Annotated in this window: 55 protein-coding genes, 1 tRNA gene and 1 pseudogene (1 of these 57 running past the window's edge); 28 read left to right on the top strand and 29 right to left on the bottom strand. The window is 58.7% G+C overall.

The features are described from left to right. From ABNH18_RS00285 to mgtE, 6 genes are all read left to right on the top strand, one after another. On the top strand, positions 1–459 hold the 3' portion of the coding sequence (locus tag ABNH18_RS00285) for an RNA polymerase factor sigma-54 (protein WP_349380891.1). It extends 1,005 nt beyond the left edge of the window; the window shows 459 of its 1,464 coding nt (coding positions 1,006–1,464); its start codon lies beyond the left edge, outside the window; its stop codon occupies positions 457–459. A gap of 39 nt (positions 460–498) precedes the next feature. Then, positions 499–798, top strand: coding sequence for a ribosome hibernation-promoting factor, HPF/YfiA family (gene hpf / locus ABNH18_RS00280; protein ID WP_349380890.1), 300 nt, complete (start codon positions 499–501; stop codon positions 796–798). A gap of 15 nt (positions 799–813) precedes the next feature. After that, a complete protein-coding gene (gene ptsN / locus ABNH18_RS00275) occupies positions 814–1,287 on the top strand; it encodes a PTS IIA-like nitrogen regulatory protein PtsN (RefSeq protein WP_349380889.1) in 474 nt (157 codons plus the stop codon). Positions 1,288–1,393: 106 nt separating this feature from the next. After that, positions 1,394–2,254, top strand: coding sequence for an RNase adapter RapZ (gene rapZ / locus ABNH18_RS00270; protein ID WP_349380888.1), 861 nt, complete (start codon positions 1,394–1,396; stop codon positions 2,252–2,254). A gap of 70 nt (positions 2,255–2,324) precedes the next feature. Further along, on the top strand, positions 2,325–2,594 hold the full coding sequence (locus ABNH18_RS00265; protein ID WP_349380887.1) for an HPr family phosphocarrier protein: 270 nt from the start codon (positions 2,325–2,327) through the stop codon (positions 2,592–2,594). A 105-nt stretch (positions 2,595–2,699) separates the two neighbouring features. Continuing rightward, positions 2,700–4,064, top strand: coding sequence for a magnesium transporter (gene mgtE, locus ABNH18_RS00260; protein ID WP_349380886.1), 1,365 nt, complete (start codon positions 2,700–2,702; stop codon positions 4,062–4,064). 104 nt (positions 4,065–4,168) lie between these two features. Here the strand turns inward: mgtE and ABNH18_RS00255 are convergent, their stop codons facing one another. Beyond that, positions 4,169–4,915, bottom strand: a complete 747-nt coding sequence (locus tag ABNH18_RS00255) for a BPSS1780 family membrane protein (protein ID WP_349380885.1) — start codon at positions 4,913–4,915, stop codon at positions 4,169–4,171. A 56-nt stretch (positions 4,916–4,971) separates the two neighbouring features. Beyond that, the gene (gene pmbA / locus ABNH18_RS00250) at positions 4,972–6,327 is read right to left on the bottom strand and encodes a metalloprotease PmbA (protein WP_349380884.1); all 1,356 of its coding nucleotides are present in this window, start codon (positions 6,325–6,327) and stop codon (positions 4,972–4,974) included. A 35-nt stretch (positions 6,328–6,362) separates the two neighbouring features. Here pmbA and yjgA point away from each other — a divergent pair, with 35 nt between their 5' ends. After that, a complete protein-coding gene (yjgA, locus tag ABNH18_RS00245; protein ID WP_349380883.1) occupies positions 6,363–6,902 on the top strand; it encodes a ribosome biogenesis factor YjgA in 540 nt (179 codons plus the stop codon). A gap of 25 nt (positions 6,903–6,927) precedes the next feature. On the opposite strand, the gene ABNH18_RS00240 is transcribed toward yjgA, so the two are convergent. The 9 genes from ABNH18_RS00240 to ABNH18_RS00200 all read right to left on the bottom strand — a co-directional run bounded on the left by ABNH18_RS00240 (position 6,928) and on the right by ABNH18_RS00200 (position 18,083). Next, positions 6,928–8,436 (bottom strand): C13 family peptidase, encoded by a 1,509-nt coding sequence (locus ABNH18_RS00240; RefSeq protein WP_349380882.1) that lies wholly within the window; start codon positions 8,434–8,436, stop codon positions 6,928–6,930. Between the two features lie 16 nt (positions 8,437–8,452). After that, positions 8,453–8,914, bottom strand: a complete 462-nt coding sequence (locus tag ABNH18_RS00235) for a Crp/Fnr family transcriptional regulator (protein WP_349380881.1) — start codon at positions 8,912–8,914, stop codon at positions 8,453–8,455. Continuing rightward, positions 8,914–10,359: a metalloprotease TldD gene (tldD, locus tag ABNH18_RS00230; RefSeq protein WP_349380880.1), complete on the bottom strand. Its 1,446-nt coding sequence runs from the start codon at positions 10,357–10,359 to the stop codon at positions 8,914–8,916. Before tldD ends, ABNH18_RS00235 begins: the two co-directional genes overlap by 1 nt. Further along, on the bottom strand, positions 10,346–11,203 hold the full coding sequence (locus tag ABNH18_RS00225; protein ID WP_349380879.1) for a carbon-nitrogen hydrolase family protein: 858 nt from the start codon (positions 11,201–11,203) through the stop codon (positions 10,346–10,348). The genes tldD and ABNH18_RS00225 overlap by 14 nt, the downstream gene beginning before the upstream one ends. Beyond that, a complete protein-coding gene (locus ABNH18_RS00220) occupies positions 11,200–15,021 on the bottom strand; it encodes a YhdP family protein (RefSeq protein ID WP_349380878.1) in 3,822 nt (1,273 codons plus the stop codon). The genes ABNH18_RS00225 and ABNH18_RS00220 overlap by 4 nt, the downstream gene beginning before the upstream one ends. A gap of 3 nt (positions 15,022–15,024) precedes the next feature. Continuing rightward, positions 15,025–15,597, bottom strand: coding sequence for a Maf family protein (locus tag ABNH18_RS00215; RefSeq protein ID WP_349380877.1), 573 nt, complete (start codon positions 15,595–15,597; stop codon positions 15,025–15,027). A 107-nt stretch (positions 15,598–15,704) separates the two neighbouring features. Continuing rightward, entirely contained in the window at positions 15,705–16,196 is a 492-nt protein-coding gene (gene mreD, locus ABNH18_RS00210) for a rod shape-determining protein MreD (protein WP_349380876.1), read from the bottom strand. After that, complete coding sequence (gene mreC, locus ABNH18_RS00205) at positions 16,186–17,040, bottom strand: rod shape-determining protein MreC (protein ID WP_349380875.1); 855 nt, start codon at positions 17,038–17,040, stop codon at positions 16,186–16,188. The genes mreD and mreC overlap by 11 nt, the downstream gene beginning before the upstream one ends. A gap of 5 nt (positions 17,041–17,045) precedes the next feature. After that, positions 17,046–18,083, bottom strand: a complete 1,038-nt coding sequence (locus tag ABNH18_RS00200; RefSeq protein ID WP_349380874.1) for a rod shape-determining protein — start codon at positions 18,081–18,083, stop codon at positions 17,046–17,048. Between the two features lie 242 nt (positions 18,084–18,325). On the opposite strand from ABNH18_RS00200, the gene gatC reads away from it, so the two are divergent. From gatC to ABNH18_RS00175, 5 genes are all read left to right on the top strand, one after another. Next, positions 18,326–18,613, top strand: coding sequence for an Asp-tRNA(Asn)/Glu-tRNA(Gln) amidotransferase subunit GatC (gatC, locus tag ABNH18_RS00195; protein ID WP_349380873.1), 288 nt, complete (start codon positions 18,326–18,328; stop codon positions 18,611–18,613). Positions 18,614–18,643: 30 nt separating this feature from the next. After that, positions 18,644–20,104: an Asp-tRNA(Asn)/Glu-tRNA(Gln) amidotransferase subunit GatA gene (gatA, locus tag ABNH18_RS00190; protein WP_349380872.1), complete on the top strand. Its 1,461-nt coding sequence runs from the start codon at positions 18,644–18,646 to the stop codon at positions 20,102–20,104. Next, positions 20,101–21,555: an Asp-tRNA(Asn)/Glu-tRNA(Gln) amidotransferase subunit GatB gene (gene gatB, locus ABNH18_RS00185; RefSeq protein ID WP_349380871.1), complete on the top strand. Its 1,455-nt coding sequence runs from the start codon at positions 20,101–20,103 to the stop codon at positions 21,553–21,555. Before gatA ends, gatB begins: the two co-directional genes overlap by 4 nt. A 94-nt stretch (positions 21,556–21,649) precedes the next feature. After that, the gene (locus ABNH18_RS00180) at positions 21,650–22,468 is read left to right on the top strand and encodes a crotonase/enoyl-CoA hydratase family protein (protein WP_349380870.1); all 819 of its coding nucleotides are present in this window, start codon (positions 21,650–21,652) and stop codon (positions 22,466–22,468) included. A 143-nt stretch (positions 22,469–22,611) separates the two neighbouring features. Beyond that, positions 22,612–23,394, top strand: a complete 783-nt coding sequence (locus ABNH18_RS00175; RefSeq protein ID WP_349380869.1) for a cyclic nucleotide-binding domain-containing protein — start codon at positions 22,612–22,614, stop codon at positions 23,392–23,394. A 182-nt stretch (positions 23,395–23,576) separates the two neighbouring features. Here ABNH18_RS00175 and ABNH18_RS00170 read toward each other — a convergent pair whose 3' ends face one another. The 4 genes from ABNH18_RS00170 to hemA all read right to left on the bottom strand — a co-directional run bounded on the left by ABNH18_RS00170 (position 23,577) and on the right by hemA (position 27,660). Continuing rightward, positions 23,577–24,320, bottom strand: a complete 744-nt coding sequence (locus ABNH18_RS00170) for a HesA/MoeB/ThiF family protein (RefSeq protein ID WP_349380868.1) — start codon at positions 24,318–24,320, stop codon at positions 23,577–23,579. 97 nt (positions 24,321–24,417) lie between these two features. Continuing rightward, entirely contained in the window at positions 24,418–25,245 is an 828-nt protein-coding gene (gene prmC / locus ABNH18_RS00165) for a peptide chain release factor N(5)-glutamine methyltransferase (RefSeq protein ID WP_349380867.1), read from the bottom strand. A 5-nt stretch (positions 25,246–25,250) separates the two neighbouring features. After that, complete coding sequence (prfA, locus tag ABNH18_RS00160; RefSeq protein WP_349380866.1) at positions 25,251–26,336, bottom strand: peptide chain release factor 1; 1,086 nt, start codon at positions 26,334–26,336, stop codon at positions 25,251–25,253. A 52-nt stretch (positions 26,337–26,388) separates the two neighbouring features. Beyond that, positions 26,389–27,660: a glutamyl-tRNA reductase gene (hemA, locus tag ABNH18_RS00155; protein WP_349380865.1), complete on the bottom strand. Its 1,272-nt coding sequence runs from the start codon at positions 27,658–27,660 to the stop codon at positions 26,389–26,391. Between the two features lie 222 nt (positions 27,661–27,882). Here hemA and ABNH18_RS00150 point away from each other — a divergent pair, with 222 nt between their 5' ends. From ABNH18_RS00150 to ychF, 8 genes are all read left to right on the top strand, one after another. Then, complete coding sequence (locus ABNH18_RS00150; RefSeq protein ID WP_349380864.1) at positions 27,883–29,583, top strand: tetratricopeptide repeat protein; 1,701 nt, start codon at positions 27,883–27,885, stop codon at positions 29,581–29,583. Then, on the top strand, positions 29,580–30,167 hold the full coding sequence (gene lolB / locus ABNH18_RS00145) for a lipoprotein insertase outer membrane protein LolB (protein ID WP_349380863.1): 588 nt from the start codon (positions 29,580–29,582) through the stop codon (positions 30,165–30,167). The genes ABNH18_RS00150 and lolB overlap by 4 nt, the downstream gene beginning before the upstream one ends. Continuing rightward, a complete protein-coding gene (gene ispE / locus ABNH18_RS00140; protein WP_349380862.1) occupies positions 30,164–31,069 on the top strand; it encodes a 4-(cytidine 5'-diphospho)-2-C-methyl-D-erythritol kinase in 906 nt (301 codons plus the stop codon). The genes lolB and ispE overlap by 4 nt, the downstream gene beginning before the upstream one ends. A 20-nt stretch (positions 31,070–31,089) precedes the next feature. After that, a tRNA-Gln gene (locus ABNH18_RS00135) sits at positions 31,090–31,165 on the top strand. Positions 31,166–31,239: 74 nt separating this feature from the next. Continuing rightward, on the top strand, positions 31,240–32,199 hold the full coding sequence (locus ABNH18_RS00130; RefSeq protein ID WP_349380861.1) for a ribose-phosphate diphosphokinase: 960 nt from the start codon (positions 31,240–31,242) through the stop codon (positions 32,197–32,199). A 261-nt stretch (positions 32,200–32,460) separates the two neighbouring features. Beyond that, positions 32,461–33,108, top strand: coding sequence for a 50S ribosomal protein L25/general stress protein Ctc (locus ABNH18_RS00125; RefSeq protein ID WP_349380860.1), 648 nt, complete (start codon positions 32,461–32,463; stop codon positions 33,106–33,108). A gap of 8 nt (positions 33,109–33,116) precedes the next feature. Next, complete coding sequence (gene pth / locus ABNH18_RS00120; protein WP_349380859.1) at positions 33,117–33,704, top strand: aminoacyl-tRNA hydrolase; 588 nt, start codon at positions 33,117–33,119, stop codon at positions 33,702–33,704. A gap of 165 nt (positions 33,705–33,869) precedes the next feature. Further along, entirely contained in the window at positions 33,870–34,961 is a 1,092-nt protein-coding gene (gene ychF / locus ABNH18_RS00115) for a redox-regulated ATPase YchF (protein WP_349380858.1), read from the top strand. 139 nt (positions 34,962–35,100) lie between these two features. Here ychF and cysE read toward each other — a convergent pair whose 3' ends face one another. Further along, positions 35,101–35,868, bottom strand: a complete 768-nt coding sequence (cysE, locus tag ABNH18_RS00110) for a serine O-acetyltransferase (protein ID WP_349380857.1) — start codon at positions 35,866–35,868, stop codon at positions 35,101–35,103. A 74-nt stretch (positions 35,869–35,942) separates the two neighbouring features. Further along, positions 35,943–36,725: an RNA methyltransferase gene (locus tag ABNH18_RS00105; protein ID WP_349380856.1), complete on the bottom strand. Its 783-nt coding sequence runs from the start codon at positions 36,723–36,725 to the stop codon at positions 35,943–35,945. Between the two features lie 159 nt (positions 36,726–36,884). On the opposite strand from ABNH18_RS00105, the gene suhB reads away from it, so the two are divergent. The 7 genes from suhB (at position 36,885) to ABNH18_RS00070 (ending at position 45,895) form a co-directional block, all read left to right on the top strand. Beyond that, on the top strand, positions 36,885–37,703 hold the full coding sequence (gene suhB / locus ABNH18_RS00100) for an inositol-1-monophosphatase (protein WP_349380855.1): 819 nt from the start codon (positions 36,885–36,887) through the stop codon (positions 37,701–37,703). A 184-nt stretch (positions 37,704–37,887) separates the two neighbouring features. Further along, positions 37,888–39,345 (top strand): NAD-dependent succinate-semialdehyde dehydrogenase, encoded by a 1,458-nt coding sequence (locus ABNH18_RS00095; RefSeq protein WP_349380854.1) that lies wholly within the window; start codon positions 37,888–37,890, stop codon positions 39,343–39,345. A 174-nt stretch (positions 39,346–39,519) separates the two neighbouring features. Continuing rightward, a complete protein-coding gene (locus ABNH18_RS00090; RefSeq protein ID WP_349380853.1) occupies positions 39,520–40,671 on the top strand; it encodes an isocitrate/isopropylmalate dehydrogenase family protein in 1,152 nt (383 codons plus the stop codon). Positions 40,672–40,763: 92 nt separating this feature from the next. Then, entirely contained in the window at positions 40,764–42,011 is a 1,248-nt protein-coding gene (locus ABNH18_RS00085; protein WP_349380852.1) for an aspartate aminotransferase family protein, read from the top strand. Positions 42,012–42,182: 171 nt separating this feature from the next. Continuing rightward, positions 42,183–43,154, top strand: coding sequence for a D-2-hydroxyacid dehydrogenase (locus tag ABNH18_RS00080; RefSeq protein WP_349380851.1), 972 nt, complete (start codon positions 42,183–42,185; stop codon positions 43,152–43,154). A 36-nt stretch (positions 43,155–43,190) separates the two neighbouring features. Then, positions 43,191–44,597, top strand: a complete 1,407-nt coding sequence (locus ABNH18_RS00075; RefSeq protein ID WP_349380850.1) for an amidase — start codon at positions 43,191–43,193, stop codon at positions 44,595–44,597. Between the two features lie 92 nt (positions 44,598–44,689). Further along, positions 44,690–45,895 (top strand): pyridoxal phosphate-dependent aminotransferase, encoded by a 1,206-nt coding sequence (locus tag ABNH18_RS00070; RefSeq protein ID WP_349380849.1) that lies wholly within the window; start codon positions 44,690–44,692, stop codon positions 45,893–45,895. A gap of 119 nt (positions 45,896–46,014) precedes the next feature. Here the strand turns inward: ABNH18_RS00070 and ABNH18_RS00065 are convergent, their stop codons facing one another. The 12 genes and pseudogenes from ABNH18_RS00065 to ABNH18_RS00010 all read right to left on the bottom strand — a co-directional run bounded on the left by ABNH18_RS00065 (position 46,015) and on the right by ABNH18_RS00010 (position 56,974). Further along, complete coding sequence (locus ABNH18_RS00065; protein ID WP_349380848.1) at positions 46,015–46,527, bottom strand: DUF2059 domain-containing protein; 513 nt, start codon at positions 46,525–46,527, stop codon at positions 46,015–46,017. 103 nt (positions 46,528–46,630) lie between these two features. Beyond that, positions 46,631–47,554, bottom strand: a complete 924-nt coding sequence (secF, locus tag ABNH18_RS00060) for a protein translocase subunit SecF (RefSeq protein WP_349380847.1) — start codon at positions 47,552–47,554, stop codon at positions 46,631–46,633. Positions 47,555–47,561: 7 nt separating this feature from the next. Beyond that, positions 47,562–49,442, bottom strand: a complete 1,881-nt coding sequence (gene secD / locus ABNH18_RS00055) for a protein translocase subunit SecD (protein ID WP_349380846.1) — start codon at positions 49,440–49,442, stop codon at positions 47,562–47,564. A 160-nt stretch (positions 49,443–49,602) separates the two neighbouring features. After that, positions 49,603–49,965, bottom strand: coding sequence for a preprotein translocase subunit YajC (yajC, locus tag ABNH18_RS00050; protein ID WP_349380845.1), 363 nt, complete (start codon positions 49,963–49,965; stop codon positions 49,603–49,605). Between the two features lie 23 nt (positions 49,966–49,988). Continuing rightward, positions 49,989–51,101: a tRNA guanosine(34) transglycosylase Tgt gene (gene tgt, locus ABNH18_RS00045; RefSeq protein WP_349381336.1), complete on the bottom strand. Its 1,113-nt coding sequence runs from the start codon at positions 51,099–51,101 to the stop codon at positions 49,989–49,991. 73 nt (positions 51,102–51,174) lie between these two features. Continuing rightward, a complete protein-coding gene (gene queA / locus ABNH18_RS00040; RefSeq protein WP_349381335.1) occupies positions 51,175–52,251 on the bottom strand; it encodes a tRNA preQ1(34) S-adenosylmethionine ribosyltransferase-isomerase QueA in 1,077 nt (358 codons plus the stop codon). Positions 52,252–52,373: 122 nt separating this feature from the next. Further along, positions 52,374–52,844, bottom strand: a complete 471-nt coding sequence (locus ABNH18_RS00035) for an RDD family protein (protein ID WP_349380844.1) — start codon at positions 52,842–52,844, stop codon at positions 52,374–52,376. Between the two features lie 313 nt (positions 52,845–53,157). Further along, positions 53,158–54,429 carry a PDDEXK-like family protein gene (locus ABNH18_RS00030; RefSeq protein ID WP_349380843.1) on the bottom strand — a complete coding sequence of 424 codons (1,272 nt, stop codon included), beginning with the start codon at positions 54,427–54,429 and terminating at the stop codon, positions 53,158–53,160. Beyond that, positions 54,410–54,607 (bottom strand): hypothetical protein, encoded by a 198-nt coding sequence (locus ABNH18_RS00025; protein WP_349380842.1) that lies wholly within the window; start codon positions 54,605–54,607, stop codon positions 54,410–54,412. Before ABNH18_RS00025 ends, ABNH18_RS00030 begins: the two co-directional genes overlap by 20 nt. Beyond that, positions 54,604–55,083, bottom strand: a complete 480-nt coding sequence (locus ABNH18_RS00020) for a hypothetical protein (protein WP_349380841.1) — start codon at positions 55,081–55,083, stop codon at positions 54,604–54,606. The genes ABNH18_RS00025 and ABNH18_RS00020 overlap by 4 nt, the downstream gene beginning before the upstream one ends. Positions 55,084–55,104: 21 nt before the next feature. Then, on the bottom strand, positions 55,105–55,593 hold the full coding sequence (locus tag ABNH18_RS00015) for a GIY-YIG nuclease family protein (RefSeq protein WP_349380840.1): 489 nt from the start codon (positions 55,591–55,593) through the stop codon (positions 55,105–55,107). A gap of 234 nt (positions 55,594–55,827) precedes the next feature. After that, positions 55,828–56,974 (bottom strand): annotated as a pseudogene (locus ABNH18_RS00010) (IS3 family transposase). 147 nt (positions 56,975–57,121) lie between these two features. On the opposite strand from ABNH18_RS00010, the gene ABNH18_RS00005 reads away from it, so the two are divergent. Then, positions 57,122–57,454: a hypothetical protein gene (locus ABNH18_RS00005; RefSeq protein ID WP_035460533.1), complete on the top strand. Its 333-nt coding sequence runs from the start codon at positions 57,122–57,124 to the stop codon at positions 57,452–57,454. Positions 57,455–57,671 lie beyond the last annotated feature (217 nt).

Here is a 57,671-nt window from a genome sequence, read left to right as displayed (position 1 = left end):
GCCAAATGGTTCATCAAGAGCCTGCAGAGTCGCCACGACACCCTGCTCAAGGTGGCCACCCGCATCGTCGATGTGCAGCAAGGCTTCTTCGATTATGGCGATGAAGCCATGAAACCCCTGGTTCTGGCGGATATTGCCGACGCCGTTGAGATGCACGAATCAACCATCAGTCGGGTCACCAACCAGAAATACATGATGACACCCCGCGGTGTCTTTGAGCTGAAATATTTCTTTTCCAGTCACGTGGGAACCGACGGCGGCGGTGAGTGTTCCTCCACCGCTATTCGTGCCATTATTAAGAAGCTGGTCGCTGCCGAGAATCCCCGCAAGCCGCTCAGCGATAACAAGCTGGCTAGCTTGCTAAATGAGCAGGGAATCAATGTAGCGCGCCGGACCGTCGCCAAATACAGAGAGGCGATGCGAATACCGTCTTCCAGCGCCCGCAAGCGTTTGGTGTAGGGCGCCAGGACGGATCCCAAACAGGTAAAGGAGCCAGCCATGCAAATTAATATCAGCGGTCATCACCTGGATATTACCGATGCCTTGCGTACCTATGTGGGTGACAAATTTTCCCGCCTGGAGCGCCATTTCGATCAGATCACCAGCGTCCAGGTGATTCTCTCTCCGGAACCGAAAACCCATAAAGCCGAATCCACGATTCATATTTCCGGGGCCGATGTCTTCGCCACCGCTGAGGCCGGAGACATGTATGCAGCGATCGACAAGCTGACGGACAAGCTGGACCGCCAGATTCTCAAACACAAGGAAAAGGCCGTCAGCCACAAGCACGGTCACTAACCCAAAGCGACAATTATGCGAGTTCGCGAACTACTGACCCTGGCCCGCACCCATCACGGCGTGCAGGCCAGCAGCAAGAAACAACTGCTGGATCAGGTTGCACAGCTGGCCGCAGCCAGCTGTGACAGCCTCAATGAACAGGAAGTCTTCGATGCCTTGGTGGCCCGGGAAAAACTGGGCTCCACAGGCATTGGCGAAGGCATCGCCATTCCCCATTGCCGGCTCGGACATTGCCAGCAAGCGGTAGGCCTGTTGTTAAAACTGGAAAACCCCATCGATTTCGACGCCGTTGACGGACACCCCGTGGATCTGGTGTTTGTGCTGCTGGTCCCCCAAGACAACCCGGAACAGCACCTCAAGACACTCAGCCACCTGGCCTCACTGTTCAACGACGACAGCTACCGTGCGGAACTGCGTCGCAGCACTGACAATCCGCACCTCTACCAGACTGCAGTAGAGTCCGAAGCGGAGTTGCGGCTGGCGTCATGAAGGAACGCAACACGCTTTCGGGCACCATACAGCACGCCCAAAACACTCCCTCGTCTATCAGTCTTGCGAGCCAACGCACTGCGTGTGGCGTGCGGGCGGTGCAACCATGAAACTCACCATTATCAGTGGCCGCTCCGGGTCCGGGAAAACCACCGCGCTGCAAGCTCTGGAGGACCAGGGTTTTTATTGTGTGGATAACCTGCCCGCCGGCATGTTGCCTACATTGGCGAAACAGTTAAGCGAGGGCGAACCGCCGATTGAGCGGGTTGCCGTGGGTATTGATGCCCGCAACCTCCCCGCCCAGTTACTGGCTTTCGACAACATCCTTGAGGCCCTGAACGAACAGCAGGTGCGCAGTGAAATCATCTACCTGGACGCGGATGACCACACCCTGCAGACCCGCTTCAGCGCCACCCGCCGCCGCCACCCGCTAGGCACTGGCGAACGCTCACTGGCCGACGCGATCGGGCATGAACGGGAACTACTGGCCAATATTCGCCAGCGCGCCGACCTGGTTATCGACAGCAGCAACCACGACGTTCACACCCTGCGTAATCTGATGCGCGAACGGGTGGCCCGCCGTGAAGCCACGTTGTCTCTGCAGCTGGAATCCTTCGGCTTCAAGAATGGCCTGCCCACCGACGCGGACCTGGTGTTCGACGTGCGGGTACTGCCCAACCCGCATTGGCATGCAGACCTGCGCCCGTTCACCGGCAAGGATGACTGCATCATCGATTTCCTCAGCCAACATCAGGCCAGCCACGACATGCTCAAGGATATCGGCGATTTCGTGGAGCGCTGGCTGCCCGCCTTTGCCCACAGCGACCGCAGCTACGTGACGGTCGCCATCGGCTGCACCGGCGGGCGCCATCGTTCAGTCTTCATCACCGAACAGCTGGCACTGGCCCTGCGCGCAAAAGGCATTGCCCTGCAGGTCCGTCACCGGGAACTGCCCCGGGAGCAATAAGCCTGACCCATGATCTGGCAACAGGGATTCTTCATGCCAGACGACTCTCTTTCTGAGCACAAGACACCCGATGATTGAAAAAAAACTCGACGTAATCAACAAACTCGGCCTGCATGCCCGGGCTGCCGCTAAAGTGGTCAGCGTAGCCTCCCGCTACGACAGCAGCATTCTGGTACTGCACAAGAACCAGACCATTGATGCGAAAAGCATCATGGGCCTGCTCATGCTCGGTGCAGCCAAAGGCAGTAGCGTCACTTTCAGGGTAGAAGGCGAAGACGAGCAGCACGCCATGGATGAACTGGAAGATCTGTTCGCCCGCTGCTTCGACGAAGGCGAGTAACCCCCCGGATCACCGGCAAATTTACCACTCTTTACCGCCATCACGCCGGCGACACTTCGGCCTTCACACCGCCTCGTGTAAACTCTCTTCCAGCAAGGAGGAGCCATGCCCGCCGATAGCAGCCGTAGCCAACAGCATTTAAAAGCCATTAATCGCGCCCTGGCCAGTGGTACCTATACTCAGGTACGCCAACTGATCAACAATCTACCCGGCGCTGAAGCCGCGCATTTACTGGAATCGTCCCCGCCACGAGAACGGGAAATTCTCTGGCAGCTGCTACATAAAGATCAGGAATCCGAAGTATTGCAGTACCTGGGCGAAGAAGTCCGGGTGGAGTTACTGCGCGACCTGTCCACCGACGAGCTGGTCTCGTTGGCTGAAGACCTGGATACCGATGACCTGGCCGACTTACTGCAAGAGCTGCCGGACCACGTCACCTCACAAATCATGGCCAACCTGGATGCCCAAAACCGGGAGCGGCTAGAGCATGTACTCAGCTACCCGGAAGACACCGCCGGTGGCCTAATGAACACCGACGTGATCACCGTACGCCCGGAGATCACCTTCGAAGTGGTCCAACGCTATCTGCGCCGCCGCGGCGAAATCCCCCGCACCACCGATAACCTGGCCGTGGTTAACCGGAAAAACCAGTTCATCGGGCTGCTACCACTGACCAAAGTACTGATCAGTGACCCGGGCACCACCGTGCGCGAAGCCATGATTACCGACACGGAATCCATTACCGCCACCCTGCCCGCCCACGAAGTGGCAAAGATCTTCGAACGCCACGATTTGGTAACCGCCCCAGTGGTGGACGAAGACGGCATGCTGGTGGGCCGGATTACCATTGATGACGTGGTGGACGTGATCCGGGAAGAAGCGGACCACTCGCTGATGAGCATGGCCGGCCTGGACGAAGACGAAGACACCTTCGGCTCCGTGTGGCAAACCGCACGCCGCCGGGCGCTATGGCTGGGTATCAACCTGCTCACCGCGCTAGCCGCCTCTGCGGTCATCGGCCTGTTTGAAGCGACTCTGGAAAAAGTGGTGGCACTGGCGATTCTGATGCCCATCGTCGCCAGCATGGGTGGCATTGCCGGCAGCCAGACCCTGACACTGGTAATCCGCGCCATGGCGCTGGGCCAAATTCAGTCCAACAACACCCGCTACCTGCTGTTCAAGGAATTGTCCGTAGGCGCCATCAATGGCCTGCTGTGGGCAACCGTGATCGGCATTACCGCCGGACTCTGGTTCAACGACCCCAATCTCGGTTTGGTGATTGCTGTCGCTATGGTGATCAACCTGGTCATGGCCGCCAGTGCCGGCGCCCTGCTGCCCATCACCATGAAGAAGCTGGGCATCGATCCCGCCTTGGCCGGGTCCGTGGTGCTGACCACCATTACCGACATCGTCGGTTTCTTTGCCTTTCTCGGACTGGCCACGGTGCTGTATGCGCACCTGCTGGTCTGATCGAAACAGAACGAAAACCTGACGCCGATCCGTTTCGGCAAACCCATAAAAAAGGCGCCGTAAAAACGGCGCCTTTTTTATAATCAAACCACTGCCTGCGATGCTTATTCCACAAACAGCTGCTTAAACGATACGTAATACGCACCGGCCAGAATCGGCATCACGAACAACCACCCCAGCAGAATCGGAATCGCCGCCACCACCAGGATCAAGGAGATCACCAGGGTATAAACGATGAAAGGGATGATGTTTTTCAGGCACGCATCCAGGCTTAGCTTCATGGCGTCCACTACCCCTTTCTGCCCCAGGAAGATCAGCGGCACGGCGAAGTAAAACAGAAACATGAAGGCAAACATGGCCAGCGTGGCCAGCAGCCCCAACACCACCATGGCGGCGGTACTGCCGTCACGGCCGAGCAGGAAAAACAAACCACCCAATACGGCACCGGCCACCAGCAACACGACAAATTGCGCTACGGCCGTCATGATCAGCGGATTGGTTCGATCGGAAAACCCGGCAAACAAATCCGAGAAATCAGAACGGTTTTCCGTGTCGATGCGATGAAAGATTTTCACAATGCCGGCATACAACAGCGGCGTCAGCAGCAGCTGGGCAATCGCACCCAAAAACGGAATAATCTGCAAGGCGGAGGTGATCAGCACGGTCACAACCAAGGCGCCCAGTACCACACCCCAATGCCCACTGAGCATGCCATGACCTTTACCAATCCAGCCCATGGCATCACCCACACTGATTTTGCGTGGTGCGATGATGGTGAATTCATTGGCACCGGCTGGCGCCGCGTTAGCCACATCCGATTGCGGCTGTTGATACGGATTCATATCACTCATTCGTTGGTTCCTTCCCTTTCCCAAGTCAAAAATTAATCGAATTACACCGGAAAAAATTACCGGCCGGCAATCTTGATGGGCGACAACAATAAGGACCCACAGGCAATATTGCCGCGATAGTCCACATCCGTGCCGCTACCCTGAATACCCAGCAGCATCTCCCCCAGATGACCGGCAATAGTAAACTCTTGCAGTGCACCTTGTATGACACCGTTCTCAAACCAGAAGCCGCTTGCCCCACGGGAGTAATCCCCGGTGACCAAGTTGATGCCCTGACCCATGACTTCGGTGATCAGAATACCCTTCGGCACCTTGGCCATGAGCGCAGCCAAGGAATCGCCGGTATCGGTGATTCGCACATTGCGCACCCCACCACCATTGCCAGTGGGCGCCATGTCCAAACGCCGGCTGGCGTACAGGCCCAGCGCATACTGCTTGAGAACACCGTCTTCTACAAACGCCTGAGCCCGAGTGGGCAAACCGTCACCATCGAAAGGCGCCGACGCATTGCCTGCCGCCATGTGCGGGTTTTCCGTGAGCTGAAATCCGGCCGGCAGCACGGCCTTACCCAGACAGTCCTGCAAAAAAGAACTGCGACGATAAAGCGCCCCGCCGCTAATCGCAGAGACCAGATGCCCCAACAGGCCCGACGCCACTTCCGGGGCGAAGATCACCGGCAGCTCGCCGGTTTCCGGCACTTGCGCCCCCAACCGGGCCAGGGCGCGCTCACGGGCCTGCTCCCCCACCGCTTCGGCAGACGCCAGGCGATCGCCCACACGCCCTCCGTCATACCAGTAATCGCGTTGCATGCCAGCTTCGTCTTCTGCCACGACACTGCAGACGCGGCTGTGGTGGGTGCCGCGGTAACCGTGCAAAAAACCTTCCGAGGTGGCATAGACCCGCAAGCTGGCGCCACTATTGACGGAGGCACCTTCGGAATTGACGATGCGAGCATCGTCACGGGCCACCGTTTCACAACGCAGCGCTTGCTCAATGGCGGCCTGGGTGTCCATGGCCCAGGGGTGATACAGATCCAGGTCTGTCACTTCCTTTGCCAGGTCTGCTGCTGGCGCCAACCCCGCATAACGGTCTTCCTCGGTGTAACCGGCGATCGCCGTGGCAGCCGCCAGGGTCGCCCGCAAACTGTCGCGGTTATCGTCGGAACTGCTGGCGTGGCCTTTGCGCTGGCCCTTGTACACGGTCACCGAGACACCCCGATCACGGTGGAACTCCACCGTTTCCACTTCGCCCTGACGCACGTTGACCGAATAGCCCTGGGACAGGCTGACCCCCACTTCCGCCGCATCGGCGCCCTGGCGTTTGGCCTCTTCTATCAGCCAGGCTGCAGTATCTTTTGCCTGTTGTAGCTGAGTATTGTCGAGTTCGGCTGTCGTTGGGGAGGAATCAGACATAAAATAGCGGTTCCATTGATGGGTATTAAACAGTTATGACCGAGTATAGCGACGACCAGATCACCAGCAAGGGCCAGCAAAAGCGCGAGGACAACGCCTTGCAAGAGCTGGGTCTGTTACTGATGGACATGAAGCAGGTGGAGCGCGAGCGCCTGCCCCTGCGTGACGATCTGCAATACGCGCTGGTTGAAGCCACCCGCATCACCAGCCACGAAGCTCGCCGCCGTCACGCCCAATACATCGGCCGGCTCATTCGCGAAACCAACAGCGAGCAGATTCTTCAAGCGCTGGAGCGGCTCAATGACCCTTTTCGCCAGCAGCGGCTCAGCAACTGGGTTGAACAAATTGTTATCTGCGAACAGCCCAAAGACGCGGAAAGCACTGTACAGCAAATTCTGGAATTCTTTCCCCATGGTGACCGCCAGCAGCTGCGTAACCTGACACGCAACGCGCTGAAAGCCCGGGTGAAAGATCCCGCCGCCGCGCCGCCATCGGAAAAGGAGAAATTCAAACGCGAGCGCCGCAAGCTAATCAATTACCTGAACCAGCTGGACAAAACCGCACCACTGTACTGACATCGGCACGCCGCCCAACGCAAGATCAAGGCCGTGCAGGGACCACCAGGGCGTCTTTATCCGCTTGCCACCAGCGTAAAAAACTCCCACCCACAGATTTCTGTGGCTGCGAATGGGCATCGCCTTCGATGCCCTGCTCTTTCTCCATCAGCGACACTTTCTCGTTCGCGGTTTCAAACCAGGCTTGCGGATCACTGACTCCAGCAGCCATCGCTTCGCCATACAGCGCCCTGCTAAACCAGGTCCGCTCAGAATCATCACTACAACCGAATGAGGTGCGATCTGCCGCCGCAGAGGAAAATATCACCCGCTCCGGCGTCGCCAGGCCTTCCACCCACTTACCGGAATAACAGGCTGACACGATCACCCATTGATGCCGGGCAGACAACCCGTTCAGCCATTGCTTGCCATCCGCCACGGCGAGATTATTGAGCTTCAGGCTTTTGTCATCCAGCAGCAGATCACCGTTGGTCGAACCGTGGCTGACAAAGTGCACCAGCAATAAATCTTCCTCTGGGTCCAGCAAGGCATCCATCGCCTTGAGGCTCTCCTGCACACTGGTGCGCGTGGCCAGCGGCAACTCATCGCTGCCACCATTGATCAGACGTACATGACGGCGCTTCAAATCAAACACCGAGCTCAACCGTTCAGCCACCCAGTCCACCTCACGGGCAAATACCGCTTCGGTGCCGTCGCCGCCCACCACCAACAAATAAACATCCCGCACACCGGGTCGCTGGGGAGCCAACGAGGACAATACCGACTGCAACCGACTGGATTCGGTATACAGCCGCGCCTCCATGGCCGCCGCCTGCTGTTGCTTGCGCTGTCGCCAGGCTTTTTCACTGGGGTAATAATCGCCCCGTACAAAAAAGCCCTTTTCCACCACGGGCTCGCCCTCATCACGGGGCCGCGTGCGCGTCCCCGGGCCTTCCGCGTGGCCATTTTCAAACGTGGCACGGACCACCACGCCGTCCGGACGGGTCAGTTCACCTTTGCCTGCAAAGGTGAAGAAATCGAACTCGCCCTGATAGTGATACCCTTCCTCGTTGCTGTAGGTCCCCTTGACCATATATCCCTCGGCAAAGGTACCTTCAAACTGTTCGGCTGACGCGGTGACCCAGAGTCCCTTCCCGTGCGGCTGAAAATCGCGGAACTCTCCCTGATAGGAATTATCATCCAGATACGCCACGGAGCCCTTGGTTAACTCACCGTTGCTGAACTGCCCCTGATAAGACGCATCCGGGCAGGTATAGCTGCCTTCACCATTGAGTACACCGTTAACAAAATGCCCCTCCTGAACACAGCCCTCACGGCCTTCCAGGCGACCTTCTCCGGTCATTAGCCCTTCCTCGAACGCCCCTTCGTAATGCCGGCCATCAGGCCAGGTCAGACTGCCCTCACCGTGGAATAGATTGTTTTCAATGTCACCGTCATACACGGCGCCATCGGGCAAACGCACATCCGCCGGCAATTGCACCGGCTCACAACCAGACAGCAACACCAGCAAGACGAACAGACACAGAGTTCTCATAGGCGGCTGGCTTTCCTTAGCCCACAGGCAGTTTGAACTGCGCCAGCTGGGACGAGGTACGGCGCAGGTGAGTGCACAGCAGACGGGCGATATTTTCCATCACCAGACTCACCGCATGGGGGCTGCGTTTTCGTAACTGCTCAATACCCTTGCGGGTGAGCACAATCAGGGTGGCATCTTCCGCCGCGCGCACTGTGGCCGAGCGGGGTTCGTGATCCACCAGCGCCATTTCGCCCATGGAATCCCCCGGACGCAGATGCGCAATCACAACCTCGCCACCGCCTTCATTATCCTTGACGATATCCAGGCAACCGCGCACCACAAAGCAGACAAAATCGCTACGATCACCTTCCCGGCAGACCACGTCGCCCACCGGCACACGGTTCACGAACACCAGTTTTTCCAGCACCGACAGCTCCTCATCACTGAGGCCGGCAAACAGCCGCATACGCGAGAGAATATCCAGAACCTGGGACATCAGGCGGTGCCTCCCACGGTAAGCGCATCCACGCGCAGGGTCGGCTGCCCCACGCCCACCGGCAGGGATTGGCCATCCTTGCCACACACGCCGATACCCGAATCCAGCGCCAAGTCATTACCCACCATGGAAATGCCACGCATCACTTCCGCACCGCTGCCAATCAGGGTGGCGCCTTTTACCGGACAGACAATCTTGCCCTTCTCCACCAGGTACGCTTCGCTGGTCGAAAACACAAAACGGCCAGACGTGATGTCGACTTGGCCGCCTGCAAAGTTCACCGCATAGATGCCACGATCCAGGCTGGCAATAATATCCTGCGGGTCACTTTCGCCCGGCAGCATGTAGGTGTTGGTCATACGCGGCATGGGCAAGTGCGCATAGGATTCCCGACGACCATTGCCGGTGGGGGCAACCCCCATCAGGCGGGCATTGGTCTTGTCTTGCATGTAGCCCACCAGCTTGCCGTTCTCGATCAGGGTATTGCTGGCAGAGGGAGTGCCTTCGTCGTCCACACTCAATGAACCGCGACGATCCATCAGGGTGCCGTCATCCACTACGGAACACAGCGGTGACGCCACCATTTCCCCCATCTTCTTGGCGAACATGGAGGTGCCTTTACGGTTGAAATCCCCTTCCAGGCCATGACCCACCGCTTCGTGCAACAGTACCCCCGGCCAACCTGGCCCGAGCACCACCGGCATGGTCCCGGCCGGCGCCGCTTCGGCGTCCAGATTCAGCAGCGCGCCGCGTACCGCCTCGCGGGTCCAGGTTTCGATACGCTCTTCCTGCAACAACCAGTCATAGGCCACCCGCCCGCCGCCGCCGGCACTACCGCGCTCACGGCGGCCTGCACGTTCGGCAATCACGCTCACATTACAGCGAATCAACGGGCGCACATCCGCCGCCAGGGTGCCGTCACTGGCCACCACCATTACCACATCCTGCTCTGCGCTCAGGCTGGCGGTGACTTCGACAATGGCCGGGTCCAGGGAGCGAGCCATGGCATCGATGCGCTGCAACAGCGCCACTTTTTGCTGGGCAGGCCAGCCCAGCAAAGGGTCGCTAGTGGTGTAACGGGCCGGCGCGGCGTGGCTGGCCAATTGAATCTGCCGGTCCTGCCCCTGCCGGGTAATCGCCCGCGCCGCACCGCTGGCCTGCTGCAGTGCCGCCAGGGTGATGTCGTCACTGTAAGCAAAGCCGGTCTTGTCGCCCTGCACGATACGTACACCGGCACCGCGTTCGGTATTGAAACTGGCATCGCGAACAATGCCATCTTCCAGTACCCAAGCCTCATGACGGCTGTGTTGGAAATAAATATCGGCGTAATCAGCCTGCCCGGTCAGCTTGCCATTCAGCAGTGACGCCAGTTGCGGGGTGTGCAGGTTGGCCGGTGCCAACAGCACGGATTCGGCAATAGAAAGAGCGTCATCAGTTTGCGTCATAGGGACCTTCAATACGTAATCGTTGATGCTGCTGCACCGGCATGCGCTGGCGAAGCTCGTTCATGGTAGCAAGGTCCAGCGGCGCCACAAGCGCCCCGGGCGCATTCTGCAAGCTTGCCACCACCTCGCCCCAGGGAGACACCAACATGGAATGGCCGTAACTGGCACGGCGCGGGCCATGTTGCCCGCATTGGTTGGCGCCCAGCACATAGCAACCGGTCTGCACTGCGGTGGCGCGCAGCAACAGCTCCCAATGGGCCGCGCCAGTCACGGCGGTGAACGCCGAGGGGTACACCAACAGTTCGGCCCCGGCGCTCACCAATCGTTGAGCCAGGGCCGGAAAGCGCAGGTCATAGCAAATTGCCATACCCACCTGCACACCAGCCAGAGGCACGGTGACGATGGTTTCACCGGGTTCAAACAGATCGGACTCCCGGTACTGGCCCTGAGCGTCCTGCACCTGGGCATCAAACAAGTGAAGCTTGTCGTAACAGCCAGCAACGTTGCCGTCGGCGGTCACCGCCAAAGAGCGCGTGCGTACCCGTGGCGCCGGTACTGGCTCACCGTCCGGGCGACTCAGCGAAGGCACGCTGCCGCCAATAATGGCCATCCCCAGCCGCGAGGCCTGTTCACAGAGCCATTGCTCCAACGTTGCATACTCTGCCGCCAGCTCTCGGTAATCGCCTCCGTAGCCAGCAAAATTCTCCGGCAATACCGCAAGGCTAGCGCCCTTGTCGCGGGCCGCCTGCAACAGTTCGGCGGCCTGCTCCAGGTTGGCCTGCGGCGCTTTACCGCTGGTCATCTGTATTGCGGCAACTTGTGCCGCGGCGTTAGGCACCGTCATTCGAAAATCCCTTCTGTTTCAGACACTTTCGGGTTCGACCAGCTACCGCCCACGCGGTATTCCATGGTCGCGGTCTTGTCCAGTTTATCTCCCCAGATGCGTTCCACCACAAAGATACCGGCGCAGGCGGCAGGCCCAGCCAGACACCCGGCATACAGATTACTGGACAGGGGTAACGTGACTTCCATCTGATGGTTCAGGGTTTCTTTTTCAAGGTCGATGGCCCCTTTCACGCGAATGGCGGCCGAGGGCGAGTCGATGGCCAGGTTGCTGGTAGACACCTGAGGGCCGTCGATGGCGAAGTCCCCGCTGATGCTGTCGCAACTCAGCCCTTTCTTGTATAGATCGGAGAAATCCAGCCGCAAGCGGCGCTGAATGGTGCCCAAATTGAGCACCCCCAAAAGCCGCAAGAACGAGGTCTTGGTGTCGGTATCGGGGATCCGGCATTCGCCGATATCCACCTGCGCCTGACCATCCAGAGACAGGTAGTCCGGTGCCAGTGGCCAGTGTGGCCAACCCAGCGACACTTTCGCATTGGCGTCATCGGATTCAATCATTTCCGGCAGCCCCCAGGCATTCAGGGAGCGCCCTAGGTTATCGGACGCCAGCGAACCGTTGAAGCGGGTGTACTGGTTGCCGCCCTCCTCGGTCCAGTCCACCGTGCCCTGTATCCGGCTGGCCCGCCAGCGGCCTTGCAGATTGTTGATGCGCACCCCTTGCGCTGACGGACGCAGATCCGCCTGCCACTCACCGAAATCCTCGCCATTGATTCGCAAATTGGCCAGCCGGGCATTCACGGGCGGCAGCGTCATCGGTGACAGAGGCGCACCGGATTGCGAACCAGCGCTATCCGGCAAGGTCAGATTCATCCGCGAGACGGATAAATCCAGTGGCGCCTCCCCCCGGGCTGAAAATCCGCCAGGAATGGTCATGGAGCCGGCCACGGACGGGCTGCTGAGGGCCAGGTCCCAGCCGTTGCCGCTGGGCAACACCGACAAGCTTGCCTTGGGCACATCCACGCCAAACAAATCCAACGTGGCCACCTGTACATTGACCTTGTTCAACCCACCTTTCTGATCACCCTGATCGCCGCCACCTGACGTATTCGCCTCCATGGCCGGCACCAGCTGGTTGCTGACAAAATCAATCCACGGCTCCACACTGGCACGGGCCAGCCGCCCATGCACGTCAACCCCGGAGGCAGGCAGGCGTAGCGTTCCGCCCCCCAGCCGCAGGTCGCCCCGCACCGTTTCACCCAACGCAAAGGCACCACGCACAGTATCGCCATACTGCAAGGCCAGTTGCTGACCATTATCGGTAAGATCCAGCGTCAGAGTGCGGGACTGGGAGGCACTTTTTCCCAAAGGCGCAGGCGCCTCCACCGTGACCCCCTTGAGCGAAGAGGTCGCGTGCAGGCCAAAGGGGGTGCCTTGCCAAGGCACCTGGATGGTCAGATCCATCGGCAACGACCCGCTGGCCGGCGCCAGCCACTCGAAGCCCAGCCACTGGCGCACCGACTTCACGGGCACCGTGCCATTCAGTGCCAAAGTGCTCTTGCCCGCTTCGGTGGCCCATTTACCGGTCACCTTGCCGCCCAACGTGGAGGCACTGAGCTGTGACATCTGCAGCCCATTGCGCAGATGGAAGTACACCGGCGCCTGCACCTCCGTTAGCAACAGGTTACGTTCGCTATTTTCCACCTGACCGTCGGCCACCGCGGCATCAACAATCACCATGGGAGTCCCCTCACCTTTCTTGAGCGGGATGTTCAGCGTCAGCTGCCCGCCCATGGTGCCGGACTGGTAGCGCCAGTCTTTCACTTCATCGGGCAATTGCTCTGCCAATGGGGTGTCCTGAAACACCGTATCCAGATCTGACAGTGGGCCATGAACCTTGCCAGTGACAATCAGGACAGGGCCGGACTCGTCGTCAAATGCCGGCACGTCCACATGAACATCCGCGACCTGGCTATTAAGCAGATTCCCGCGGCTGGCCACACCTTGTACTTCACGGCCATTAATCCACACATCCGCGCGAACACCCGAAGCCTGCGGCCAGTCCGGCAGAAACGACAGGCGCACATCCTCACCCTGATAACGCATCTGAAAGGTCCGATCCTGCTGGCGGCTTTTGTCGATTTTCAATGGCCCTTGATAGAGCAATTGCCCCCGGTGCAGATGGCCATCGCCAATGGCTTGTCCAAGCCAGCTGGACAGGCCATCCGGCAATCGCTTCAAGGGAATGTAATGGTTGGCGCGGGCACCGTTGCCATCGTAAATCTCCGCCGCCAGGCGCAGCTCGGGAATTGCCTCCGGGCGCACGGTCACCGCGATCATGGCTTCGCCGTGGGCATCCGGATTCACCACCCGCAGGCGGCTGGAGCGCACCGTGAGCGCGTCGCCATGGCGCTGCCAACCAAACACTCCCGCCAGCTGGCCGCCCAGCTCATGGTCGTACAGACGCGGCAACTGCAATAACAGGTTATCGCTGTACAGATGCGCCAACCCTTTTTCCGGCGAGCCTGCCACCCAGCCATTCAAGCCTTTGACGCCCGGGATCTTGTCATCCGCCTGACTCGCCAGGCCAGCAAAGCGCACTTGAAACTGCTCCAGATCCCGCGCATGACCGCTCAAATACAGCCCTTCCAGTACGCCGCGCGGGGACAGTACGGACAATTGCTCGCGCACCTTGTCGGCCGGCTCCGGCAAGCTGAACGGCCAGCTCTGCAATTGCTGGCTGATGGCATGCACCGGCAGCTCATTGGCGCGCAACTGCCACTGTCGTCGCTCACCCTGGGTTTCCCAGTGCAGCGCCATGTCACCCAGCGTGAGCGGGCCAGACGGTGATTTGCCGGACAAATTTGACAGCGACAGGGTGGCCTCATCATCCTCGCGCAGCAGCGATGCACGCAGGGACAAGCCGGTTAATGGCCAGACTGTGTTGGCTTGGGAAAGCGTCAAGGTGGGCACATCGACCTGCAGCTGGCCGGAGATCGGCTCACCGCCTTCCAGGGTCCCCCACAACGCCACCGACGCATCCAGCGAGCCCAGGTCCAGAGGCATTTTCTCGATGTCGGGCAACCATTCGTTCAGGCGCTTACCCTCGAAGCGGGTATAGATATCCGCATCCACTTCATCCAGCGCGTAGGCATCATCGTGCAGGTGAATTTTTGCCAACAGGGAGAGGGGGCGGTCCCGAGCTTCCACGCGCACGGCCAGCTGATGCTCCCCGCCCGTGTTGGTCATGGTGGCATCCAGTTGCGATGCCGCCAGCGGTGGCATACCCGGCCATTCCAGGGACAAGCGGGCATCGCTGATCGACAACAGTTGTTGGCGATAAAACAACGTGAGGATACGCTCCAGTGGCGGCCGGGAGTCCGAATCGTCCTGACCCAATATATCCAGCCCGCGCAGGCGAATCTTGCCGTCTTCGTCGCGCACCAAGCTCAAATCCACACCGCGAACACTGAGCTCCTCAAGCACTAGATCCCGGTGCCACAAGGAACGAAACACATCGATGCTGAGTACCACTTCATCCAGCACCAGTGGCGCCTCCCCTTCCGGGGCGGGCAGGCGAATCTGGCGAGCCACAAATTGTGGTACCAGGCCGGACATGGTGCCGTTCAGCTCGGCAATGGTCAGCGGGGTCTGGATGCGCTCTTCGAAGAGAACTTCAAGGCGCTCACGGTAATCCGGCACCAACAGCATAAGCTGGCGCCCGACCACCACATAAGCAGCCATCAACAGTAATACAATCGCGGCCGTCCACCACAGGGAAGGAAAGAGTCGGCGCCAGCGTACGGAGTGGGTCGATGCCATAAATCAGTCGACTTGCCAGTAAGGAATGTCAGCCCATTCAAGTAATGCCACAGTCTGTTCCAGCGGCAGGCCAACTACCCCACTGTAACTGCCCGTCAGCGACGCCACCAGTGCACCGCCCAGCCCCTGGATACCGTAGCCACCGGCTTTGTCGGCACCTTCACCGGTCCTCACATAGGCCTGCAGCTGGGTTTCATCGAGGTGACGAAATTGCACCCGGGTAATGGAATAGCGCACCGCCATCTCTTCCCGGCACAACAATGCCAGCGCAGACATCACCTGATGCTCTTCGCCATTAAGAGCTTTCAGCATCGCCAGTGCCTCGTGATCATCCGCCGGCTTGCCCAGTATGTCATTGCCCAGAACCACCGCCGTGTCGGCCCCGAGCACAGCGCCGTCCAGCTGCCTGCCAGCCCGCGCCTTCTCCTCAGCCATGCGGCACACATAATCCACAGGCAACTCACCGGACAATGGCGTTTCATCAATATTCGGCGCCGGCAGCACAGAAAAAGGAACAGCGATCTGCCGTAACAGTTCTGCTCTTCGCGGCGAGCCTGAAGCAAGATACAAATGCATAGAATCAATGAATAATTAATAGTGAAAACTAGGCGAACCGCGCCAGACACAAGCGGACAGTGTTTTCGCGCAACAAATTAAGGCGCCTCTGAAAACGCCTTGCGTACTCAGCGTACTAGGAATCGTAACTGAACCCAGCGTAGCGCCGCACATACCGGACGCCAGAGTAACGCACTGGTCACAGAAGAATAGAGAATGGTGTAGGGCGGGTACAGGGTACGGCCCACGGATTCCTGCACCAGGAAGGCCAGCAGACTCACTGTGCCCACCAGCAGGAAGACCACCGCACACTGCTGCAATACGGTAAACACTCGCATCCGCTTGTAGGCCGCCAGCATCACAAAGGCGCCCAGCGCCGTGGCCAGCCCCCATTGCCCCAGCGTGGTACCCACCAGCACGTCGTGGTAGAGGCCCACAAAAAAGCCCCACAGCACGCCAATGCGATGCGGCAGCGAGAGCACCCAGTACACCAGCACTAACAGCATCCATTCCGGGCGCACCCAGTCGATACTGGCCGGCAGCGGGATGACTTCCAGCAGTGCCGCCAGCAACAAGGTGACGATGATAACGCCAGTGCCGGCGGGACGATCACTGATCATTGTCGGCCTCCGCGGAAGTCGGTTTACGCACCGGATCTTGCGTGGGCTGCACCAGCAACACGTGGCTGGCACGATCAAGCTGGGCAGTGGGACGAGCAGCAATGTGCGCGAACGGTGTGCCCGCCTGGTGGTTCACCGAAGTGACGCTCGCCACCGGATAGCCGCGAGGGTACAGCTGCCCCAACCCCGTGCTGACCAGCAAATCGCCTTCCTGGATATCCGCCGTGTCAGGCACGTATAACAGTTTCAAGCCGCTGGATTGCCCCACCCCGGCCAACACGGCACGGACGCCATTACGATTCACCTGCACGCTCATGGCGTGGCTGGCATCGGTAATCAGAAGCACCCGGGAGCTGAGCGGGCCAGCGTCCACCACCTGGCCAATCAGGCCCTGGGAATCGAGCACCGCCTGACCTCGGGAAACGTTGTCCCCGGCCCCTTTATTGATAACGATTTCCTGGCGATTAGGATCCGGATCCACACCGATGATTTCCGCCACCAGCACATTGGCCTCCAGATCCGCTGAGGAGTTAAGCAGCTCACGCAAGCGCACGTTTTCCGCTTCCAACACCGCCAAGCGCTGCACCTTCTGCTCCAGAATCAACGCCTGACGCTGCAAGCGACGATTTTCGTCAAGCAAGGTGCCACGACTTTGAGTCTGTTCGGACAGCCACTCACCACTGTCCACCGGCAGGTGGGCCAGATAATGAATAGGCGCAGTGAAATACCCCAGTACATGGCGCACCGGGGCAGCCCAGGGGGTACGCTGGTCCAGTACCATCATGACGACGGCAAGAACCAGCGCAATAATGAGTCGATAGGAGGGTTTGGCCGGGGCCACCATGGGAATTAACCCATGGCCAGCATGTCAAAGCCTTGGCTATCCACCAGCTCCAGCGCCTTGCCACCGCCCCGTGCTACACAGGTTAGCGGATCATCAGCAACGATCACCGGCAGGCCGGTTTCTTCCGAGAGCAGACGGTCGATATCACGCAGCAAGGCACCACCGCCGGTGATCACCAGGCCACGCTCGGCAATGTCCGAAGCCAGTTCCGGCGGCGACGCTTCCAACGCATTTTTCACCGCATTGACGATGGCGGCCAGCGGCTCTTTCAGCGCCTCCAGAATTTCTTCGGAATTCAGGGTAAAGCTACGCGGCACCCCTTCGGCAAGATTCCGACCACGCACATCAATTTCACGGATTTCAGCGCCCGGGTAAGCAGTGCCGATTTCGTGCTTGATGCGTTCCGCAGTGGATTCACCGATCAGCGAGCCATATTCCTTGCGCACGAACGCCACAATCGCTTCGTCGAAGCGGTCGCCACCAATACGCACGGATTCAGAATAAACCACACCATTGAGGGAAATCAGGGCGATTTCCGTGGTGCCACCACCAATATCCACGACCATAGAGCCGCGGGCTTCTTCCACCGGCAAGCCGGCACCGATGGCAGCCGCCATGGGCTCTTCAATCAGATACACATCACGGGCACCGGCACCATAGGCCGAATCCTGGATGGCGCGGCGCTCCACCTGGGTGGACTTGCATGGCACACACACCAGCACACGGGGGGCAGGCGGGAAAAACCCGGTATCGTGCACTTTCTTGATGAAGTACTGCAGCATCTTCTCGGTCACATCGAAATCGGCGATCACGCCGTCTTTCATGGGCCGGATAGCGGTAATGTTGCCGGGGGTACGGCCCAGCATACGCTTGGCATCCGCCCCAACGGCCGCCACACTCTTCTGGGCGCCATGGTGACGGATGGCAACCACAGAGGGTTCATCCAGTACGATGCCGCGGCCACGTACATAAATAAGGGTGTTTGCGGTCCCCAAATCGATGGACAAATCGGTGGAGAACATCCCCCGAATACGCTTGATCATGGACATCCTAGCCAGTTTCCTGAACTTTTCGCGAAAAAACGATGCCTGGCGGGAAAAAGCCGGGCATCTCATAAGATGGCGCAACTCTAGCAACGGCAGGGGCATTGGGCAAGCTGGCATGCTCTGTGGACAGTGGCCCCGGACCGGCGGTCTATGGTACTTTTTGCGCCTTTCAAGCTCCTTACCTCCCCTCCGCCAGCCTTCGGCGCAGGGTGCCTACGGAAAGAACCACGGAGAGAACCATGGCCATTGATTCCAAGGTGGTTGCCCAGGTAGCCCATCTGGCGCGCCTGCAAGTGGACCCCCAGGACAGCGACGCCCTGTCCAACCGCCTGAATGACATCCTCGCGATGGTGGATCAGCTACAACAGGCCGACGTGGACGGCGTGGCCCCCTTGGCCCACCCGCTGGACGTGACCCAGCCACTGCGCGACGACGTGGTCACCGAGCCCAATATTCGCGATAAGGCACTGGAAATAGCCCCGGCAGCCGAAGGTGGCTGCTTCCTGGTTCCCCGGGTCATCGAATAACGACGACCGCATAAAGGCGACTGACTGACCATGCATACCAAGACCCTGACCGAACTCAAGGCTGGCCTGGCCAACCGGGACTTCTCCTCCCGGGAGTTAACCGAGCATTTCCTGGCCCGCATTCAGCAATACGACGGCGACCTCAACAGCTTTGTCACCGTCACCGATGCCCAGGCGCTGGCCCAGGCCGATGCCGCCGATGCCGCCATTGCCGCTGGCAAGACAGGCCTGCTCACCGGCCTGCCCATCGCCCACAAAGACATTTTCTGCACCGAGGGCGTGCGCACCAGCTGCGGCTCGAAGATGCTGGACAACTTTATTGCCCCCTACACCGCCACCGTGGTGGAAAAAATGGCCGCCGAAGGCGCGGTGATGCTGGGCAAGACCAACATGGACGAGTTCGCCATGGGCTCCTCCAATGAAACCAGCCATTACGGCCCGGTGAAGAACCCCTGGGACCTGGAACGGGTTCCCGGCGGCTCCTCCGGCGGTGCGGCCGCTTGTCTGGGCGCGCGCCTGGCCCCCGGCGCCACCGGTACCGACACTGGCGGCTCTATCCGCCAGCCCGCTGCCCTGAACAACATTACCGGCCTCAAGCCCACCTACGGGCGAGTGTCCCGCTGGGGCATGATCGCTTTCGCCTCCAGCCTGGATCAGGCCGGCCCCATGGCCCAGAGTGCCGAAGACTGTGCCCTGATGCTGCAGGCCATGGCCGGCCACGATCACCGTGACTCCACCAGCCTCAACGAAAAAGTGGGCGATTATCTTGGTGCCCTGAATGAAGACATCAGCGGCCTGACCATCGGCATCCCGGAAGAATTTTTTCCGGACACCCTGGACGGCGCCATCGCCGATAACAGCCGTGACGCCATTCGCGAACTGGAAAAGCTCGGTGCCAAGGTGGTATCGGTGTCCCTGCCCAGCATCAAGCTGTCAGTGCCGGCCTACTATGTGATCGCCCCGGCGGAAGCCAGCTCCAACTTAAGCCGTTTCGACGGCGTGCGCTTCGGCCATCGCTGTGACGATCCACAAGACCTGGAAGACCTGTACAAGCGCTCGCGCTCGGAAGGCTTTGGCGACGAAGTTAAACGCCGCATTCTGGTGGGCGCCTACGCGCTGTCTGCCGGTTACTACGACGCTTACTACCGCCGCGCCCAACAAGTTCGTCGTCTGATCCGCGATGATTTCGCCCGCGCCTTTGAAAAAGTGGACGTACTGATGGGCCCCACGGCACCGGAAACCGCCTTTAAACTCGGCGCAAAAAAAGACGACCCAGTCAGCATGTACATGGCTGATGTGTTTACCATTGGCGTTAACCTGGCTGGCCTGCCGGCCCTGTCCATGCCCACCGGTTTTATCAACGGCCTGCCCACCGGCACCCAGATCATCGGCAACTATTTCCGTGAAGGGAAAATTCTTAACGTGGCGCACAAATACCAGCAAGCCACTGACTGGCATAAAAAAGCGCCAGCGTTCGGAGGTGCACAATGAGTTGGGAAGTTGTCATCGGTCTGGAAGTGCACGTCCAGCTCAACACCGCCAGCAAATTATTTTCCGGTAGCAAACTGTCTACCGGCGCAGAGCCCAACACCCAGGCTTCCCTGGTCGACCTGGGCCTGCCCGGCACCCTGCCTGTGGTCAACCGGGAAGCGGTACGCAAAGCCGCCCTGTTCGGCTTGGCCATCAATGCCGACATCTGTCGCCACAGTGTGTTTGAACGGAAAAACTATTTTTATCCAGACCTGCCAAAAGGCTATCAGACCACACAACTGGCAGAGCCCGTGGTAGGCGCAGGCATCGTTGAAATTGTATTAGAAAACGGCGATAAAAAATCCGTACGCATTCATCATGCCCATCTAGAAGAAGATGCGGGAAAGTCTTTACATGAAGCGTTCTTTGATGAAAAAGGCCATGGCATGACCGGTATCGACCTGAACCGTGCCGGCACCCCGCTGATCGAAATTGTCAGCGAGCCGGACATGAGCAATGCCGAAGAAGCCGTGGCGTTTGCCCGCAAGCTGCACGCCATCGTCACCTCCATCGGCATCTGCTCCGGCGACATGTCCCAGGGCAACATGCGTTTCGACGTCAACATCTCGATTCGCAAACCCGGCGAAGAACTCGGCACCCGCACCGAAACCAAAAACCTAAACTCCTTCCGCTTCATGGAAAAAGCCATCGCGCTGGAAGTAGAACGGCAGATTGATGTACTGGAAGACGGCGGCGAGATCGTACAGGAAACCCGCCTGTACAACGGCGACACGCACACCGCCCGCTCCATGCGCAGCAAGGAAGACGCCAACGACTATCGCTACTTCCCCTGCCCGGATCTGTTGCCAGTCGCCATTACCGATGCCGATATCGAAGCGTTGAAAGCCGCCATGCCGGAACTACCGGATTCTCGCAAGACGCGCTTCATCAATGACTATCAATTGTCCGATTACGATGCGGATTTATTGTCAGCCTCCATCGCCACCGCCACCTTCTTTGAAGCAGCCGCCAACGCCGGTGGCGATGCCAAACTGGCTGCCAACTGGGTGATGGGCGAACTGGCCGCAAAACTTAACGCGGACGAAAAAGACATTGCCAACAGCCCGGTCAGCGCCGCACAACTTGGCCAACTGATCGCCCGTCTGAAAGACGGCACCATCAGCTCCAAGATCGCCAAGCAAGTTTTCGAAGCATGCTGGAATGGCGAAGGCGACCCGGACGATGTGATTGAAGCCAAGGGCCTCAAGCAGATGAGCGACACCGGCGAACTGGAAAAAATCGTCGATGACATCATCGCTAATAACGCCGCCCAGGTTGAGGATTACCGCAACTCGGATGACACCAAGAAAAAGAAAAAAATCGGTTTCTTTGTGGGTCAGGCCATGAAGGCCACCCAAGGCAAGGCAAACCCACAACAATTGAATCAGTTACTGCAAAAGAAACTGCTGTAACGCTTAAACGCCTCACGCAACACGTTTTACTGCCTGCCTGCGTGAAGCGTGTTGCGTGCCAGCGACCTAAGGGACGTTTTTCGAAGGGACACCCATGACAATCCAAACCATCCAAAATCGCGTCACTCTGGAAAAGAGAGACGGCATTGCCTACGTCACCCTGAGCCGAGCGGACAAATATAACGGCCTGGATTTTCCAATGATGGAAGGGCTGGTGGAAACCGCCCGCCTGATTCGCAAAGACCGTGACTTACGCGCTGTCATTCTTCAAGGAGATGGCAAGGCATTCTGCGCCGGGCTGGATTTCGGCACCGTCATGAAGCAACCGGTGAAACTGCTACGCAGCTTCACCAAATATGGCATTAAGAAAACCAATCTGTTTCAGGAAGTTTGCTGGTGCTGGCGCGAACTGCCCGTGCCCGTAATCGCCGTGCTGCACGGCTACTGCTACGGGGGCGGCATGCAGATTGCGCTGGCCGCGGATTTCCGCATCACCACACCAGACTGTGAAATGTCCATCATGGAAATCCAGTGGGGAATGATCCCGGACATGACCGGCACCGTCACCCTGCGCGAACTGGTACCCATGGATGTGGCCAAGGAACTGACCATGACCGGCCGCCTGTTTACTGGCGACGAAGCGAAAGCCATGAACCTGGTGACCCGCGTGGCAACCAACCCGATGGAAGAAGCGGAAAAACTGGCTCAGGCTATCAAGACCCGTTCACCGGATGCCATCAGCGCCAGTAAGGCCCTGTTCCAGCAAAGCTGGAATGCACCAGAAGCCCAGGCGTTCGACGTGGAAAGCAAACTGCAATTCAAAATGCTGCGCAGCAAAAATCAGCGCCGCGCCATGCAGGCAAACATGAAAAAAGAAACACCGCAGTTCGGCCCCCGTGAGCGGGATTACTGATATCGCGGCCGCACGGTAAAGCCGGCAATACATTGCCGGCTTGGTGACTTATTCACCCCCATTGAACTGCCAACCTCGTCCTGTTTCCCCTCCCTCTCTTGCTGCATACTCATTGTAGAAACCGACCATTATTGAGGCAGCGCATGATTTCTGTAGCCGAAGCCAGCGGCGGCTTTTCCGCCCTGGCCCGCTTGTACAAACGTCTCGTTAACGAACTGATCGGTCAGCTGCCGCTGCAGTCACAAACCCTGCCACTGGCGCCCACGGACGATGCCTTGAAGTACGGCATGTGCCGCGACACTACCTACGTGGTGAAAGGCGGTATGCTGGGTATGCGTTGCCAGGATCGCAAACTTTTTACTTGGGATGAGGGCGACCTGATTCTTCCCGACGCCGGCAATGATGAAATTACCTATTACGCGGAAAGCTCGGTATTGCTGGCCGCTTACCCCACCGTCGCGCTGGTCGATGCCATTCTCGCCGACGAACAAATGGCACGACTGTGGACGCGGATTCTTACCACTCAGCAAGGCATGCTGACACGGCTGCTGGCCGCTCACGTGCCTGAAGAGCATCACACCACACCCGGCTTCGCCTATTTTGAACCCGGCGATGCCATCATTCATCAGGGCGAACCGGCCGATTATGTGTTCAGCCTGTTCGAAGGGGATGCGGAAGTGCTGGTGGACAATGTGGTCGTCGGTCATGTCAGCGAAGGGGAAGTCCTCGGCGCCATTGCTCTGCTGACGCACTCACCACGCAGTGCCACGGTGCGGGCAAAATCACGCTGCTCGGTGGTCAAGGTTCCCAAGCACCAGTTCAAGAACCTGATCCGGACCAACCCGGGCATGATTCACAGCTTGCTGACCGATATGGCCCGACAGGTAAAATCATTGAATGGTCAGGTGGTGGAATTGTCGGCCTGATCCGGCGACGTTCGCCTCCAGACCCGAAAGCGCAACCTCAGCAACCCCCAGGGAGGGCGGCTCACCATGAAACATCTCATCGGATGGGCGTTTCTGATTGTGGTTATCGTTCTGGTTCTGATTGGCGTCATGGCGGAAGGCATGCAAGACACACCGCCCGCCACGGACAATCAGCCCGGCAACTAACGCGAGGCGCAAACCGGGCATTGGGGATCGCGGGGGATAGCCACCTGGCGCCACCCCAGTGTTCGGCCGTCGAACACGTGCAGCACCGATGCCACCGAAGCACCGGACAGGGTGCGTATGGCCGCCAGCGCTTGCAGCGTACCCATCATGCCCACCACCGGCCCAAGAATTCCCGCCTCACTGCAGGCCAGATCCCCGCTGGTACCGTCCCCGTACACGCAGGCATAACACGGGCTGTCCGCCACGCGCAGATCGAACACCGCCAACTGGCCATCCATGCGAATGGCCGCACCGCTGACCAGCGGCTTGGCATGGTTCACGCAGGCCCGATTGATCGCCTGGCGAGTGACAAAATTATCCGTGCAGTCCAGCACCAGGGTGGCCGCAGACACCGCCTCATCCAGCCAGGCATCGTCCACGCGCACCACTGCCGAGCGCACATCTACATCCGCGTTCAATAACTGCAACTGATCGCGTAGCGCTTCCGCTTTAGGCTGATTCACCTGATCACCGCGAAACGCCACTTGCCGATGCAGGTTGCTCAATTCCACCCGGTCGTCATCCGCCAGCACCAGCTGCCCGACACCGGCGCCGGCCAGATACAACGCCGCCGGGCTGGCCAACCCACCACAGCCGACAATCAGCACCCGGGCGGCAGCCAGGGTTTCCTGGCCGTCCAGATCCAGTTCATCCACCATCAGTTGGCGGCTATAGCGATTGAGTTGTTCGTCGTTAAACATGGAAAAACTCGCTGCATGCAACACGCTTCACGCTGCACGCAAAGCCTGTCTACGAAAGTGACGACAGAAGCCTGACTGATCGCGAGTAGGCCCGCGCCTACATCGAGCACCGCCCAAAGGTGATCCGATCGTTGCCACCCAAATCCTGCGTGGTACCCACTTGCACGAAGCCGGCCTGCGTCAACAAGGCACGCACGGCCTCACCCTGCTCAAACCCATGCTCCAGCAACAGCCAACCGCCAGCAACCAGTTTGCCAGCCGCCTGTCGAGTTATTTCAGCCAAGTCCGCCAACCCCTTGCTGGGGGCGACCAGCGCCGAGCGAGGCTCGAACCGTACATCCCCTTCATCCAGATGGTGGTCGCTTTCCTCGATGTAGGGCGGATTGCTGATAATCAGATCAAACGGCCCCGAGCAGGGCGACAACCAACTGCCTTGCAGACAGGTCACCACGGCACCCAGCCGATGAGCGTTCTCTTTGGCCACCTGCAAGGCGGCTTCACTCAGATCCACCAGGGTGACATGCCACTCGGGCCGCGCCAGCGACAGGGAAAGGCCGATGGCCCCGGTCCCCGTCCCCAGATCCACCACCCGAGCCTCGGCGGGCAAATCCAGTGACAACGCTTTTTCCACCAGCGTTTCCGTATCCGGGCGGGGAATCAGGGTATCGGCGGTCACCCGAAACACGTGACCGAAAAATTCCCGCTCGCCGATCAAATGCGCCACCGGCTCGCCCGCCACACGACGGCCAAGCAAGGACGCAAAGTCCGCCTGTTGCGCAGTGTTCAGTTGGCGTTCTGGCCAGGTAAAGAGATAACTACGAGGTTTGCCCAGGACATGACACAACAGGAGATCCGCATCCAGTGCGGCACTCGGGGAGTCGCTCAATCGGCCCCGGGCATCGCGCAGGACCGCATCAATGCGCATGATGATCAGCTCTCGCCCAACGCGGCCAGCTGATCGGCCTGGTACTCCGCCAGCAAGGCACCCAGCAGTTCATCCATATCCCCTTCCATCATTTCACCCAGACGATACAACGTCAGGTTGATGCGATGGTCAGAGACTCGGCCCTGCGGATAGTTGTAGGTGCGGATACGCTCAGAACGGTCACCGGAGCCCACCAGGGATTTGCGCTCGGCGGCCTGCTCCGCGTGGGCCGCATTCTGTTGGGCATCATAGAGTTTAGCGCTGAGCAGGCTCATGGCGCGGGCCTTGTTCTTATGCTGGCTGCGCTCGTCCTGACATTCCACCACCACACCGGTGGGCAGGTGGGTAATGCGCACCGCGGAATCGGTGGTGTTAACGTGCTGACCACCGGCACCGGAGGACCGGTAGGTATCGATGCGCAGATCTTCGTTGCGAATGGTGATATCGCCCAGCTGCTCGGCTTCCGCCATGATCGCCACCGTACAAGCAGAGGTATGGATGCGCCCCTGGGATTCCGTGGCCGGCACTCGCTGCACCCGGTGAGCACCGGACTCAAATTTCATCCGCGAATACACACCATCACCGATCACCCGTGCAATCACTTCCTTGTAACCGCCGTGCTCGCCTTCGCTGGCACTGACCATTTCCACTTTCCAGCCGCGCTGATCCGCATACTTGGAATACATGCGAAACAGATCGCCGGCAAAAATGGCCGCCTCGTCGCCGCCGGTGCCGGCGCGCACTTCAAGAAACACATTGGCGCCATCGCGAGGATCTTTCGGCAGCATCAACGTTTGCAGTTCGGCTGCCAACTCTTCCATGCGCGCCTGGGCATCGCGGGCTTCTTCGGCACCCATTTCACGCATATCCGGATCACTGTCGTCCTGCATGGCTTTCGCCGCGTCCAGATTGTCCGCCGCCTGCAGATACTCTTGGTAGCATTGCACCACCGGATCAATTTCCGCATATTCCCGGGACAAATCACGAAACTGGTTCTGATTGCCGATCACATCCGGATCAGACAGCAGCCCCGCCAGCTCTTCAAACCGGTCTGCGAGCTTGTCCAGCTTGCCTTGCAATGACGCTTTCATAGAGTCCTCTAAAGCACAGGGCTTTATTCAGAGTGTTTTCAATTCAGGTTGGCTATTCGCTCTCGGACGGGGCGTCCGGGTCCTCGAGCAGCAGTTCGCGGGCCAGCAACAGGGCTTCGGCACGGCCATCGGCGGCCATTTTTCGCAGGGTCACGCTGGGGGTATGCAGCCACTTGTTCACCAGCGAATGTTGGAACTTGCGTAGCACCTGCTCCGCATCACCGCCATTGCGCAACTGCTGCAGGGCTTTTTCCAATTCGGTTTCCGCCATGCCGGTGCGCTGCTCGCGGTAATCGCGCAATACCTTAACGGCATCCTGCTCACGGCGTTGACGGCGGTGACGCACAATGGCATCACGAATCAGCTCCGAGGCCTCCTGGGCCGCCTGCTGCCGGGCACGGACGTTTTCCTGAATGGCTTCCTGCAAGTGATCGACCGTATACAGGTAGACGTCGTCCAGCTCACCCACTTCCGGTTCGATATCCCGCGGCACAGCGATATCCACCATGAACATGGGCCGGTGGCGACGTTTTTTCAGCGCCCGTTCGACCATGCCCTTGCCCAGAATCGGCAACGGTGCAGCCGTGCAGGAAATCAGGATATCGGCACTTTCCAGCGCCACCGGCAATTCTTCCAGGCTGATGCCCCGGCCACCCACGGCCGCCGCCAACTCGCCAGCCCGCCCCTGGGTGCGGTTGGCGATGGTAATTTCCTGCACCTGCTGCTCGCCTAGGTGACGCGCCACCAGCTCGATCATTTCACCGGCACCGATCAACAAGGCCCGGCTTTTTTTCAGGTCCGCAAAAATATGGCGCGCGAATGACACCGCTGCATACGCCACCGATACCGGGTTGGCACCGATACCGGTTTCCGTACGGATACGCTTAGCCACCGAAAAGACTTCCTGAAACAAGCGCGACAATTCGCCATTGAGCAGGCCCGCCTCGTGGGCACGGGCATAAGCTTCACGCATCTGGCCCAAGATCTGGGGCTCGCCCAGCACCAACGAATCCAGGCCACCGGCCACCCGCATCATGTGCTCCAGCGCTTTCTCTCCAGTGTGCTGATACAGCACCGTGGACAGGCGCTCAGCAGACAAGTGCCGGCTGGATGCCAGCCATTGGGCAAAATCGGGGGAGTTGTCGTCGGTGAGGCAATACAGTTCGGTGCGATTACAGGTCGACAGCAGCGCCGCTTCCCGCACGCCGGGCATCTCACGCAAGCTGGCCAGCGCCGCTTCCGCCTGCTGCGTTGAAAACGCCAGACGTTCGCGTAGCTCCACATCCGCGGTGGTGTGATTGACGCCAACAGCGACTAGATTCATACATTCCTGTGCGCGACAGTGACAGCGGGCGATCGTGGCCAGCCCGTAAGCCCCGGAAAAAGCCGGGGCGCAAGGGTGTGGCATTTTGCGGGAAAGCGCCTGCCAAAACAATGTCGGCCCGGAGAGCAAACCGGTAAGGTAGCGCACACCACTTCACGGTTTGGGCAATGGCCAATCGCTGTGCCATGATAGCCGAAACAGAAAACAGGCATACCGACCTTAATGATCCGTTACGCGATTCTGCCGCTCTGCGGCGCACTCCTGCTCCACGGCTGCGCCAACCAGCCCCCCGCCCCTGAGCCCACCCCGGAGCCAACGGCGACGGTGGCCAGCACGCCCAATTATGACAGCGAGACACTGTCTGACCTGCTGGTGGCTGAAGTGGCAGCCCAGCGTCAATCTCTGGGGGTGACCCTCGGCTACTACAGCCAGGCGGCAGAAAGCACTCGCGACCCGGCTATCATCAGCCAGGCCGCCCAGTTGGCCCACTATCTGGAAGACCCCCAGCAGGCCCTGGCCATGAGCGAACTCTGGCTGGAGACCACACCGGACAGCGAAGAAGCCCTGCAAGTGGCGATCCTCTCGGAGATTCGTCTGGGCAACACAGCCGCCGCCACCCGGCATCTGGACCAGTTATTGAGCGAACACGGAGAGGAAGCTCTGGGACGCTTGGTCAATCAGGCGCGCGGTCTGGATGCACAGGGCAACCTGCAATTGGTGGAAGCGCTAGCCCAGCTCACCGATAGCTACCCGGATCAGGCGCCCCTCTGGTACGCCCGCGCCCTGTGGCTGGAACACGAAAAGCAGCCCGAACCCGCTCTGGAGGCCACTGAGCGCGCCCTCAAGTTAATGCCACGCCATGAAGATGCCCTGCTCCTCAAGGCGCAGCTGCTCTACGAAACTGGCGAGCCGAAAAAAGCCCTGCGTCACCTGAAAAAACTGGTCCGTAAATACCCTCAAGCGCGCCGCCCCCGCATCGCCTATGTTCGCATGCTGCTGGCCACCGGCCAGTTGGACGAGGCAGGCGAACAACTCACCATCATGGCAGAGCAAAACCCGGAGGATCTGGATCTGCGTTTCTCGCTGGCCCTGCTCGCCCTGGAAGCCGGCGCCAGCGAAGCCGCCCAGACCCAGCTCAACATCTTGCTCGGCCAGAACTATCGTCCCGACGATATCCACCTGTATCTGGCCCAAGCCGCCGAGCAGACGCTGGAGATGGATAATGCCATCGATCACTACCTGAAAGTGGGCGGGCCCCAAGCCATCCGTGCGCGGGTGCAAGCCGCACGCTTGCTGTACCAGAAAGGCAACACCAGCCAGGCCCATGCCCTGATGCATAGCCTGGCCCAGCAACAACCGGAGCTGCAGAACAGCCTGACCATCACCGAAGCAGAAATGCGCAGCAACAACGGTGACCCACAGGGCGCCATCGCCCTGATCAGCGAAGCCCTGCGCGACCAGCCCGACAATACCGAACTGCTCTACAGCCGCGCCATGACCGCTGAAAAGGTGGGTGACATGGCGCGCCTGGAGAAAGATCTCAAGCGCATCATCACACTGAACCCTGATGATGCCAGCGCCCTCAATGCCCTGGGCTACACCCTGGGCAACCGGACCGATCGGCTGGACGAAGCCTATCAATATGTATCCCAGGCCCTGGAATTGCGCCCCGACGACCCCGCCATTCTCGACTCCATGGGCTGGGTGCTCTACCAGCGCGGTGAGACGGAAGCCGCCCGGGACTATCTGCGCCGGGCCTATGAAAAATTCCCCGACCCGGAAGTGGCCGCTCACTATGGTGAAGTCCTGTGGGTGCTGGGCGCCCAGAACCAGGCTCGCCAGGTCTGGCGCGACACCCTGGAAACCGATCCGGACGCCCCCCACATCCGTAAAGTCATGGAAAAACTCGGAGCCCGCCTGTGACCCTGAGCCTCATCCGCATTATTGGCCTGACGCTGATCGCCCTGGCCTTGAGTGCCTGCCAGCTACGCCCCACCACCACTGCCCAGTTCGAAAACCCCGGACAGATTCAGCAATGGCAGATGAGCGGCAAGCTGGGCTACCGCACCGCCAACGACGGCGGCAGCGCCACCTTTGACTGGCGCCAGCAGCCCCAGCGGGGCGACATCCACTTTTCCGGGCCACTGGGTTTTGGCAGCGCCGACCTGCACTGGGACAGCGGCCGCGCCGAACTTATCACTGCCAAGGAAAGCTACCAGGCCCGCAGTCCCGGCGAGCTGGCCTGGCACCTCACGGGCTTCTGGCTTCCCGTGTCCGCCCTGCAGTACTGGGCCCGCGGCCTGCCTTGGCCCGGCGCTCCGGGTGACGCCGAATACGATGATCAACAACGCCTGATCTCACTGGAACAACTGGGCTGGTCGCTCACTTTTGACCGCTACGAACCCATCGCCGGCGTCACCCTGCCCTACCGGATCAAAGCCCAGCAGAACAGCAACCGCTTCACCTTGCTGATCAAGGACTGGCAACCAGGCAGCGGCACCCCGTGACACTGACTCTGCCAGCCCCGGCCAAGCTCAACTTGTTTCTGCATATCACCGGCCGCCGCGATGATGGCTACCACCAGCTGCAAACCGTGTTCGCCCTACTCGACCATGGCGACACCCTGACCTTCTCTCCGGCAGACACCCTGTCACTGCAATGCCAGCAAGAAGGCAACCAGGACACCTTGCCCACAGACAACAGCAACCTGGTCCTTCAAGCTGCCCGGGCACTCCAGTCCCACACGGGTAGCGATAAAGGCGCGGCAATCACCCTGACCAAGCGCCTGCCCCTGGGCGGCGGCGTGGGCGGCGGATCTTCCGATGCGGCCACCGCCCTGCTGGGCCTGAACCGGCTCTGGGAACTGGGCCTGAACCTGAATGAACTGGCAAATATTGGCCTGGCACTGGGCGCAGACGTCCCGGTCTTTGTACTCGGCCACAGCGCCTGGGCAGAAGGCGTCGGCGAACAAATTTCCCCCGTCACACTGCCAAATGATGCTTTTTTTGTCGTTCACCCCGGAATTCATGTATCAACTGCTCGAATTTTCGGCGACCGGCAATTGACAAGAGATACACCCATCAGTAAATTACCGGCCTCGCTTGAGGCGGTGCTGACCCGCGACTTTCACAATGATTGTGAAGCGGTGGCAACCCGGCACTTTCCGGAAATCGGAAAAACGCTGGACTGGCTCAAGCAACATACGGGTAACGCCCGTATGACCGGCACAGGCGCTTGCTGTTTTTCCCGCCTGACCGGACTGCAACAGGGGCAGCAATTGCTGCAACAGTTGCCACAACACTGGACAGGTTTCGTCGCTCGAAGCTGTAATATCTCTCCCCTCCACCAGAGACTGGGAGAGACACTGGCGAAGTTTCGAGAGACAAAGAATTCAGGCAAACCCGCTTAAGCGGGCCTGAGAACGAGTGTTGGGGTATAGCCAAGTTGGTAAGGCACCGGGTTTTGATCCCGCTATTCCCAGGTTCGAGTCCTGGTACCCCAGCCATTTTCTTCTGAAGAACCTCTAACCCTCCCCTTAGCGGTTCCCACATTCACGACGCAAGACCCCAGGGGGCGCCAGTGTCCAAGCTCGTCGTTTTCACCGGTAACGCAAATCCCGAACTGGCCAAAGCCATGGTCAACAACCTGAATCTGCCCATCGGCAATGCGGATGTAGGCACTTTCAGTGATGGCGAAGTTGCCGTTGAGATTCAAGAAAACGTGCGCGGCAAAGACGTCTTTATCGTGCAATCCACCTGCAACCCGACCAACAACAACCTGATGGAATTGCTGGTCATGGCCGACGCACTGCGTCGCTCCTCTGCAGGCCGCATCACTGCCGTTGTCCCCTACTTTGGTTATGCCCGTCAGGATCGCCGCGTGCGCTCCGCCCGTGTGCCGATTACCGCCAAAGTCGTCGCCGACATGATTACCGCCGTCGGCATTGATCGCGTGGTCACCGTAGACCTGCACGCCGACCAGATTCAGGGCTTCTTCGATATTCCGGTAGACAACGTCTACGCCACCCCGCTGATCGTGGCGGACATCGAACGCCAGAACCATGACGACCTGATGGTAGTCTCCCCGGACGTGGGCGGTGTAGTCCGTGCCCGCGCCTTGGCCAAGCAGCTCAATGACGCCGACCTGGCCATCATCGACAAGCGCCGCCCCAAGGCCAATGTGTCCCAGGTGATGCATATCATCGGTGAAGTCGAAGGCCGCACCTGCGTACTGGTGGACGACATGGTCGACACCGCCGGCACCCTGTGCAAAGCCGCCCAGGCCCTGAAGGATCACGGCGCCGCCAAGGTGATTGCCTACATCACCCACCCGATCCTGTCTGGCCCGGCCATTGACAATATTGCCAGCAGCGCCCTGGACGAACTGGTTGTCACCGACACCATTCCCCTGTCCGACGCCGGCCGCGCCTGCGCCAACATCCGCGTCCTCAGCCTCGCACCGATGCTGGCCGAAACCGTGCGCCGGGTGAACAACGAAGAATCCCTGAGCGCCATGTTTGATCGGTTGGAGCTGGTTTAAGAGCTGCAGCAGGTAACACGCTTCATGCAACAACACGGAGCAGGTTAATTTTGATCTGCTTCGCAAGAGGCCGCGCACCAGACTTGGGCGCGGCCTCTTGCGTTTAAAACCTGCCCCACTTGTCGCGTTGTTGCGTGGCGCGTGTTGCGTGATGCCTCCCGAAGGGCCATAATCGCGCCCCCGCGGAATCCTCCGTGGATATTATCAACCTCTCTGGCCGACCTGGTCGCGGGAAGCCCGAGAGCATACTGGAGACAGACCATGTCCAATGAATTCCAGCTGAATGCTGAAAGCCGCAGCGATACAGGGAAAGGTGCGAGCCGCCGCCTGCGTCGTCTGCAAGAACGAGTTCCCGGCATCCTCTACGGTGGCGAAGCCGAGCCGCAGATGATCAGCGTTGAACTGCGCGAGCTGAAGAAAGCGCTGGAAAACGAAGCCTTCTACAGCCACATCCTCACGCTGAAGCTGGACGGAGCCAATGTCCAAGCCGTACTGCGTGACATGCAGCGCCATCCAGCCAAGGGCCACCCGCTGCACGTGGATCTGCTGCGCGTCGACAAGACCCACAAGATCACCATGAACGTGCCCCTGCACTTCATCAACGAAGAAAGCTCCATTGGTGTGAAGAAGCAAGGCGGCGAGATTCAGCACAACTACGCGGAAGTGGAAGTGAGCTGTCTGCCCCAGCACCTGCCTGAGTTCATCGAAGTGGACATGGCTAACGCTGAACTGGACACCGTTATTCACCTGTCCGACCTGAAACTGCCGAAAGGCGTGGAACTGACCCAGCTCGCTCTGGGCGAAGACCACGACCAGCCGGTGGCCGCCGTTCACCAGCCGAAAGTACGTGCATCCGCTGATGACGAAGCCGACGAAGCGGCTGGCGAAGAAGCCTCAGGCGAGGAATAAGACGCACCGTGGCGGAACCTGTTCGACTGATCGTAGGCCTGGGCAACCCGGGCCGCGAATACGAAGACACCCGCCACAATGCCGGCGTCTGGTATATCGACGCCCTGGCCCGCCGCCAGGGCGTTTTCCTTACCGAAGACAAGAAATATTTCGGCCTCACGGCCACCTTCTCCTTTGAAGGCGAAACGGTCCGCCTGCTGGTTCCGACCACCTTCATGAACCGCAGTGGTCAGGCAACCGCCGCACTGGCAAACTTCTTCAAGATCCCCGTTACGCAGATACTGGTTGCTCACGACGAGCTCGACCTGCCCCCCGGCTGTGCCCGCTTCAAGCAAGGCGGCGGCCACGGTGGTCACAATGGTCTGCGCGACATCATCAGCAAACATGGCAACAGCCGCGACTTTTACCGGCTGCGCCTGGGCATCGGCCACCCCGGCTCTGCCGATCGGGTCACCCCCCATGTGCTGAACAAACCCTCCAAATCCGATCGGGACCTGATCGATCGCGCCATCGATGAAGCCGCCCACTACACCGCCGACATGCTCCGCGGCGACCTGAATGGCGCCATGAACCACCTCAACGGGTTTAAAGCGTAAAGGCAGCTTCTAGCTTTCAAGATTAGACCCAGCCCAACGATACCGTCTTTGCTTTTTCTCGTAGCTCATAGCTCGTAGCTGTTTCCGCTCTGCAACGCGTTGAGCCTTGTAGCTTGCAGCTTGCCGCTCATGTAGCATTGCGCCCTCGAAATAAGGAGGTCTGTCATGGGTTTCAAATGCGGTATCGTCGGTCTGCCTAACGTGGGCAAATCCACCCTGTTCAACGCGCTGACCAAAGCGGGTATTGATGCCGAGAACTTCCCGTTCTGCACCATTGAACCCAACACCGGTGTGGTGCCGGTACCGGACCCCCGTTTGGACAAGCTTTCTGCCATTGTCAGCCCCGAACGGATCATGCCCGCCACCATGGAATTCGTGGACATTGCCGGGCTGGTCGCCGGGGCGTCCAAGGGTGAAGGCCTGGGCAACAAGTTTCTGGCCAACATCCGCGAAACCGATGCCATCGCCCACGTGGTTCGCTGTTTCGACGATGAAAACGTAATCCATGTGTCCGGTAAAGTTTCACCATTGGACGATATCGAAGTGATCAACACCGAGCTGGCCCTGGCCGACTTGGACACGGTGGAAAAAGCCCACCTGCGCGCCACCAAGGCCGCCAAAGGTCAAGACAAGGACGCCAAGGGCCTGCTGCCGGTACTGGACAAGGTACTGCCCGCCCTGAACGAAGGCGACCCGGCCCGCTCCGTGGACCTGAATGACGATGAGCGCAAGGCGATCAAAAGCCTGAACCTGCTGACCCTGAAGCCCACCATGTACATTGCCAACGTGGACGAGGGCGGCTTTGAAGACAACGCCCTGCTGGACGCCGTGCGCGAGCTGGCGGAAAAAGAAAATTCGTCAGTGGTGCCCATCTGCGCCAAGATCGAATCCGAAATTGCCGAGCTGGACGACGAAGAAAAAGCCGACTTCCTCGCGGACCTCGGCATGGAAGAGCCGGGCCTCAACCGAGTGATTCGCGCCGGTTTTGATCTGCTCGGCCTACAGACCTACTTCACCGCCGGGGTAAAAGAAGTGCGTGCATGGACCGTCCGGGTAGGCGCCACCGCCCCCCAGGCCGCCGGCGTCATCCATACGGATTTCGAAAAAGGCTTCATTCGCGCCGAAGTCACCGCCTACGATGACTACATCGACAACAATGGTGAACAGGGCGCCAAGGAAGCCGGTAAGTGGCGCCTGGAAGGCAAGGAATACATCGTCAAAGATGGCGACGTGGTGCATTTCCGGTTCAACGTTTAAAAGACGCTGCACGCCACACGCTTCATGTAGCATGAAAAAAAAAGAGGCCGCACCCAAATAATGGGCGCGGCCTCTTTTTTTCCACTCATGCTAAAACCTTCTCGCGTTTAAACTTTAAACTTTCAACTTTTATCGCTTTTCAGTCCGTACCGCCCGCATTCACCGGCTCGAAATCTTCATCCTTCAATTCCGGTAGTTTCTCATCGCACCCCTGAATGCCCTGCTTTTTCAGGTTGGTGCAGACGCGATCCAGCTTGTTGTCCACAGCGTGCATATGATCGAGCAGCAAGTGAATCGCTTCAGCAACCGGATCAGGCATATCGTTGCTGACGCCATAGGCCTGGAAACCGATCTTCTCGGCCATTTCCAGGCGAGTCTTTTCTTTCTCTGTAATAGGCTGGTTAACGACTCTGCCGGGAATACCAATCACCGTAGCCCCTTCTGGCACTTCCTTGGTCACGACTGAATTGGAACCGATCTTGGCATTCTTGCGCACGGTAAACGGCCCCAACACTTTCGCGCCCGCACCCACCACCACCCCGTCTTCCAGGGTCGGGTGTCGCTTACCCTTATTCCAGCTGGTGCCGCCCAAGGTAACCGCGTGATACAACGTCACGTCATCACCGATTTCTGCGGTTTCACCAATGACCACCCCCATGCCGTGATCGATAAAGAATCGACGGCCAATCTTGGCACCGGGGTGAATTTCGATACCCGTGAGCCAGCGCGAAAATGTAGACAATAGCCGCGCCAGTTGCTTGAAGTTACGCGTCCATAACCCATGCGCCAACCGGTGAAAAAGTACCGCGTGTAAACCGGGATAGTTGAGCAACACTTCCAGCGTATTGCGTGCTGCCGGGTCCCGATGAAAGACCGAACGGATGTCCTCGCGCACTTGATCAAACATAACTACCTCATTTCACAGCCGTGATGAGCCCACGGCCCGTTAGGATGCCGCCGGAGACCGTTTGTTACGGCGAATCAGCCATCATCTCGCGGCATTTTTTTCTCCAGCGCCACCAGTACGCCCCGCAAAATACTCATTTCCATTTTGTCCGGTCGGGCCCGCATAAACAAACGGCGCATCCGCGTCATCACCTGCCCGGGTTGCTCCGGATTCAAAAAACCACTCTGCCCCATCACCTTCTCCAGGTGATCCAGGAAGCCCGATACCGCTTCATTGGTAGCCGGCGGTTCATCCCAGAACATTTCCGGTAGCGGCATAACCTCACGGCGGGAACGGGATTCCTGCAAGTCAAAGTCATCCCCCAGCAAGGCCAGGCGCAACTCATAACTGATTAATTGGACCGCTGACGCCACATTCAAGACCCCGTATTCGGGATTGGTCGGCACACTCACATGGAGATTGCAGCGGCGCAGTTCATCGTTGGTCAGGCCCCGGTCCTCACGGCCGAACAACACCGCGATACGGGTGTCCTGCGGCGCATTGGCCAGATCATGAGAAAGCTGTGCCGCCAACTGACGCGGCGTCAGGCAGGGCCACGGGATACGACGCTGGCGGGCACTGGTGCCAATCACCAGAGTAGCCCCCTCCAGAGCCTCATCCACGCTGTTGCATACCTGTGCCGCTTCCAGCACATCACCGGCCCCGGAAGCGCGGGCCGTGGCTTCCACGCTGGGATAGGACTGTGGCTGCACCAGACGCAGGTCCGACAGACCCATGGTTTTCATGGCCCGGGCGGCGGCGCCGATATTGCCGGGATGGGAGGTTTCCACCATCACAATGCGCACATTTTCCAACATGGGAGGTCTCTCGTTAAAAAAGGCGCTAATCTTAACACGGCGGCTGCCCTGATCGCGCGGGCTCTGCTACAATCCGCGCCCCGGAACGGGAACCTCGAGTTTCCCTGCCCCGCGCTCTTTAACACCGTTACGCCACACGTCATATTGAGGATAGATGCCATGCATGCGCCGCAAGTGAATATCGCCCTGCGAGCCGCCCGTCAGGCGGGGAATCTGATTCGCAGAGCTGCCGAAAGCAGTGATCCCGTGTCTGTTACTAAAAAGGGCATGAACGACTTCGTCACCGAAGTGGATCGCGCTGCGGAAGCACGCATCATCGATGTAATCCGCAAGGCCTACCCGGACCACAGTATTCTGGCTGAAGAATCCGGGTTCATGGAAGGCAGTGGCGACGGCAAAGACTTCCAGTGGATCATCGACCCACTGGACGGCACCACCAACTTCATCCATGGCTTCCCCCAATTCTGTGTTTCTATTGCGCTCAAGTTCAGAGGCAAAATGGAGCATGCGGTGATTTACGATCCCAATCGCGACGAAGAATTCACCGCCAGCCGTGGCCGTGGCGCTGCCCTCAATGGTCGCCGCATTCGCTGCACCAACCGGGCTAGCCTGGAAGGCTGCCTGATCGGCACCGGCTTCCCGTTCCGCAAGGACCAGGCCCCGCACATGGACGCCTACCTGGGCATGTTTGCCGATATCGCCGCCTCCACCGCCGGCCTGCGCCGCCCCGGCTCTGCCGCCCTGGATTTGGCCTGGCTGGCCGCCGGACGACTGGACGGGTTCTTTGAGTTCGGCCTGGCCGAGTGGGACATGGCCGCCGGCGTACTGCTGATTACCGAAGCCGGAGGCCTGGTGGGCGACCTGAGTGGCGGGCATAAATACTTGGAAAGCGGCGGAATCGTCGCCGGCAGCCCAAAAGTCTTTAAAGGTTTGCTGCAAAAAATTAAACCGCATTTGAACGATAGCCTGAAGCGGTAAACTCCCGCATCGCCTTGCTTTTCACCCTTTCCCCCCTCTGCGGGGGGAGGATTTTCCCGCCTCACCCTCACCCCGCTTTGTAAAAACTCCTTAGGCTTCAATACGAAAGTGCTGCCTATAGCATGGACATCTCAGCACGCTTTGCTAGCGTGTCAGGTATCACGGTTCAGCAAGGAGATGCTTCATGGCTACGGTTTCTCTCACGGACAGCGCATTGTTCCGCCAACAGTGCTATATCAATGGCAAATGGTGTGACGCTGACGACGGCGCGACTTTTACGGTCGATAATCCGGCCAACGGCGAAGACATCGGCACCGCGCCGCGCATGGGCGAAGCCGAAACCGGCCGTGCCATCGACGCCGCCCACCAGGCCTTTCCAGGCTGGCGAGACAAAACCGCCGCCGAACGGGCCAACCTGCTCATGGCCTGGCACGACCTGATGATGGAACACCAGGAAGACCTGGGTCGCCTGATGACACTGGAACAAGGCAAGCCACTGCCCGAAGCCAAAGGGGAAATCGCCTATTCCGCCTCTTTCCTGAAGTGGTTCGCGGAAGAAGCTCGTCGAGCCTATGGCGATACCATTCCCGCTTCCAAACCCGGCCAACAGATCGTGGTCATCAAACAGCCCATCGGGGTAACCGCCGCAATCACCCCATGGAATTTCCCCTCTTCCATGATTACCCGTAAAGCCGGCGCCGCACTGGCCGCAGGCTGCACCATGGTGGTCAAACCCGCCAGCGCCACCCCGTACTCCGCGCTGGCGCTGGCCGAACTGGCCGAGCGCGCCGGCATTCCGTCAGGCGTGTTCAATGTCATCACCGGCAGCGCCGGCGCTATTTCTACTGCAATCACCGACTCTCCCAAAGTCCGCAAACTGAGCTTCACCGGCTCTACCGAAGTGGGTAGCCAGCTCATGGCCCAGTGCGCCAAGCATATCCAAAAGGTGTCGTTGGAACTGGGCGGCAACGCGCCCTTCCTGGTATTCGACGACGCCAATCTGGACAAGGCCGTGGAAGGCGCCATGGCCAGCAAGTTTCGTAACACCGGACAGACCTGCGTCTGTGTAAACCGGTTCCTGGTGCAAGAAAGCATCCACGATGCCTTCGTGGAAAAATTCAAAGCCGCCATCGAAGCCATGAAAGTAGGCGACGGCTTTGATGACGGTGTCTCCCAAGCAGCACTGATTAACCGGGGCGCCTCCGACAAGGTTATGGAACATCTGGAAGATGCACTGGGCAAGGGCGCCCGGGTTATCACCGGTGGCCAGCGCCACCAACGTGGCGGCAGCTATGTGCAGCCCACGCTGATCACCGACGTATCCACCGATGCCCAGCTCTGCCAGGACGAAACCTTCGGGCCGCTGGCAGCCATCATTCCTTTCAAAACCGAAGAAGACGCTCTGCGCATTGCTAATGACACGCCGTATGGGCTGGCCGCGTACTTCTACAGTGACAACATTCACCGCTGCTGGCGCGTGGCCAATGCGCTGGAAAGCGGCATGGTCGGCGTCAACGAAGGCCTGATTTCCAATGCCACCGCACCGTTTGGCGGGGTCAAGGAATCCGGCCTGGGCCGCGAAGGCTCCCATCAAGGCATGGAAGAGTATCTGGAAACGAAATACCTGTGCATGGGAAGTTAAGACACCTCATGCAACACGCTTCACGCAACAACACGAGGCAATGCCAGTAATAACGCATACCCTCGAGCTTCGCGCATCAACGTGATCCCGCGGTGACAAGACGTGAAGCCAATACCACATGCAAGGCGCGTTGTTGCGTGCAGCGTGAAGCGTGTTGCGTTAAAGGAGTTAAGGATGACGAAACGGCTAAACATCGCCCTGCTCCCCGGTGACGGCATTGGCCCGGAAGTCATGGCCGTGGCCGAGCAAGTGTTGGCGCTGCTGATTGACCGCTTTCAGTTGCCGCTGTCCTACACCTCTTTTCCCTGGCCATCCCACGCCTGGCATCAGCAACACGGGCAGATGATGCCGGATGATGGCGTCGAGCAATTGCGTGCCTTTGATGCCATTTTGCTGGGCGCTCTAGGCGATCCGGGGCCACTGGATGACCCGGATCGTTTTGTGCTGCCCGACAGCATTTCTCTCTCGCCGCTGCTGGCCCTGCGCAAACAGCTGGATCTGTGGGCCTGTGAGCGGCCCGCCCGCTGGCAACCCGGCGCGCCCCAGTACCTCAGCGATCCACGCGCCAACGATGTGGATATGCTGGTGATTCGCGAAAACAGCGAAGGCGAATACAGCAATCAGGGCGGCCGCCTGCGGGCCGGCACGCCCCACGAAGTGGCCACGCAGGTGGAAGTGTTCACCGCCTCCGCTACTGAACGGCTGATTCGCCATGCCTTTGAGCGGGCACGTCAGCGGGCCATCCAGCGTAACTTGCCGCGCCAGTTCAAGGATGAAAAAAAAGCCCAGGTGTGCCTGATCACCAAACGCAACGCCCAACCCTTCTGGGGCGATCTGTACACCGAAACTTTCTTGCGCCTGGCTCAAGACTATCCAGACGTGGACACCCATCACGAACTGGTAGATGCGGCCTGCATGAAGTTCGTGCAATGCCCTTGGCGTTTCGATGTGGTGGTGGCCAGCAACCTGCACGGCGACATTCTCACCGATCTGGCCGCCGTGCTTTGCGGCGGCCCTGGGCTCGCCCCATCCGCCAACCTGAATCCGGCAGACAGCAGCATCCCGGCATTATTTGAACCGGTCCACGGCAGCGCCCCGGACATCGCCGGACAGAACCTGGCGGACCCCCGTGCCACCCTGCTCAGCCTGGCCATGACCCTGGAATGGCTCGCCCCTCACCATCCGGCCTTGGGCAATGCGGCACAACATCTGCATGACACAGTAAAAGCGGATCTGGCCAGGGAAAGCGAGCACCTGCTCAGCGGAGCTCAGGCCAACCGCACCCGGGAAACAGGACAACGGCTTTATGCATTGCTGGCTCCGTAATACACGCCAGTAACGTCAATACGCCAGCGTGGCGTTTTTACTCCCGCTGGCACCAGACAACGACGGCAATGAGCAATGAGAAAGGAGGCACCATGAGTCATTTGTCCCCCTTACTGGTTCAGTCCAGCGGGATTTGCGCAGAGCGCGGCGAAGGTAGCTGGCTCTACGATGAAAAAGGCAATCGCTGGCTGGATTTCACTTCTGGCATCGGCGTGACCTCCACCGGCCACTGCCACCCTAAAGTGGTCGCAGCGACCCAGGCCCAAGTCGCCAAGTTGGTCCATGCCCAATACGCCACCGTCACACACCCCAACATGCTGGCCCTCACCGACCGGCTTTACGAACACCTGCCCAAAGGCCTCGATGCGGTGGCCTTTTCCAACTCCGGCAGCGAGTCTGTGGAAGCGGCTATTCGCCTGGCGCGACAGGCCACCGGCCGCACCAACCTCATCGCCTTTCGTGGCGGTTTTCACGGCCGCACCTTGGCCGCCGCCTCGCTGACCACCTCAACCAGCAAGGTCCGTACGGGCTGGCAGCCACTTATGGCCGGGGTCAGCATTGCACCGTTCCCCCACGCCTATCGCTATAAGCAGGACATGGATCAGTGCGTCACCGACTGCCTCAACGAGCTCGATCATATCTTCACCACCGAGTGCAACCCGGCCGACACCGCCGCCATGATCATCGAACCAGTGCAGGGCGAATACGGCTATTACCCCGCCTCTGCCGCCTTCATGAAGGGTCTGCGCGAACGCTGTGACAAACATGGCATCTTACTGATTGCTGATGAAATCCAGGCGGGTTTTGGCCGCACCGGCAAGTTTTGGAGCCACGAACATTTCGATGTAAAGCCCGACATTATTGTCACTGCCAAGGGGCTGGCCAGCGGTTACCCACTCTCTGCCATCGCCGCCAGCCGCGACCTGATGACCCACGGTTATCCCGGCTCCCAAGGCGGCACCTACGGCGCCAATGCGGTGGCCTGCGCCGCCGCCCTGGCCACCCTGGACGTCATTGAGGAAGAACAGCTGGTGCCCCGCGCCGACAAGCTCGGCCAACAGTTGCTCACCCACTTGCAGGGCCTGCAAAAACAGCATGACTGTATCGATGAAATTCGCGGCATGGGGCTCATGCTGGGTCTGGAAATTGTCAGCGCCCCGCACACCCCGGATGGCGACCGCGCCGGCAAGCTACTAAAGCATTGCGAGAACAACGGCATGTTGATGCTGCGCTGCGGCACCCAAGGGCAAGTGGTACGCTGGTTGCCACCGCTCACCGTCACCGAAGCGGAAATCGACAAAGCGGTTGAGCTGTTTGATGCCGCACTGAAAGAGACGTAAAAACAGCTACAAGCTTCAAGCCGCAAGCTACAACGCGGTTGAGCACTATGCCATCCAAGAAACATAGGCACCGCGCCCCAGGCAAAGGCGCAGGCACGGAACCAGGGAAACGTCAGCCCTTTCCCGTGTTGCAGTTTGAAGCTTGCGGCTTGTAGCGCAAAAGGAGATTTGATGACCGACACCACCATCACCGTCCTACTGGCCGAAGACGAACCCAGCCTGCCCGGGCTTCACGCACTGGCCGGTGTGGCTGACGTCCGCGAGGCACGGACACCGGAACAGCTCAAAGCCAGTTTGCCGGAGACCGAGGTATTGGTGGTCACTGACTTCCGTACCGACCTGCTGGAAGAAGTGTGGCCGGACAACTGCCCGGTACGCTGGGTCCATGCCACCAGCGCCGGCGTGGATGCACTGATGATCGATCCTATCAAGCACAGTGACATCGTGGTCACCAACGCCCGCGGCATTTTCGATCGTGGCATTGCCGAATATGTACTCGGCGCCCTGCTGATGTTTGCCAAGGACACGCTCGGCAACCTGGCACTGAAAGAACAACACCGCTGGCAGCACCGGGAAACCCGCATGCTGCGTGGCGCCAATGCGCTGATCGTGGGCGCCGGCTCCATTGGCCGGGACGTGGCCACGGTGCTCGGCGCCATGGGAATGAACGTGGTCGGCACCGCCCGCCATGCCCGCCAGGACAGCGCCTTTAACCGGGTCCACCGGCAACAGGATTTGCCCGCCCTGCTCGGCGATGCGGATTACGTGATCATCACCGCGCCGCTAACCCCGGATACTGACGGCCTCTTCGACGCCGCCACCTTCCGGCAAATGAAACCCGGCGCGGCTCTCGTCAACGTAGGTCGCGGCCCCATTGTGCGCACCGACGCGCTACTGCAAGCCCTGCAACGCGGGCGGCTGGCCGGCGCAGCACTGGATGTGTTCGAAGAAGAACCGCTGCCCGCCGACCACCCATTGTGGAATCACCCCAAGGTGATGATCTCGGCCCATATGGCCGGGGATTTCATTGGCTGGCGCCAGGCGCTAGGCCAGCAATTTGTCGATAACTTCCACCGCTGGCGCCGGGGTCAGCCATTGGACAACCCGGTCAGCAAGGAACACGGCTATGTAACCAACCGGTGAGCCCGCCACGACGGGCTAACCCCAGGAGGATCATCGATGAGTAAGGAATTACTGACCATGAGCGCTCAGGCGCTGAAAGCCGCTTACCAGACCGGCGCCCTGTCACCTGTGGAGGTGTGCAACACCCTGCTGGATCATGTTGAGCGTCATGATGAGGCCCTCAACGCCTGGTGTTTAATCGACCGTGACACCACCCTGCAATGGGCCCGTGAAGCGGAACAGCGATACCAGAACGGCAACGCTAACGGGCTGCTTGACGGTGTGCCGGTTGCGGTCAAAGACGTCTTCCTTACCCCCATGTGGCCCACTCTGAAAGGGTCGAAAACCATCGATCCCGCTAGCACCCTGGGGAAACGCTCCCCGGCCGTCGCTGCGCTGGAACGCCACGGTTATGTGCCGCTGGGCAAAACCACCACCCCGGAGTTTGGCTGGAAAGGGATCACCGATAGCCCCCTGTGTGGCCCCACCAACAACCCCTGGGACCCGAGCAAAACCGCCGGGGGCAGCAGTGGTGGCAGCGCGGCCGCCGTATCCGCGGGTATGGCGCCCATGGCACTGGGCACCGACGCGGGCGGTTCTATCCGCATCCCCGCCGGGTTCTGCGGCATCGTCGGTCACAAGCCCACCTTTAGCGAAGTCCCTCACTGGCCAGCCAGCCCCTTTGGCACCCTGGCCCACGCCGGCCCGATGACGCGTACCGTGGCCGACGCCGCCTTAATGATGACCGTGATGAGCGAGGCAGACGCCCGCGACAGCCTCGCCGCCCCGCGCCGTGGCATTGATTATGTGGCAGCGCTGCAACAGCCCATCAAAGGCCTGCGTATCGCCCTGAGTACCACTCTTGGTTATGCCGACGTGAACCCGGAAATAGAGAAAGCCACCCGTGAAGCCGCCCGGGTTTTCGAGTCACTGGGCGCCACTGTCAGTGAAGTGGACCCGGGTTTCAGTAACCCCTTGGCCGCCTTCAGCCACCTGTTCTACAGCGGCGCTGCCAACGCCATGCGCGATCTTGGCGAACGTCAGCGCAGCCTGATGGACCCGGCACTGGTGGAAGTGGCCAACAAGGCGGAAAAACTCAGCATGCTGGATTACCTGGGCGCCATGAACGAGCGTATGGCGGTGAGTGAACGTATGGCGGTATTCCACACCAAATACGACTTGCTGATCACCCCCTGCTTGCCCATCGAGGCCTTCGACACCAACCGGGAAGTACCGGTGGACTGGCCCAGCACCCGCTGGCCCACCTGGACGCCGTTTACCTACCCATTCAACTTGACCGGCCAGCCGGCGTTGTCGATTCCGCTTGGGTTGAGCAGCAACGGCCTGCCAATGGCACTGCAGATTGTTGGTGCCCGTTTCGACGATGCCCGGGTGCTCGCCGCCGGCCACGCCTTTGAACAGGCCCAGCCGTTTACCCAGTTACCACCGATGCTGCAGAACTAGTGCAGAACTAGGAGCTCGGCGGTCCGCATAGGGCTATCTTTTAGCGTCAGGCGCCCAGCGCTTGGCGTCCGGCGTTTGATAAGGAGCAGATGATGGGAAACAGCAATCTGGACACGGATTTCTACGAAAGCGAAGACCCGATCTGGAACCCGGCCCTGTTGACCATTCCGGTACCGGGCATTCGCCGCATGGTGAATCTGGCGGCCGACCTGGACGATGTCATTCATCTGTCCATCGGCCAACCCGACTTCAAACCACCGGAGCATGTGATTCAAGCCGGCGTGGACGCACTCTATGCCGGCCAGACCGGTTACACCATGGACGCAGGCCTGCCGGAGCTGCTGGAATCGCTGGCGGAGTACTACAGCAAGCGCTACCAACGCACCCTGGTACCGGAAAACTTCCTGGTCACCACAGGCGCTACAGAAGCCTTATATCTGGCGTTAACCGCCACCTCGGCACCGGGCAGGGAATTCATCGTACCGGACCCGTCATTCATGTTGTACGGGCCTCTGATTCGCATGAACGGAGGCATCGTGCGCAGCATTGCTACCCGTGCCGAGAACAACCACCAACTGGATCCCCAGGAGGTTATTGATGCCATGGGGCCGAACACCTTCGCGGTGATTCTTAACTCCCCCAGCAACCCAACGGGCACCATCTACCCTCGGGAAACCATCGAAGCCATCGTCGAAGAAGCAGCCTACCGTGGCATCCATGTGATCAGTGATGAGGTTTACGACCACCTGATTTATGACGGCAAGGATTACCCCAGCGTGTTATCAAGTTGCCCGGACCTGGACCACGTCATGGCCATCAGCAGTTTCTCGAAAACCTTTTCCATGGCTGGCATGCGTGTTGGCTGGTTGATTGGCAGCCAAGGCGCCATCAAGAAGCTGCGTCGCTACCATATGTTCACCACCACAGTGGCCAACACGCCCTGCCAATGGGCCGGCGTCGCCGCGCTTCGTGGCAGCAATCAGTTTATCGACAACATGGTGGAGGAATATCAAAACCGCCGGGACCGGCTGGTGGAATTGGTGGAACAGACGCCTCATCTCACCGGCTATAAACCGGATGGCGCTTTCTATCTTTTTCCTTCGCTACCGGAAGGCGTTGATGGCGCGAACGTGGCGCTGAAACTGTTGCGCGAGACCGGGGTCTGCACGATTTCCGGTGATACCTTTGGTGATGCCGGGCGCAATGCCCTGCGTATCAGCTACTCCACCTCGCTGGATCAGATCGAAGAAGCCTTCAAACGGATTATTCCCTGGATGGAGAAACAGAACTTCAGTTAAGGAAAGCCGCAGAAAAAACGGGCCGACCTGGGCGTCAACAGCACCAAGCCGGCCCGCAACCACTCTGTGTCATAGCCGGATTACGGTTGCACCGGGTTCGCCCATACCGACTTTTTCGATTACGGCTTCTGCGCACCTTTTTGTGCGTCTTTCTGGGCCAGCTCCGCTTCCATATCGGAAAACATCTGTTGCAGGGACGGCATCACATGCTGCATCTGGCGCTGGGAGATCTGTACCGATTCAGCCATTACCTGGGGCATTTTTTTCATGATCGCCCGGCCACTTTCCGACTGATAAAACTCGGCCATGTCCCGCAGCTCCTGCAGGGAAAAGGTACGCTGATAAATCGCCAGCATCTGCTCTTCCATGGCTCCCCAGTCCAGACCCTCTTCCAGAATGGTCTGCACCCGTGAGGTATAACGCTCCATCATGGCTTTATTGTCAGCCGGAATGGTCTGCGTCAGAGCCTGGTCGGTCATGCCTTCAATCTGCCGCCGGGCTTCACTGAAAATGGCTTTGGCATTACTGGCTTCCAGCACCTCTTTGGCGGCAGCAGTCTTGCCCGTCTGTTCCGATGCCTGTGCGGTTACCGACAGGAAAGACAGCAACAGCACGGTCAGTATTTTTTTCATGATTGTCTCCAATATTGCGGTGCCGGCACCGCCAGCCTGAAAAACAAAAAGGCCGTGACGAATCACGGCCTTTGACTATCGATCATCCATAACCCAGTAGCAATTATGGCATTTCATCCACTTCTTCCGGTTCCGGAACCATGAAGTCATCCTTGCTGACGTTCATCATGAAGAGGATATTGCTGACCACATAAATGGATGAGTAGGTACCCACTGCAACCCCGACCAGTAAAGCCTCAGAGAAGGAACGCATGACCTCACCACCAAAGAAGTACAACGCCACTAACACCAGCAAGGTAGTCACAGAGGTGTTAATGGTTCGGGTAAAGGTCTGGTTTATCGCGCCATTAATAATAGCGACCGGATCTGTCTGGCGGGTACTGCGGAAATCTTCCCGGATACGGTCAGCTACTACGATAGAGTCGTTAAGCGAGTAACCGATCAGCGCCAGCACCGCCGCCAGCACGGTCAGGTCGAAAGGCCACTGAATCAGCGCAAACAGCCCCAACACAATGATCACATCGTGAAACAGCGCGAGCACGGTAGCCACACCGAACTTGTTAGAGAAACGAAACCACACGTACAGCATCATCAGGCCAAGGGCCAGCAGCATGGCGGTGCCAGATTCATCACGAAGCTCATCACCTACTTGAGGGCCGACAAACTCCACCTTCAGCAGTTCCAGATCGGCATTGTGCTCTTTCAGCACATTGAAGACGTTCTGGCCGACCTTGTCCGCATCTGCGTCGTCCTTGGGCGCCACACGGATATTCACTTCTTTAGGGGAACCATAGTGCTGCACTACAGCATCGCCGAAACCCGCTTCAGTGAGATCCTCACGGGCCTGGGAAAGCTCAACGTCCGTCGGGCTCTTCACCACAACAGTAGTACCACCGGTGAAATCCAGCCCCAGGTTAAGCCCCCGGGTCAGCAACAACACGACGGAAATAATGACCAACGCCAGCGACAGGATACCCAGCGGTTTGCGGACGGCCATAAAATTGATGTTCATGGGTGCTTTGCTCATAACCGCCTCAGATGCTCAGTTTGCTCGGGGCGCGGGCGCCTCGACCGTAAATCATTTCTGCCATGGCACGGGTACCGATAATGGCCGTAAACATGGAGGTGAGGATGCCGATGAACAGCGTAACCGCGAAGCCCTGCACCGAACCGGTTCCCGCCGCGAACAGAATCACCGCCACAATCAGGGTGGTAATGTTGGCATCAAGAATGGTGGTGAATGCGCGAGCGTAGCCTTCTTCAATGGCCTGGCGCGGACTGAGCCCCCTGCGCAAATCTTCGCGAATACGCTCGAAGATCAGCACGTTGGCATCCACCGCCATCCCCACGGTCAGCACGATCCCCGCGATACCTGGCAAGGTCATAGTGGCGCCAGGAATCAACGACATCACGCCGACAATAATCACCAGGTTACCCAACAATGCCACATTGGCAATCAGGCCAAACAGCTTGTACCAGATCATCATGAAGATCAGAACCAGCGACAGACCCAGCGCCATGGACTTGAGCCCGGCTTCGATGTTTTCCGCCCCCAGGCTCGGACCCACGGTGCGCTCTTCCACGATGCTCACCGGCGCTGCCAGAGAACCCGCCCGCAGCAGCAAAGCCAACTCGGAAGCTTCGGCAGGATTATCCAGCCCGGTAATACGGAAACGGCTACCCAGAGTGCTCTGGATGGTCGCCACGTTGATCACATACTTGTCCGTGCTGCTGGTCATCTGATCAACGCTGTTGCCGTCCTCGTCGATCACCTTTTTCACGTCGGTCTTGGTTTCGATAAACAGCACGCCCATGGGGTTACCCACGTTCTTGCCGGTAACACGCTGCATGCGACGAGCGCCATCAGAATCCAGCGTCACATTCACTTCCGGCTGACCGTTCTGCTGATCAAAACCCATCTTGGCGTCGATAACCTGATCGCCGGTGGCGATGCTGGATTTATTCAACGCGACGATGCGACCCTCTTGCCCCTTGAACGGGAAGAATTCCAGACCCGGAGGTGCCATACCAGAACGCAGGCGGGCGGAAGAGACACTGTTATCTACCAGACGGAATTCCAGGGTCGCGGTGCGGCCCAGAATCCGGCGAGCGGTAGCTGCATCCTGAATGCCGGGTAACTGCACCACGATACGATCGGCCCCTTGGCGCTGCACCACGGCTTCAGCAACACCCAGCTCGTTCACCCGCTTGTTCAGCGCGGTACGGTTCTGATCCACGGCGTAGTCCTGCATTTCCTTCAGGGCCGTTTCATTCAGGGTCATGACAATTTTCGGGCTATCACCGGCCGGCTGCATGGCGAGGTTTTCCAACGCCTGACGCAACGGTGCACGGGCCGCATCGGCCGCCACCTGATCGGCAAAGGTCGCCGTCAGAGTGGTGTCGTCCACAGACACCGAGCGGTAACGCACGCCCGCATCGCGCAGCGTCAGTTTGGCGGTGCCTTCCCAAGCTTCCATGCGGCTTTTCACCACAGAATCCATGTCCACCTGCAGCAGGAAGTGCACCCCGCCACGCAGATCCAGCCCCAGGTTCATGGGGCTTGCGCCGATGTCTCGTAACCACTGGGGCGTAGTCGCCGCCAAGTTCAAAGCCACCACGTAGTTATCGCCCAGCGTCGCTGTCGCAATATCTTTGGCACGCAGCTGCTCTTCGGTGTCACCCATGCGCACCAGCAATGAGCTCCCCACGACTTCACCTTCACCGTGGCTCAGGCCGGCATCATCCAGTGCACCGAGCACACGCTGCCTGGCCACATCGGACACTTCACCACCCGCCTCGGAATGGCTGATCTGGATAGCGGGGGCATCCGGGTACAAATTAGGGAGCGCATAAAGGCCGCAAACAACGAGGGCAGCCAAAAGCAGGAAAAATTTCCAGCGTGGATAGCGGGTCATAGTTCTTTCCGGTAGTGCCGGTTTTTTAATAGTGCGACAGTGCGTCGAGCGCCGAAAAAAGGCGGCCGGCATGCACGATTAATCAACCGCTCGATACATTGGGTTTTGCTGGCGTTACCGCAACAGCAAAAGCCCCGCTCAAGACGGGGCTGCTATTCTTCTAGATCGACTTGATAGTGCCTTTGGGCAGAGTGGCCTGGACGCTGCTTTTCTGCAGCTTGATTTCCAGGTTGTTGCTGATTTCCACCACCACAAAATCATCGGTGACTTTCGCCACTTTACCCAAGATGCCGCCACTGGTGACCACTTCATCACCCTTGCTCAGGCTCTGCACCAGGTTTTTGTGTTCCTTGGCACGCTTCTGCTGCGGGCGAATCAGGAAGAAATAGAAAACCACCATCATCACGACCAGCATGATCAGTTCCACACCGCCCGGACCGGCAGGGGCAGCCGGGGCTGCAAACGCCGGAGAAACCATGGCAGTGGCTAACAGTGCCAGCAGGGAACGCATTACGATGTTCATTGAATACTCCAATCGATAAATAGCTACAGCGCTGGCGTAGTCTGGCCGCGCGCCGCATAGAAGTCGTCCACAAAGGCGGACAATGTACCCCCTTCAATGGCCCCCCGCAATCCAGCCATCAGCCGCTGATAGTAACGCAGGTTATGGATGGTATTGAGCTGGGAACCCAGCATTTCATTGCAGCGATCCAGGTGATGCAGATAGCTGCGGGAGAAATGCTGGCAGGTATAACAGTCACAATCGGCCTCCAAAGGCGCCAGATCATGACGGTGTCGGGCATTTCGGATTTTCACCACCCCTTCAGCGATGAACAGGTGGCCATTGCGGGCATTGCGGGTGGGCATGACGCAATCGAACATATCCACCCCACGGCGCACCGCTTCAACGATGTCATCTGGCTTACCCACCCCCATCAGGTAGCGGGGACGCTCTTCAGGCATATGCGGCGTCAGGTTGCCCAGGGTTCGCAACATTTCTTCCTGTGGCTCGCCCACGCTGAGACCACCCACGGCATAGCCGTCAAAGCCGATATCCACCAGCCCGGCCAGGGATTCGCGGCGCAGGTCGTCGTACATGCCCCCCTGAACGATACCGAAACAGGCGGCATCATTGCCTTCGTGGGCGTCTTTTGAGCGTTTCGCCCAGCGCAGGGACAGCTCCATTGAATCGCGGGCTTGTTTCTCGGTGGCCGGAAACGGTGTGCATTCGTCAAAGATCATGCAGATATCGCTACCCAGCGAGCGCTGCACCTGCATGGCTTTTTCCGGGCTTAGCTCCACCTTGTCGCCGTTGATGGGGTTCTTGAATACCACCCCCTGCTCGGAAATCTTGCGCATCTCACCCAGGCTGAACACCTGAAAACCGCCCGAATCGGTGAGAATCGGCTTGTCCCACTGCATAAAACCATGCAAAGACCCGTGGGCTTCGATGACCTCGGTGCCCGGCCGCAGCATCAGGTGGAAGGTGTTACCCAGACAGATCTCGGCGCCGGTATCGGCCAGGTCCTTCGGCAGCATGCTTTTTACCGTGCCGTAGGTGCCCACCGGCATAAAGGCCGGTGTCTGAATGGTGCCACGGGGGAACGTGATCTCACCCCGGCGGGCGGCACCATCAGTGGCATTGAGCTGGAAGGTCATTCGGGACATGGGTAAGAGCTCGCTTGCACGCGGCATGCTTCACGCAGCATGCCAAAAAACGGGAAACACAGGATCATTCGTCAGTTCCACCCGCGTGTTGCGTGTCGCGTGATGCATGCTGCGTTCCTTCAATAAACATGGCATCGCCGTAGCTGAAAAAACGATACTGGGCCTCAATCGCCGCCTGATAGGCGCTCATCACCCGGTCACGGCCCGCGAAAGCACTGATCAGCATCAGCAGCGTTGATTTGGGCAGGTGGAAGTTGGTTAGCAAGGCATCCACCAGCCGGAACCGATACCCCGGATAGATAAAGATCTCCGTCTCGCCCTGCCCGGCCTGTAAACCACCGGACTGGCTGGCCGCTTCCAGTGCCCGCAGCGCAGTGGTGCCAATCGCCACCACCCGACCACCGCGCGCATGGGCCTGGGCCACCTGCTCAACCAAAGATTCGGGTACCTGGTAACGCTCGCTGTGCATGTGATGGTCTTCCACCTTGTCCACACGCACCGGCTGAAACGTCCCCGCTCCTACATGGAGGGTGACAAAGCCGATATCAACCCCGTGCTGCTCCAGGGCCGCCAGCATCTCATCGTCAAAATGCAGGCCAGCGGTTGGGGCCGCCACAGCGCCAGGTTCGCGGGCATAGACCGTCTGGTAGCGCTCCATGTCGCCGTCTTCATCCGGGCGATCGATATACGGCGGCAACGGCACATGGCCGATTTTCTCCAGTGCCGTCAGCAGGGTGTCGCAGCCTTGGTCCGGCAGCGAGAACTGCAAGATGAACAGGGCGTCACGACGCCCCGTCACCTGGGCTCGAATCCCCTCATCAAACTCCAGCCAACTTCCCGGTTTCGGCGACTTGGAGGCGCGCACGTGGGCAAAGGCTTCGTGGTCATCGACCACGCGCTCTATCAATACCTCGACCTTTCCGCCGCTTTCCTTCTGGCCAAACAGCCGCGCTGGAATCACCCGGGTATCATTGAAGATAAGCAGATCGCCGGGGCGCACATGGGAAAGCAGGTCAGGGAATTGCTGGTGCTGGAGTGCATCGCGGGTCAAAGCCAACAGGCGTGCATCACGGCGCTGAACAGGCGGATGCCGGGCGATCAGCCCATCGGGAAGCTCAAAATCGAAATCGTTAACGTTCACGTACTGTACCGGCACGGAAGTTCAAGGGGCGCCAAGGATACCCGCAATGCAGCCGGGAAAAAACACCCGGCGCGGCCTCAGCCACAATGCCCCTGTATAGAGTAGGCATTAAAAGACGCAGGCTAGGTTTTAGCCTTCTTCGGCAACACCACTGTCGCTGTCGCTGACAACCGGTCATGCAGGGTCTGGTATGGAGCCATCAGCACCACCAGATAACCGGCCCCGAACAGCCCCCAGGACACACAGGCACCAACAAAACGGGCCAGGGTCTGCCAAAGCTTCACCGGCCCGCCGCGATAATCCCGCACCTGCAGGCGCCACGCCCGCATCCCCAAAGTCTGCCCGCCACGCATCCAGAACCAGGCGTAGAACAACCAGGTTTCCACCAGCAGCAGCGGCAGCAGAATCCCCTTCAGGTAATCCGGGGCAGCGCGGGTGACGCCATTAATATCTTCCATCGGCAACCCGGTTTTAGGGTAGACCAGCACGAAGATACCCGTGGTCACAAACCACAGGGCGAGCACCAGAAACCCATCATAGACTAGGGCCATCAGGCGTTTGAGCAAGCCGGCAGGAGGAGCATAGTCGGTCATGGGAACTCCGAAACGAACGCGGTGTTGCGTAAGGCGCCATTGGACGCCTGACATAAAAAAGCCCGCACTAAGCGGGCTTTTTTATTGTTTGGTACAGAGGCCGGACTCAAATAGAACCCTAACCATTTGATACCATTAAAAATAAAAAAACCAAATAGGGTGTTGGCCACACTGTTGGCCCCATTAAAAATGACCTGAAAATGGGACCCGAACCCTTCGCGGGCGGCAGTATAACGCAGCCGCCAGAGGCAAGTCATGGAGAGGTCAAAAAACCTCAGTCGCCGCCCTCCACCCGCTCCGCACGACAGAAACCTCAGGCCTCTTTAGCCAGAATAGCGAGATACTGCCGGCAGATCCCCAGAACGCGCTCTACCAACTCGGCCAAGTTCTGATCCACAGCCAACCGCCCAACACCATCTGCACCGTCAAAAGCTGCAGGATCCAATTCGCTGATCGTCACCCAGCTCAACCACCACTGATTACTGTTATGGCCAGGAATCCCCCCAAAGCGCTCACCAGAAACAACATTGCCCTGGTGCTCACCGTCAACAAAGTGGCCCAACCCAACCCAAAACATGTCCGCAGCATCCAGGCCAATCACCAGATGCACATTCTGCAAGGCTGGATCGGAGATGCTCTGAACCCTAAACAAAATGGTCCCTTTGGCAGTTTTGCCGCTAGCCCATGCCTCATAGACACCCCAGCCCAGCCTGTCCTTTCTGGCGACATTCTCCACCGACTCAAGAGACAACTCAGACTTCAACCTCTCTTGAACAGCGTTTACAAGATCCTCTAGCAATCGAGCATGCAGAAAACGGACAGAACGGGTCAGCCTCGCCAGAACTGCAGCGTCCTCCGGATTTTGCTTTATGTGCCCCATAAGCCCACTTTGATTGAGCTCTTCCATGGCATCCCTCCGAGAGTGCATCCCGGTCACCTCCATTACGATTTCAAGATATTGTTCCAGGCTGTCTCGGACCCTAGAGTTGTCCTCCGAAACCTCTGAGATCAGCTCGACCAACCAGCCCAGTATGTCTGAGCGATAACTGATGCAATGGTAGTCAGGCGCCCGGTGATCACCCTGCAGGCCCTCTGGAGCCGCGCAGGACACATCTGAAGGTTCAGACCCATCAATGGTGAGATAATACAAGCTGCCTGATTCTGGGCAGATCAGCTCATCCAGAACCTGCTGATAACGCGAAAGTTGGGCTTCCTGGTCAGCCGCGTACAACTTGTTTTCAATAACAATAGCGCGCCCTTGATACTCAATGATCAGATCCACCCGGCCATATCCCGGAAAATACCGCTCCCGCCACACATTCACGGACAAGGAAGCGAAATGATCAGGCACAGGAACACCCAATTTCGTCAGGAAGCGCGTCAAGGGCTCCATACCCAGACCATGATCACCTGACGGGTCCAGTAGCCAGCCAATCATTGGGGTATGCAGTCTCACCTCGTCGTGAGCAGAGAAGAGGAGAGAGAGTAAGTTTGCCGGCTCCTGACACTGCACTGCGCGCAAACGCTCACAAAGCTCAGATTTCCAGAACCAGTCGCCATCCTTGTCACATGTGCTCAACTTCAAACTCCCTTGCATCCAGCTCCAGCGGCGCCCTGTTAAAGCCAAACGTCAGCACCCGATGGAGATACTCTTCCATAAAAGCCTCTCTCGAGCCGAAGCTCTCATATTGCTGAGCATGGCGAAATTCATGGGAGTAAAGTCGTGCGGCTTCGCAATCTTGCAGCATATCTCGCTTCTTCAATTAGCCACCTCCGCAAGCCTGGCCTCAATAATCTTTCTGACAGCTTGACCCAAAAGTCGCCCCTCACCTTCTGTGAAATAGCTGACTTTAGCCATATTGCACATAAAGCATGAAAGGACCATATTTCCTTCTTTATAGGGTTTTGATGAATCCTTTCTGTCAATATCCCAGGAAACAAAATAACCAAACATACCACGCTTTAATCGTAGCCTTTTGATCTCTTCAAGTGTTACACCACAGTAATGACAAGTATCATCCTGACCGATATACCAGCTTATAAACTTTTCCTCAGATATATTGACCCGCTTATCACTCCCTTTTCTTTTTCGGTCTGCAACCACTTTATCTCTGTATCTTGCTTTCGCCCGTTTCTCCGGATCACTCCACTCGCACCATGTGCAGACGCCTTTGGCGTTCTTGCGGAACGCATCCTCGGGCAGATCTTCATTGCACCGATGGCACTTATAATCTTGCATACCTAAACTTAGACCTCATCATTACCCCCCCAAAAGATCTTCCAGATCTGAAATGCGCATCACTCCTGCAACATCAACAGCCTTATTCCTTTTATTCCAGGGAAGATGCTCAACCTGAAGAATGTCATGCTCAATGGACTTCGATATATTGATCTCCCTCCCATTGATCATCACATAGACATTTTTTGCCAAATAGAAATCCACCCTCTTCCCTGAATTAACCTCTTCAATAATCAGCAGGTCTTTGTTGTGCCAAATATAGTTGCCGCTCCTTAGCCACCGAGACTCGAGGGTGCGGGAGTACTCACCGACATACATGGGAACGCCATCAACCGTCACCAGATATACGCACTCTCCGACCTTCTTAATATCTTCGTGATACAGCTGCAGCTCTATGGTCACCTCATCGTCCTTCCCCTCGAACCTCACCTTGAGAGGAGCTTTGCTTTTCACAAACTGTCCCACTTTCACGAACTCATATTTTGAGTTCTCAAGAGTAATAGTCTCCATAGCCCTTCCCCCTTAGATATTCCTTGTGGCGATTACCCCTATCGCATCATAGCAACCCGCACGAGCGACAATATTTGTCGCACACAGCCCGCCTCACCTTCAACCTAATTGACCTCACAAGCGATTTAAAGCAGATTTCATTGATGCATTTTCAGTATCACTGGCCACTACCCAGCCCAACGGGCTCACAAACACTATAACCTCTTGCGTAAGAACTGAATCGCCACCACTTCACTAGACACTTATCAGCCGTTCTTGGTGACGCTTTTCATACTCTGCCGGTGACAGCTTTTCATTAGAACCATGGCGTCGCCGGTTGTTATAGAACATCTCGATATAATCAAAAACATCTGCCCTGGCGGCGTCACGGCCACTGTAAATCTTTCGCTTTATCCTCTCCCGCTTCAACAGCTGGAAGAAGCTCTCAGCAACAGCATTGTCGTGGCAGTTACCGCGCCGACTCATACTGCCCTCCAGGTCATGCGCCTTCAGAAACGAGTCCTAGTCGTGGCTGGTGTATTGGCTGCCCTGGTCGGAGTGCACAATCACCTTGCCCTCAGGCTTGCGACGCCAGACCGCCATCAGCAGCGCATCCAGTGCCAGCTCCTTGGTTATCCTGGATTGCATTGACCAGCCGATTACCCGTCTTGAGAACAGATCCAAAACAACCGCCAGATACAGCCAGCCTTCATATGTGCGGACATAGGTAATGTCCGTTACCCAACTCTCGTTTTGCGCTTGCGGATTGAACTGCCGCTGCAGAATATTCGGTGTCACCTTGTGTAGCTCCCTAGCCCTATGGCGTGGCTTACGATAACCAGCCTGCGCTCGTATTCCCGCGTGGCGCATCAGGCGGTGGACTCGATTGGGGCCACATCGCTCGCCATACTCGCGTAGATCAGTATGGATCTTCCGGTAGCCATACACCGCTCCGGATTCCAGCCAGAACTGCTTGATTAGCCCGGACAGGCGCTCGTCCTCAATTGCACGAGCTGAACGAGGCTGTTTCTGCCAGGCATAAAAGCCACTGGGGTGAACGTCCAACAGGGAACACAGTGAGCGGATTGGCCACCGCTCGCTGTGCTCCTGAATGAAGGCGTACCTCAATCGGACTGACTGGCGAAGTACGCCGCGGCTTTTTTAGGATGTCTCGCTCTTCGGTAACGCGCTTGAGCTCTTTCTGGAGTCGGCGGATCTCGGCTTGGCCATCTGCATTGGCCTAATGCTGCTCAGGGTCCGGGCCAAACTTCCTGATCCAGGCGTACAGGCTATGGGTGGTGACACTTAGTCGGTCAGCCACTTGGGCGACACTGTGACCACGATCCGTCACCTGACGAACCTCCTCAATCTTGAATTCTTCGGGGTAGCGCTTGCTGCTCATAGATGCCTCTCTGATTGCCATTTTGTATGGCTGAGAGGTGTCTAGCAAACTGGTGGCGACTCAGATATTCAAAATAATTTCAAACACATATCACCCCCATGAAGCCAGGAAGGAATGGCCTTCCTGGCCCCTTCTCATGGAGGTTTCATGATCATTCAATGTCCGTTCTGCCGCTCTATCCGGGTCGCCGCCTTGCAGAATGGCCGCAAGGTCGGTGGCTCGGTTGGCACGGTTGCAGGCGCTGCCAGTGGCGTCGCCATGGCCACCAGTGGAGCCCGAGTTGGGGCGACCGTTGGCCTGGCGTTTGGCCCTGCGGGCTCTGCTATCGGCGGCATCGCCGGTGCGGTGCTTGGTGGTCTGGCGGGTGGCGTGGCTGGCGGTGAGGCCGGTGCTGCCCTGGGCGCCAAGCTCGACGACACCTATCTCGACAACCTGGAATGCCTGGATTGCGGACACAGCTTCCGCCTGGATGCCGAGTAACCCCTTCTCTTATCCCTTATCTACTCATTCTTGAAGCCCGCCCTGTGCGGGCTTCTTTATGCCGCTTTGGAGGCCTGAATGGATATTCCCACTTTCGTAAAGAACGAGCAGGGCCTGTACCACGTGCAGGGCTGTGTTAAACCCGAGGAGATTGTCAGTACCGCTGCCACCATCCTGCTGGATGAGCTGACCGGTCGGGAGGCGCTCACTGCGCCCA

This window comes from Alcanivorax sp., from assembly GCF_040118815.1.
Classification (GTDB): domain Bacteria; phylum Pseudomonadota; class Gammaproteobacteria; order Pseudomonadales; family Alcanivoracaceae; genus Alcanivorax.
This window is presented reverse-complemented; position numbering and strand designations above follow the sequence as displayed.

Coding starts and splice junctions, on each gene's coding strand:
- hpf (WP_349380890.1), top strand. CDS start 499: ATGCAAATTAATATCAGCGGTCATCACCTGGATATTACCGATGCCTTG.
- ptsN (WP_349380889.1), top strand. CDS start 814: ATGCGAGTTCGCGAACTACTGACCCTGGCCCGCACCCATCACGGCGTG.
- rapZ (WP_349380888.1), top strand. CDS start 1,394: ATGAAACTCACCATTATCAGTGGCCGCTCCGGGTCCGGGAAAACCACC.
- ABNH18_RS00265 (WP_349380887.1), top strand. CDS start 2,325: ATGATTGAAAAAAAACTCGACGTAATCAACAAACTCGGCCTGCATGCC.
- mgtE (WP_349380886.1), top strand. CDS start 2,700: ATGCCCGCCGATAGCAGCCGTAGCCAACAGCATTTAAAAGCCATTAAT.
- ABNH18_RS00255 (WP_349380885.1), bottom strand. CDS start 4,915: ATGAGTGATATGAATCCGTATCAACAGCCGCAATCGGATGTGGCTAAC.
- pmbA (WP_349380884.1), bottom strand. CDS start 6,327: ATGTCTGATTCCTCCCCAACGACAGCCGAACTCGACAATACTCAGCTA.
- yjgA (WP_349380883.1), top strand. CDS start 6,363: ATGACCGAGTATAGCGACGACCAGATCACCAGCAAGGGCCAGCAAAAG.
- ABNH18_RS00240 (WP_349380882.1), bottom strand. CDS start 8,436: ATGAGAACTCTGTGTCTGTTCGTCTTGCTGGTGTTGCTGTCTGGTTGT.
- ABNH18_RS00235 (WP_349380881.1), bottom strand. CDS start 8,914: ATGTCCCAGGTTCTGGATATTCTCTCGCGTATGCGGCTGTTTGCCGGC.
- tldD (WP_349380880.1), bottom strand. CDS start 10,359: ATGACGCAAACTGATGACGCTCTTTCTATTGCCGAATCCGTGCTGTTG.
- ABNH18_RS00225 (WP_349380879.1), bottom strand. CDS start 11,203: ATGACGGTGCCTAACGCCGCGGCACAAGTTGCCGCAATACAGATGACC.
- ABNH18_RS00220 (WP_349380878.1), bottom strand. CDS start 15,021: ATGGCATCGACCCACTCCGTACGCTGGCGCCGACTCTTTCCTTCCCTG.
- ABNH18_RS00215 (WP_349380877.1), bottom strand. CDS start 15,597: ATGCATTTGTATCTTGCTTCAGGCTCGCCGCGAAGAGCAGAACTGTTA.
- mreD (WP_349380876.1), bottom strand. CDS start 16,196: ATGATCAGTGATCGTCCCGCCGGCACTGGCGTTATCATCGTCACCTTG.
- mreC (WP_349380875.1), bottom strand. CDS start 17,040: ATGGTGGCCCCGGCCAAACCCTCCTATCGACTCATTATTGCGCTGGTT.
- ABNH18_RS00200 (WP_349380874.1), bottom strand. CDS start 18,083: ATGATCAAGCGTATTCGGGGGATGTTCTCCACCGATTTGTCCATCGAT.
- gatC (WP_349380873.1), top strand. CDS start 18,326: ATGGCCATTGATTCCAAGGTGGTTGCCCAGGTAGCCCATCTGGCGCGC.
- gatA (WP_349380872.1), top strand. CDS start 18,644: ATGCATACCAAGACCCTGACCGAACTCAAGGCTGGCCTGGCCAACCGG.
- gatB (WP_349380871.1), top strand. CDS start 20,101: ATGAGTTGGGAAGTTGTCATCGGTCTGGAAGTGCACGTCCAGCTCAAC.
- ABNH18_RS00180 (WP_349380870.1), top strand. CDS start 21,650: ATGACAATCCAAACCATCCAAAATCGCGTCACTCTGGAAAAGAGAGAC.
- ABNH18_RS00175 (WP_349380869.1), top strand. CDS start 22,612: ATGATTTCTGTAGCCGAAGCCAGCGGCGGCTTTTCCGCCCTGGCCCGC.
- ABNH18_RS00170 (WP_349380868.1), bottom strand. CDS start 24,320: ATGTTTAACGACGAACAACTCAATCGCTATAGCCGCCAACTGATGGTG.
- prmC (WP_349380867.1), bottom strand. CDS start 25,245: ATGCGCATTGATGCGGTCCTGCGCGATGCCCGGGGCCGATTGAGCGAC.
- prfA (WP_349380866.1), bottom strand. CDS start 26,336: ATGAAAGCGTCATTGCAAGGCAAGCTGGACAAGCTCGCAGACCGGTTT.
- hemA (WP_349380865.1), bottom strand. CDS start 27,660: ATGAATCTAGTCGCTGTTGGCGTCAATCACACCACCGCGGATGTGGAG.
- ABNH18_RS00150 (WP_349380864.1), top strand. CDS start 27,883: ATGATCCGTTACGCGATTCTGCCGCTCTGCGGCGCACTCCTGCTCCAC.
- ABNH18_RS00125 (WP_349380860.1), top strand. CDS start 32,461: ATGTCCAATGAATTCCAGCTGAATGCTGAAAGCCGCAGCGATACAGGG.
- ychF (WP_349380858.1), top strand. CDS start 33,870: ATGGGTTTCAAATGCGGTATCGTCGGTCTGCCTAACGTGGGCAAATCC.
- cysE (WP_349380857.1), bottom strand. CDS start 35,868: ATGTTTGATCAAGTGCGCGAGGACATCCGTTCGGTCTTTCATCGGGAC.
- ABNH18_RS00105 (WP_349380856.1), bottom strand. CDS start 36,725: ATGTTGGAAAATGTGCGCATTGTGATGGTGGAAACCTCCCATCCCGGC.
- suhB (WP_349380855.1), top strand. CDS start 36,885: ATGCATGCGCCGCAAGTGAATATCGCCCTGCGAGCCGCCCGTCAGGCG.
- ABNH18_RS00095 (WP_349380854.1), top strand. CDS start 37,888: ATGGCTACGGTTTCTCTCACGGACAGCGCATTGTTCCGCCAACAGTGC.
- ABNH18_RS00090 (WP_349380853.1), top strand. CDS start 39,520: ATGACGAAACGGCTAAACATCGCCCTGCTCCCCGGTGACGGCATTGGC.
- ABNH18_RS00085 (WP_349380852.1), top strand. CDS start 40,764: ATGAGTCATTTGTCCCCCTTACTGGTTCAGTCCAGCGGGATTTGCGCA.
- ABNH18_RS00080 (WP_349380851.1), top strand. CDS start 42,183: ATGACCGACACCACCATCACCGTCCTACTGGCCGAAGACGAACCCAGC.
- ABNH18_RS00075 (WP_349380850.1), top strand. CDS start 43,191: ATGAGTAAGGAATTACTGACCATGAGCGCTCAGGCGCTGAAAGCCGCT.
- ABNH18_RS00070 (WP_349380849.1), top strand. CDS start 44,690: ATGGGAAACAGCAATCTGGACACGGATTTCTACGAAAGCGAAGACCCG.
- ABNH18_RS00065 (WP_349380848.1), bottom strand. CDS start 46,527: ATGAAAAAAATACTGACCGTGCTGTTGCTGTCTTTCCTGTCGGTAACC.
- secF (WP_349380847.1), bottom strand. CDS start 47,554: ATGAGCAAAGCACCCATGAACATCAATTTTATGGCCGTCCGCAAACCG.
- secD (WP_349380846.1), bottom strand. CDS start 49,442: ATGACCCGCTATCCACGCTGGAAATTTTTCCTGCTTTTGGCTGCCCTC.
- yajC (WP_349380845.1), bottom strand. CDS start 49,965: ATGAACATCGTAATGCGTTCCCTGCTGGCACTGTTAGCCACTGCCATG.
- tgt (WP_349381336.1), bottom strand. CDS start 51,101: ATGACCTTCCAGCTCAATGCCACTGATGGTGCCGCCCGCCGGGGTGAG.
- ABNH18_RS00035 (WP_349380844.1), bottom strand. CDS start 52,844: ATGACCGACTATGCTCCTCCTGCCGGCTTGCTCAAACGCCTGATGGCC.
- ABNH18_RS00020 (WP_349380841.1), bottom strand. CDS start 55,083: ATGCAAGATTATAAGTGCCATCGGTGCAATGAAGATCTGCCCGAGGAT.
- ABNH18_RS00015 (WP_349380840.1), bottom strand. CDS start 55,593: ATGGAGACTATTACTCTTGAGAACTCAAAATATGAGTTCGTGAAAGTG.
- ABNH18_RS00005 (WP_035460533.1), top strand. CDS start 57,122: ATGATCATTCAATGTCCGTTCTGCCGCTCTATCCGGGTCGCCGCCTTG.